This window comes from Promicromonospora sp. NPDC052451, from assembly GCF_044547525.1.
In the GTDB taxonomy this organism is placed as follows: domain Bacteria; phylum Actinomycetota; class Actinomycetes; order Actinomycetales; family Cellulomonadaceae; genus Promicromonospora.
In genome coordinates, this window is record NZ_JBIUAP010000013.1 from 1 (window position 1) to 47,225 (window position 47,225).

Annotated in this window: 46 protein-coding genes and 1 pseudogene; 32 read left to right on the plus strand and 15 right to left on the minus strand. The window is 73.2% G+C overall.

Going from position 1 to position 47,225, the window contains the following annotated elements:
- Nucleotides 1–243: 243 nt before the first annotated feature.
- The 3 genes from ACIG47_RS20515 to ACIG47_RS20525 are packed head-to-tail and all read left to right on the plus strand — an operon-like array spanning nt 244 to nt 2,380.
- Entirely contained in the window at nt 244–903 is a 660-nt protein-coding gene (locus ACIG47_RS20515) for a TetR/AcrR family transcriptional regulator (RefSeq protein WP_397433051.1), read from the plus strand.
- Between the two features lie 8 nt (nt 904–911).
- On the plus strand, nt 912–1,658 hold the full coding sequence (locus tag ACIG47_RS20520; protein ID WP_397432944.1) for an ABC transporter ATP-binding protein: 747 nt from the start codon (nt 912–914) through the stop codon (nt 1,656–1,658).
- Nucleotides 1,655–2,380 (plus strand): ABC transporter permease, encoded by a 726-nt coding sequence (locus tag ACIG47_RS20525; RefSeq protein ID WP_397432945.1) that lies wholly within the window; start codon nt 1,655–1,657, stop codon nt 2,378–2,380. Before ACIG47_RS20520 ends, ACIG47_RS20525 begins: the two co-directional genes overlap by 4 nt.
- A 6-nt stretch (nt 2,381–2,386) precedes the next feature.
- Here ACIG47_RS20525 and ACIG47_RS20530 read toward each other — a convergent pair whose 3' ends face one another.
- Both ACIG47_RS20530 and ACIG47_RS20535 read right to left on the minus strand, forming a co-directional pair.
- On the minus strand, nt 2,387–3,691 hold the full coding sequence (locus ACIG47_RS20530) for a phytase (RefSeq protein ID WP_397432946.1): 1,305 nt from the start codon (nt 3,689–3,691) through the stop codon (nt 2,387–2,389).
- 123 nt (nt 3,692–3,814) lie between these two features.
- The gene (locus ACIG47_RS20535) at nt 3,815–4,990 is read right to left on the minus strand and encodes an acetoin utilization protein AcuC (RefSeq protein ID WP_397432947.1); all 1,176 of its coding nucleotides are present in this window, start codon (nt 4,988–4,990) and stop codon (nt 3,815–3,817) included.
- 166 nt (nt 4,991–5,156) lie between these two features.
- On the opposite strand from ACIG47_RS20535, the gene ACIG47_RS20540 reads away from it, so the two are divergent.
- The 5 genes from ACIG47_RS20540 to ACIG47_RS20560 all read left to right on the plus strand — a co-directional run bounded on the left by ACIG47_RS20540 (nt 5,157) and on the right by ACIG47_RS20560 (nt 11,315).
- Complete coding sequence (locus ACIG47_RS20540) at nt 5,157–6,554, plus strand: TrkH family potassium uptake protein (protein ID WP_397412999.1); 1,398 nt, start codon at nt 5,157–5,159, stop codon at nt 6,552–6,554.
- Between the two features lie 68 nt (nt 6,555–6,622).
- Entirely contained in the window at nt 6,623–7,291 is a 669-nt protein-coding gene (locus ACIG47_RS20545) for a potassium channel family protein (protein ID WP_397413000.1), read from the plus strand.
- A gap of 96 nt (nt 7,292–7,387) precedes the next feature.
- A complete protein-coding gene (locus ACIG47_RS20550) occupies nt 7,388–9,637 on the plus strand; it encodes an adenylate/guanylate cyclase domain-containing protein (protein ID WP_397432948.1) in 2,250 nt (749 codons plus the stop codon).
- Nucleotides 9,630–11,087, plus strand: coding sequence for a mechanosensitive ion channel domain-containing protein (locus tag ACIG47_RS20555; protein WP_397432949.1), 1,458 nt, complete (start codon nt 9,630–9,632; stop codon nt 11,085–11,087). Before ACIG47_RS20550 ends, ACIG47_RS20555 begins: the two co-directional genes overlap by 8 nt.
- A 129-nt stretch (nt 11,088–11,216) precedes the next feature.
- Nucleotides 11,217–11,315 carry a 30S ribosomal protein bS22 gene (locus ACIG47_RS20560; RefSeq protein ID WP_003792170.1) on the plus strand — a complete coding sequence of 33 codons (99 nt, stop codon included), beginning with the start codon at nt 11,217–11,219 and terminating at the stop codon, nt 11,313–11,315.
- 163 nt (nt 11,316–11,478) lie between these two features.
- Here the strand turns inward: ACIG47_RS20560 and ACIG47_RS20565 are convergent, their stop codons facing one another.
- Nucleotides 11,479–12,273 (minus strand): HAD family hydrolase, encoded by a 795-nt coding sequence (locus ACIG47_RS20565; protein ID WP_397413001.1) that lies wholly within the window; start codon nt 12,271–12,273, stop codon nt 11,479–11,481.
- A gap of 78 nt (nt 12,274–12,351) precedes the next feature.
- Here ACIG47_RS20565 and ACIG47_RS20570 point away from each other — a divergent pair, with 78 nt between their 5' ends.
- The 3 genes from ACIG47_RS20570 to ACIG47_RS20580 are packed head-to-tail and all read left to right on the plus strand — an operon-like array spanning nt 12,352 to nt 13,994.
- On the plus strand, nt 12,352–13,023 hold the full coding sequence (locus ACIG47_RS20570; RefSeq protein ID WP_397432951.1) for a Pr6Pr family membrane protein: 672 nt from the start codon (nt 12,352–12,354) through the stop codon (nt 13,021–13,023).
- Between the two features lie 14 nt (nt 13,024–13,037).
- Nucleotides 13,038–13,286, plus strand: coding sequence for a glutaredoxin family protein (locus ACIG47_RS20575; RefSeq protein WP_397413003.1), 249 nt, complete (start codon nt 13,038–13,040; stop codon nt 13,284–13,286).
- 60 nt (nt 13,287–13,346) lie between these two features.
- On the plus strand, nt 13,347–13,994 hold the full coding sequence (locus tag ACIG47_RS20580; RefSeq protein WP_397413004.1) for a redox-sensing transcriptional repressor Rex: 648 nt from the start codon (nt 13,347–13,349) through the stop codon (nt 13,992–13,994).
- 205 nt (nt 13,995–14,199) lie between these two features.
- On the opposite strand, the gene ACIG47_RS20585 is transcribed toward ACIG47_RS20580, so the two are convergent.
- Complete coding sequence (locus ACIG47_RS20585; RefSeq protein WP_397432952.1) at nt 14,200–14,751, minus strand: YceI family protein; 552 nt, start codon at nt 14,749–14,751, stop codon at nt 14,200–14,202.
- 133 nt (nt 14,752–14,884) lie between these two features.
- On the opposite strand from ACIG47_RS20585, the gene ACIG47_RS20590 reads away from it, so the two are divergent.
- Entirely contained in the window at nt 14,885–15,397 is a 513-nt protein-coding gene (locus ACIG47_RS20590; RefSeq protein WP_397432953.1) for a MarR family winged helix-turn-helix transcriptional regulator, read from the plus strand.
- A 106-nt stretch (nt 15,398–15,503) separates the two neighbouring features.
- Here ACIG47_RS20590 and aqpZ read toward each other — a convergent pair whose 3' ends face one another.
- Nucleotides 15,504–16,253: an aquaporin Z gene (gene aqpZ, locus ACIG47_RS20595; protein WP_397413007.1), complete on the minus strand. Its 750-nt coding sequence runs from the start codon at nt 16,251–16,253 to the stop codon at nt 15,504–15,506.
- Nucleotides 16,254–16,412: 159 nt separating this feature from the next.
- Between aqpZ and ACIG47_RS20600 the strand changes: the two genes are divergently transcribed.
- Genes ACIG47_RS20600 through ccsB form a run of 5 tightly spaced genes read left to right on the plus strand, consistent with a single transcriptional unit; the run spans nt 16,413 to nt 21,253 of the window.
- A complete protein-coding gene (locus ACIG47_RS20600; protein ID WP_397432955.1) occupies nt 16,413–17,057 on the plus strand; it encodes a histidine phosphatase family protein in 645 nt (214 codons plus the stop codon).
- Nucleotides 17,057–17,653: a TlpA family protein disulfide reductase gene (locus ACIG47_RS20605; protein ID WP_397433052.1), complete on the plus strand. Its 597-nt coding sequence runs from the start codon at nt 17,057–17,059 to the stop codon at nt 17,651–17,653. The genes ACIG47_RS20600 and ACIG47_RS20605 overlap by 1 nt, the downstream gene beginning before the upstream one ends.
- On the plus strand, nt 17,653–18,456 hold the full coding sequence (locus ACIG47_RS20610) for a cytochrome c biogenesis CcdA family protein (RefSeq protein WP_397432956.1): 804 nt from the start codon (nt 17,653–17,655) through the stop codon (nt 18,454–18,456). Before ACIG47_RS20605 ends, ACIG47_RS20610 begins: the two co-directional genes overlap by 1 nt.
- On the plus strand, nt 18,456–20,258 hold the full coding sequence (locus ACIG47_RS20615; protein WP_397432958.1) for a cytochrome c biogenesis protein ResB: 1,803 nt from the start codon (nt 18,456–18,458) through the stop codon (nt 20,256–20,258). Before ACIG47_RS20610 ends, ACIG47_RS20615 begins: the two co-directional genes overlap by 1 nt.
- A 2-nt stretch (nt 20,259–20,260) precedes the next feature.
- A complete protein-coding gene (gene ccsB, locus ACIG47_RS20620; RefSeq protein ID WP_397432959.1) occupies nt 20,261–21,253 on the plus strand; it encodes a c-type cytochrome biogenesis protein CcsB in 993 nt (330 codons plus the stop codon).
- 96 nt (nt 21,254–21,349) lie between these two features.
- Here the strand turns inward: ccsB and ACIG47_RS20625 are convergent, their stop codons facing one another.
- The gene (locus tag ACIG47_RS20625; protein WP_397432960.1) at nt 21,350–21,730 is read right to left on the minus strand and encodes a PLDc N-terminal domain-containing protein; all 381 of its coding nucleotides are present in this window, start codon (nt 21,728–21,730) and stop codon (nt 21,350–21,352) included.
- Nucleotides 21,731–21,851: 121 nt separating this feature from the next.
- On the opposite strand from ACIG47_RS20625, the gene ACIG47_RS20630 reads away from it, so the two are divergent.
- Complete coding sequence (locus tag ACIG47_RS20630) at nt 21,852–22,136, plus strand: DUF4229 domain-containing protein (RefSeq protein ID WP_397413014.1); 285 nt, start codon at nt 21,852–21,854, stop codon at nt 22,134–22,136.
- A 50-nt stretch (nt 22,137–22,186) separates the two neighbouring features.
- Here the strand turns inward: ACIG47_RS20630 and ACIG47_RS20635 are convergent, their stop codons facing one another.
- Nucleotides 22,187–23,056, minus strand: a complete 870-nt coding sequence (locus tag ACIG47_RS20635; RefSeq protein ID WP_397432961.1) for a 1,4-dihydroxy-2-naphthoate polyprenyltransferase — start codon at nt 23,054–23,056, stop codon at nt 22,187–22,189.
- A gap of 82 nt (nt 23,057–23,138) precedes the next feature.
- Nucleotides 23,139–24,557 (minus strand): AMP-binding protein, encoded by a 1,419-nt coding sequence (locus ACIG47_RS20640; protein WP_397432963.1) that lies wholly within the window; start codon nt 24,555–24,557, stop codon nt 23,139–23,141.
- A gap of 105 nt (nt 24,558–24,662) precedes the next feature.
- Here ACIG47_RS20640 and ACIG47_RS20645 point away from each other — a divergent pair, with 105 nt between their 5' ends.
- The 4 genes from ACIG47_RS20645 to ACIG47_RS20660 all read left to right on the plus strand — a co-directional run bounded on the left by ACIG47_RS20645 (nt 24,663) and on the right by ACIG47_RS20660 (nt 30,309).
- Complete coding sequence (locus ACIG47_RS20645; protein ID WP_397432964.1) at nt 24,663–25,742, plus strand: DUF3048 domain-containing protein; 1,080 nt, start codon at nt 24,663–24,665, stop codon at nt 25,740–25,742.
- Nucleotides 25,743–25,850: 108 nt separating this feature from the next.
- Nucleotides 25,851–27,086, plus strand: a complete 1,236-nt coding sequence (locus ACIG47_RS20650) for a DUF1611 domain-containing protein (RefSeq protein ID WP_397432965.1) — start codon at nt 25,851–25,853, stop codon at nt 27,084–27,086.
- 37 nt (nt 27,087–27,123) lie between these two features.
- Nucleotides 27,124–28,833 (plus strand): ABC transporter ATP-binding protein, encoded by a 1,710-nt coding sequence (locus ACIG47_RS20655; RefSeq protein WP_397432966.1) that lies wholly within the window; start codon nt 27,124–27,126, stop codon nt 28,831–28,833.
- A 150-nt stretch (nt 28,834–28,983) separates the two neighbouring features.
- The gene (locus ACIG47_RS20660) at nt 28,984–30,309 is read left to right on the plus strand and encodes a helix-turn-helix domain-containing protein (RefSeq protein ID WP_397432967.1); all 1,326 of its coding nucleotides are present in this window, start codon (nt 28,984–28,986) and stop codon (nt 30,307–30,309) included.
- On the opposite strand, the gene ACIG47_RS20665 is transcribed toward ACIG47_RS20660, so the two are convergent.
- Nucleotides 30,306–30,860, minus strand: coding sequence for an NUDIX domain-containing protein (locus tag ACIG47_RS20665; RefSeq protein ID WP_397432968.1), 555 nt, complete (start codon nt 30,858–30,860; stop codon nt 30,306–30,308). The two genes, ACIG47_RS20660 and ACIG47_RS20665, sit on opposite strands and share 4 nt — an antisense overlap.
- A gap of 187 nt (nt 30,861–31,047) precedes the next feature.
- On the opposite strand from ACIG47_RS20665, the gene ACIG47_RS20670 reads away from it, so the two are divergent.
- Together ACIG47_RS20670 and ACIG47_RS20675 are read left to right on the plus strand one after the other, a co-directional pair.
- Nucleotides 31,048–31,821 carry an HAD family hydrolase gene (locus ACIG47_RS20670; RefSeq protein ID WP_397432969.1) on the plus strand — a complete coding sequence of 258 codons (774 nt, stop codon included), beginning with the start codon at nt 31,048–31,050 and terminating at the stop codon, nt 31,819–31,821.
- An 84-nt stretch (nt 31,822–31,905) separates the two neighbouring features.
- The gene (locus ACIG47_RS20675; protein WP_397432971.1) at nt 31,906–32,433 is read left to right on the plus strand and encodes a DUF6879 family protein; all 528 of its coding nucleotides are present in this window, start codon (nt 31,906–31,908) and stop codon (nt 32,431–32,433) included.
- 245 nt (nt 32,434–32,678) lie between these two features.
- Here the strand turns inward: ACIG47_RS20675 and ACIG47_RS20680 are convergent, their stop codons facing one another.
- The 4 genes and pseudogenes from ACIG47_RS20680 to ACIG47_RS20695 form a co-directional block, all read right to left on the minus strand.
- Nucleotides 32,679–33,632: a 1,4-dihydroxy-2-naphthoyl-CoA synthase gene (locus ACIG47_RS20680; protein WP_397432972.1), complete on the minus strand. Its 954-nt coding sequence runs from the start codon at nt 33,630–33,632 to the stop codon at nt 32,679–32,681.
- Between the two features lie 37 nt (nt 33,633–33,669).
- A pseudogene (locus ACIG47_RS20685) lies at nt 33,670–33,945 on the minus strand (hypothetical protein); the annotation flags it as partial.
- Nucleotides 33,946–33,960: 15 nt separating this feature from the next.
- Entirely contained in the window at nt 33,961–34,158 is a 198-nt protein-coding gene (locus ACIG47_RS20690; RefSeq protein ID WP_397432974.1) for a hypothetical protein, read from the minus strand.
- Nucleotides 34,112–34,717, minus strand: coding sequence for a hypothetical protein (locus tag ACIG47_RS20695; protein ID WP_397432975.1), 606 nt, complete (start codon nt 34,715–34,717; stop codon nt 34,112–34,114). The genes ACIG47_RS20690 and ACIG47_RS20695 overlap by 47 nt, the downstream gene beginning before the upstream one ends.
- Before the next feature lie 93 nt (nt 34,718–34,810).
- Between ACIG47_RS20695 and ACIG47_RS20700 the strand changes: the two genes are divergently transcribed.
- The 5 genes from ACIG47_RS20700 (at nt 34,811) to ACIG47_RS20720 (ending at nt 41,513) form a co-directional block, all read left to right on the plus strand.
- The gene (locus tag ACIG47_RS20700; protein ID WP_397432976.1) at nt 34,811–35,413 is read left to right on the plus strand and encodes a gamma carbonic anhydrase family protein; all 603 of its coding nucleotides are present in this window, start codon (nt 34,811–34,813) and stop codon (nt 35,411–35,413) included.
- Between the two features lie 25 nt (nt 35,414–35,438).
- Nucleotides 35,439–36,419 carry an o-succinylbenzoate synthase gene (locus ACIG47_RS20705; RefSeq protein ID WP_397432978.1) on the plus strand — a complete coding sequence of 327 codons (981 nt, stop codon included), beginning with the start codon at nt 35,439–35,441 and terminating at the stop codon, nt 36,417–36,419.
- Nucleotides 36,416–38,176, plus strand: a complete 1,761-nt coding sequence (gene menD, locus ACIG47_RS20710) for a 2-succinyl-5-enolpyruvyl-6-hydroxy-3-cyclohexene-1-carboxylic-acid synthase (protein ID WP_397432979.1) — start codon at nt 36,416–36,418, stop codon at nt 38,174–38,176. The genes ACIG47_RS20705 and menD overlap by 4 nt, the downstream gene beginning before the upstream one ends.
- Nucleotides 38,177–38,892: 716 nt before the next feature.
- Nucleotides 38,893–40,836, plus strand: a complete 1,944-nt coding sequence (locus ACIG47_RS20715) for a trypsin-like peptidase domain-containing protein (RefSeq protein WP_397432980.1) — start codon at nt 38,893–38,895, stop codon at nt 40,834–40,836.
- Nucleotides 40,837–40,940: 104 nt separating this feature from the next.
- Nucleotides 40,941–41,513, plus strand: coding sequence for a GNAT family N-acetyltransferase (locus tag ACIG47_RS20720; protein WP_397432981.1), 573 nt, complete (start codon nt 40,941–40,943; stop codon nt 41,511–41,513).
- A 10-nt stretch (nt 41,514–41,523) separates the two neighbouring features.
- Here ACIG47_RS20720 and ACIG47_RS20725 read toward each other — a convergent pair whose 3' ends face one another.
- Nucleotides 41,524–42,153 carry a TetR/AcrR family transcriptional regulator gene (locus ACIG47_RS20725; protein WP_397413028.1) on the minus strand — a complete coding sequence of 210 codons (630 nt, stop codon included), beginning with the start codon at nt 42,151–42,153 and terminating at the stop codon, nt 41,524–41,526.
- Between the two features lie 127 nt (nt 42,154–42,280).
- Here ACIG47_RS20725 and ACIG47_RS20730 point away from each other — a divergent pair, with 127 nt between their 5' ends.
- Nucleotides 42,281–42,874 (plus strand): DUF6230 family protein, encoded by a 594-nt coding sequence (locus tag ACIG47_RS20730; RefSeq protein ID WP_119140063.1) that lies wholly within the window; start codon nt 42,281–42,283, stop codon nt 42,872–42,874.
- A complete protein-coding gene (locus ACIG47_RS20735; protein WP_397432982.1) occupies nt 42,865–44,697 on the plus strand; it encodes a DUF6114 domain-containing protein in 1,833 nt (610 codons plus the stop codon). Before ACIG47_RS20730 ends, ACIG47_RS20735 begins: the two co-directional genes overlap by 10 nt.
- 62 nt (nt 44,698–44,759) lie before the next feature.
- Here ACIG47_RS20735 and ACIG47_RS20740 read toward each other — a convergent pair whose 3' ends face one another.
- Entirely contained in the window at nt 44,760–46,241 is a 1,482-nt protein-coding gene (locus ACIG47_RS20740; RefSeq protein ID WP_397432984.1) for an isochorismate synthase MenF, read from the minus strand.
- Between the two features lie 142 nt (nt 46,242–46,383).
- Here ACIG47_RS20740 and ACIG47_RS20745 point away from each other — a divergent pair, with 142 nt between their 5' ends.
- Nucleotides 46,384–47,079: a demethylmenaquinone methyltransferase gene (locus ACIG47_RS20745; RefSeq protein WP_397432985.1), complete on the plus strand. Its 696-nt coding sequence runs from the start codon at nt 46,384–46,386 to the stop codon at nt 47,077–47,079.
- Nucleotides 47,080–47,225: the final 146 nt, after the last annotated feature.

The window sequence follows — 47,225 nt, forward strand, 5'->3', positions numbered from 1 at the left end:
GACGCGAGCGTCTCGATGGACGTCGGGTCGGTGCGGATGACGGAACGGCACCTGCACAGCGACCCGCCGTCGCCGGCCGAGGTCGAGGCGGCGCGGGGGGGCGGGCGCGCCCCCCCCCCCCCCCCCCCCCCGGGGGGGGGGGGCGGGGGGCCCCCCCCCCCGGGGGGGGGCCCCCCCCCGCCACCGTTCCGTCTCGCCGCGTTCGTCCCCGGCGGGTGTGCGGAGGTGGGTGAGAATGGGCAGATGGTCCCCTCCGCTCCCGGGTCCCGGCGTGGCCGCCGTCCCGCCGGTCAGGACGCCCGGTCCGACATCCTGGCCGCCGCCCGCGACGAGTTCGTCGAGCGCGGCTACGAGGCCTCGTCGCTGCGCTCGGTGGCCCGGCGGGCCGGCGTCGACCCGGGCACGGTGCGGCACTGGTTCCCGGACAAGGCCCGCCTGCTGACCGCGACGCTCGGCGTGGCGGGCATCGAGCCCGCGACCGTGGTCGAGCGCGTCTCCGACGGTCCGGTCGAGTCCCTGGGGGAGCGTCTCATGGAGGCGGTCGTCGGGCTGTGGGACTTCGACGAGGGCGACACCGTGCGCGTCGTGATGCCGGCGGTCATCTCGGACGCCGAGCTGCGCGGTCTGCTGCCCCAGTTCATCGGCGCCGCGATCCTGCGGCCGGTGATGCACACCCTCGGTACACCCGACGCCCCGCTGCGCACCGCGCTGGTCGCCTCCCAGATGGCCGGCGTGCTCCTGACGAGGTACCTCATCCGGCTGGAACCCCTGGCCTCGCTGCGGCCCGCCGAGGTGGCCCGCCTCGTCGGCCCCACCCTCCAGCGCTACCTCACCGGCCCGCTCCCGATCGTCGAGGTCCCGGACGCCGGGCCTCTTGCGCCGCGCGACGAGGCGGGCGCATAATTCCTCACATGAGGAAAAGTGCGGTCGTCATCCGGGACCTCCGGGTGGTGCGCGGCGGCAGGCCGATCATCGACGGGCTCGACCTGGCCGTGCCCGCCGGCTCCGTCGTCGGGCTGCTCGGGCCGTCCGGTTCGGGCAAGACGACGCTCATGCGCACCGTCGTCGGTGTGCAGGACAAGGTGACCGGGTCCGTGGAGGTGCTCGGCGCCGCGGCCGGCACCCCGGCACTGCGCCGCCGGGTCGGGTACATGACGCAGGACGCCAGCGTCTACACCGACCTCACCGTGGTCCAGAACCTCAGGTACTTCGCGGCACTGGCCGGCGTGCCGTCGTCCGCGAGGGCGGTGGCGGCGGCCGTGGCCACCGTCGACCTGGGCGGGCACGAGAAGCAGCGCGTCGGTACCCTCTCCGGTGGCGAGCGCTCCCGCGTGTCGCTGGCGGCGGCGCTGGTCGGCGACCCCGAGCTGCTCGTCCTGGACGAGCCGACCGTGGGCCTGGACCCCGTGCTGCGGCGCGACCTGTGGACGGTCTTCCGGCGGCTCGCCGCCGAGGGGCGCACGCTCCTGGTCTCCAGCCACGTCATGGACGAGGCCACCCAGTGCGACCGCCTGCTCCTCATGCGGTCGGGCGCACTCGTCGCGGACACCACGCCGGAGGAGCTGCTGACCAGCACCGGGGCGCCCGACGCCGAACGCGCCTTCCTCACCCTGATCGACCGGGCCGCCGCCACCACCCCCGAGGAGGACGTCCGATGAGCCTGACCCTCGCCACCGCCGGCCGCGTGCTCGCGCAGCTCCGCGGCGACCACCGCACCGTGGCCCTCATCATGCTGCTGCCGTGCCTGCTCATCGGCCTCATCGCCTGGATGTTCCACGACCAGCCGGAGGTGCTGGACCGGTTCGGCCCCATGCTCGTGGGCCTGTTCCCGCTCATCGTGATGTTCCTGGTCACCAGCGTCGCCACGCTGCGCGAACGGCAGTCCGGCACGCTGGAGCGGCTCATGACCACGCCGATCCGCCGGGGCGACTTCGTGGCCGGCTACGGTCTCGCGTTCGCGACGCTCGCGCTCGTCCAGGCCTTCGTGGTGGTCGGCTTCGCGCTGCTCGTGGGGATGGACGTCGCCGGGCCGCTCTGGCTCGTCGTGGTGGTCGCCCTGCTCGACGCGATCCTCGGCTGCACGCTGGGCCTGGCCGCCTCCGCGCTCGCCCGGAGCGAGTTCCAGGCGGTCCAGATGATGCCCGCCATCCTGTTCCCGCAGCTCATCACCTGCGGGCTGCTCATGCCGCGGGACCAGATGCCCGAGGTGCTGGAGTGGCTGTCCCGCGTCTTCCCGCTCACCTACGCCATCGAGGCGATGACGTCGCTCGCGGCCGGCGAGGAGTGGTCGGGCGTGCGGGGCGCCGTCGGCGTGATCGCCCTGTTCATCATGGGCGCGGTCATCCTGGGCATCCTCACCCTCCGCCGCCGCACGGCCTGACCCGGGTCAGGGCAGGCGGAGGGCGTCGGCGACGTCGCCCCAGTGGACGTACGAGAAGCCCGTCGCGTCACGGTCCGGCTCCGTGTCGGGGCCCGTCTCGGGCTCGTCGTGCGTGACCAGCAGGCCCGACCGGTACCCGCCGACCGGGGCGTTGGACACGGCCAGCCCGTCCGAGCCGTTGACGTCGTCCACGCCGTCGCCTGCCACGCGGAAGGCGCCGAGCGGGCGGTTGCGGCCGGTCAGGGCGTAGACGGGGTAGGTGTCGTCACCCTGGCTGGACACGATCACGTAGCCCGTGCGGCCGGGGCCGTACCAGATGTCGACGCCCTCGGCGTCGGCGGTCAGGTGCTTCCCGCCGTACGACGGCGCGGCCGGGTCCAGGGGAGCGCACTCCTCGGTCGCGGGGTCGTAGACGTCGTGCACGCCGAAGTCCCGGACCCTGTCGACCAGGCGCGGCTCGCCGGAGCCCAGGGGGAGCGGCACGCGCCACAGGCCCACGTCCTCCTGCGCGGCGTAGAGCGTGCCGGTACGGCGGTCGACGGCGACGCCCTCGAGCTGCGGCCCGGTGCCCGGTTCCTCGCAGGGCACCCAGGTGGTGCCGTCAGGCAGCCGGAACTCGCCCGGCATCGCCAGGTGCTCGACGTCGGTGTAGCCCACGCCGTCGGCCCCGGTGGTGAGGCGGGCCGTCGCGATGGTGGTGGTGCCCTCCTGGGTCACCACCGCGTAGGTCGCGCCCCGGCGCTGGTAGACGGCCAGGCCGTAGGCGGTGTGCTCCTCGTCGACGGTCTCCCGGTCCGGGCTGAACAGGAAGTCCAGCCCGGGGGCGGTCACCTCGGTGAGCGGTGCCGCGGCGGCGGCACCGGCCGGGTCGATCGCGAAGAACCGGATCTGGTCGTTGTACCGGTCCGAGACGACGGCGACGTCGGTCGGCTCGCCGTCCACGTCCAGGCCGTAGGCGATGTCCACGTTGTTGTACCGGCCCGGCACACCGTCCGCGCGCGGGGCCGGCGTGGCCGCGACCGACTGCAGCTCGGTCGCGGCCACGTCGTAGACGCGCAGCCCGCCCTCCTTGGCCGTGGCCACGACGAGCGAGCGCGCCGAGTCCTCGGGGTGCACCCAGATCGCGGGGTCGTCGCCGGAGGCGTTGCCGCCGGCCTCGTCGTCGTACAGCGGGGGCGTCTCCACGGAGGTGGTGACGACGGCGGTCCGGTCCGTCCCGCGGTCGCCCGTGGCCGACGCCGGCGCCGCGGCCGGCGTGAGCAGGGGCAGGAGCAGCAGGGCGGCCGGCAGGGCGGCGAGGCGACGTCGCATGGACCGAAGCGTCCCGGACGGCGGTGAACGGAGTGTGTACGGCGGCCTGTGATCGGCAGTACGTCAGGTGATCGGCACCCCGGGGTACCGATCACCTGACGTGCTGCCGACCGGCGTGCGGCGTCAGTCCAGCAGCGGGTCCAGGCCCCACAGCGGGAACACCGCGCGCCGGGTGGCCTGGACGGCACGGTCCACCGGGTCGGCGGGGTCGTAGCCGTCGCGCCACCTCCGGAACGCGACCTCGCCCGTGCCGAGCGTGCGTGCCGCCTCCAGGTCCAGGGACTCGACGACCGCGCGCCACGTGGCGGGCAGCTCCGCCCCGCGCACCAGGGGCGCGTGGGCTGCCTCGGCGACGAGCGCCGCCCAGGCGAGCGGGACGACGTCGGACACCGCGTACCCGCCACCGCCGAGGGCGAGCCAGCGGCCGTCGGCGTGCTCGTGCGCGAGCGCGTGCGCCCACTGCTGCGCGGTGGTCTGCGCGTCCACCGAGACGTCGAGGTTCGAGAGCGGGTCGCGACCGTGGGCGTCGCAGCCGTGCTGGGAGACGATCGCCTGCGGGCGGTGCTCACGGACCAGGGCGGGTACCACGGCGTCGACGGCCCGGAGCCAGGCGGCGCCCGAGGTGCGCGCCGGGACCGGCAGGTTGACGGCCGTCCCCTCGGCGGGCCCGGGCGGGCCCACGTCGGCCGACGCCCCCGTGCCGGGGAACAGCGTGCGGCCGTCCTCGTGGATCGAGACGGTCAGCACGCGTGGGTCGTCCCAGAAGATCGCCTCGACGCCGTCGCCGTGGTGCGCGTCGAAGTCCAGGTAGGCGACCCGCTCCGCACCGCGGTCCAGCAGGCACCGGATGGCCGCGGCGGCGTCGTTGTAGACGCAGAAGCCCGACGCCGCGCCCGGCATCGCATGGTGCATGCCACCCGCGACGTTCACGCCGTGCGAGATCTCGCCGGACCAGACGGCGTCCGCGAGGGCGACGGACCCGCTGAGCTGACGCGCCGCGGCCTCGTGCATCCCGAGGAACAGCGGGTCGTCGTCGGTGCCCAGGCCGCGTGCGAGGTCGGGCTCCAGCGTGGTTCCCGCGCGCCGGACGGCGGCCACGTAGTCGGCGTCGTGCACCGTCTCGATGAGGGCGTCGCTCGCGGGCTCGGCGTCCGCCACCTCCAGCGCGGGCTCCTCCAGCAGACCGAGCGCCTCGATCAGCCGCATCGTCAGGTCGAGCCGGGCGGGAGACATGGGGTGCCCGGGGCCGAAGTCGTACTCGAGGAGTCGCGGACTCCAGACCAGCCGGGCGAGGTGCACCCGCCCACGGTAACGGACCGGGGCGGCGGGCAGCTGCGCGGCCTGGCATCTGGCCGTGAGGCGCCGCCCGGGCACCACGAGCCCTGGAGAGCGGCCAGGGAACCCGTGTCGTGGCAGAGTAGGGCGTCGATCGCCAGGATGTGTGCACGGAGGGGAGCAGGGGCGGATGCCGAGCTTGCGGCACAGGCTGTTCGGCCTCCGGGAGCTGGTCGACGAGCTCGCGTTCCGGGCCCCGGCCCGGCTGGCCGTCACCGTCTTCGCCTGTGTGATCGCCCTGTTCGTGGCGCTCCTGATGGTGCCCTTCGCGACCGCCGACGGCGAGGGGGCGCGGCTGGTCGATGCGCTGTTCACGGCCGTCTCGGCCGTGTGCGTCACGGGGCTCGTGGTGCAGGACACCGCGACCTACTGGTCCCTGTACGGGCAGATCGTGATCCTCGCCGGCATCAAGATCGGCGGGTTCGGCATCATGACCGTCGCCTCCCTGCTGGGCATGATCGTGTCGCGCAAGATCGGGCTGACGCAGAAGCTGCTCACGGCGTCCGAGACCAAGACGAGCCGCCTGGGGGACGTCGGTTCGCTGGTCCGGGTCATCATCATCACGGCGACCACGCTCGAGCTGTCGATCGCGGTACTCCTGTTCCCCCGGCTGGTGGTCATCGAGGACAACGTGGGCACCGCCGCCTGGCACGCGCTGTTCTACGGCGTCTCGTCGTTCAACAACGCGGGCTTCGTGCCCACCACCGAGGGCCTGATGCCGCACGTCGGCGACTGGACGCTCGTGCTGCCGATCGCCCTCGGAGTGTTCATCGGCGCGCTCGGCTTCCCGGTGATCCTGAACATCCAGCGGTCGCTGCCGCGGCCCGGCCAGCGCTGGCACGGCTGGACCAAGCGGCTCTCGCTGCACAGCAAGCTGACCATCGTCACCAGCGGCGTGCTGTTCGTGGTCGGCGCGCTGCTGCTGCTGGTCCTGGAGTGGTCCAACGACGAGACGTTCGGGCCGCTGAGCCTCGGGGACAAGCTGCTGGCAGCGGTCTTCGCGGGGATCATGCCGCGGTCGGGCGGCTTCAGCACGGTCGACGTCGGCGCGATGCACGAGTCGAGCTGGCTCATCCAGGACGCGCTGATGTTCGTGGGCGGCGGGTCGGCGTCCACGGCGGGCGGCATCAAGGTGACCACGCTCGCCGTCATGCTGCTCGCGATCGTCGCGGAGGCGCGCGGCGACCGCGACATCGAGGCGTTCGGCCGCCGCATCCCGCGCGACGTGCTGCGCCTGTCGATCGCCGTCGTGTTCACCGGCGCCAGCATCGTGCTGGTCTCGTGCGTCGCGCTGCTCCAGGTCACCGACCTGCCGTTGTCCCGGGTCCTGTTCGAGGTGCTCTCCGCGTTCGCGACCGTCGGGCTGAGCACGGGCATCACGCACGACCTGCCCGACGCCGGCAAGTACGTCCTGGCGCTGCTCATGTTCGTGGGGCGGACCGGCGCCGTGACCGTCGTGGCGGTGCTGGCGCTCCGCGACCGGCGGCGCATCGTACGCTTCCCCGAGGAGCGCCCGATCATCGGCTGAGGCCTCGGGGCGCGGTACCGGTCACTAGGGTGGCCTGGACGTCTGACAAGTGGCCAGAGAGGAAGACCGTGCCGGAGAAGAAGCCCGATCGGGATGCGGGTGTGCTGGTGATCGGCCTGGGCCGGTTCGGGTCGGCGATCGGTGCCACCCTGGACCGCCTCGGGCAGGACGTGCTCGCCGTGGAGCAGGACCCGGTGCTGGTGGCCCAGTGGTCCGGCCGGCTGCCGCTGGTGGAGGCCGACGCGTCCAACCCGGAGGCCTTGGAGCAGCTCGGCGCGCGGGACTTCGGCGTCGCGGTGGTCGGCGTGGGCTCGTCGCTGGAGGCGTCCGTGCTGATCACCGGCAACCTCGTCGACCTGGGCACACCACAGATCTGGGCCAAGGCGATCTCCGCGGAGCACGGCCGCATCCTGACCCGCATCGGCGCCCACCACGTGGTCTACCCGGAGGCCGACGCCGGCAAGCGCGTCGCCCACCTGGTCAGCGGCAAGCTGCTCGACTACATCGAGGTCGAGGACGGGTTCACCATCGTGAAGATGCGTCCGCCGAAGGAGGCGCAGGGCTTCACGCTCGCGCAGTCGAACATCCGCAAGCGCTACGGCATCACGGTGATCGGCGTGAAGTCGCCGGGCGCGGAGTTCGTCTACGCGACGCCGGAGACGCGGATCTCCGCCAACGACCTGCTGGTCTGCTCGGGGCACGCCGACCTGCTGGAGCGGTTCGCGGCTCGACCCTGACCGGTCCACGGCAGTTTGCCTTGTTCAGGAGGAATGCGCGCGGCTGTTTCCTGATTCGGGCGGCGAACGGTAAAGGTCCGGCCTAGCCTCCCATGCATGAGCATCCAGGGGGCGGACGCCGAGGCACGCACGGACGAGCGGGGCGGAGCACCCCCGGCCGCGGGGCCCGCGGGCCCGGCAGGCGGGGGCGAGCCGGCCGCCGGGATCCTCGGCGGACCGGACGGCGGCTCCCCGGCGCGGAGCCGGCGTGGCGGCGTCACGATCCTGTCCAAGCTGCTCGCGATGCTGCTCGGCGTCAGCCTCCTGTCCGCCCTCGTGGCCGGATGGGTGGGCTACCGCAACGGGACCGACTCCCTGCGGACGGCGGCGTACGAGCGGCTGGTCGGCATCCGCGAGTCGCGGGCGCGGGAGATCACGCGGTACTTCGAGCAGCTCCGGTCCGCGGTGATCCTGGACAGCAAGGGTGTCGCGGTGCAGGCGCTGCCCGCTTTCACCGAGGGGTTCGAGGAGCTGGCAGACGGCACGCCGGCGCCCGGAGACACGGCGACCGTCCGCGACTACTACGAGCAGTCGTTCGTCCCGTCCCTCGAGCAGCGCTCGGGGAACGAGGTCGACCCCGAGGCGCTGCTGCCACGCACACCGCAGGAGACCTACCTCCAGGCCCGGTACACCGCGGCGTCCGACGACTGGGACGAGCGGCTCGCGATGGACGACGCGGGCGACGGCAGTGCCTGGTCGGCGGCGCACGTGGAGTACCACGACTACTTCCGGGAGTCGGTCAGCCAGCTGGGCGTCGACGACGCCCTCCTGATCGACCCGGACGGCAACGTGGTCTACAGCGCGTACAAGGGCGTGGACCTCGGCACCAACGTCCGGACCGGCCCCTACGCGGGCGGGGCCCTGGAACAGGTCTTCGACCAGGCGGTCCGGGCGACGTCCGCCGACGCGATGTTCCTCGCCGACCTGGACCGGTACACGCCCGACCTCGGCGCGCCCACCGGGTTCGCCGCATCGCCCGTGGGCGCGGACGGCGAGACCCTCGGCGTGCTGGTCTACCAGATCCCGCTCGACCAGATCGACGCCTTGATGACCGCGGGCGGTGACTGGGCGGGCACCGGGCTCGGCGAGACGGGCGAGACCTACCTGGTCGGGCCCGACCGGACCATGCGGTCGGTGGCGCGCGGCCTGCTGGAGGATCCCGAGGCGTTCCGGGAGGCCGTGATCGCCAACGGCACCCCGGAGGACGTCGCGGACCGCGAGGTCGCGGTCGGTGGCTCGGTGCTCCTGCAGCCCGTGGAGTCCGTGGCCGCCGACCGGGCGCTGCGCGGGGACACGGGCACCGGGGTCAACACGGACTACCGGGGCGTGAGCACGCTGGCCGCCTGGACGCCGCTCGACATCGACGGCGTGCAGTGGGCGCTCGTCGCGGAGGTCGACACCCGCGAGGCGTTCGCGCCGGTGGCCGACCTGACGCGGAACCTGGTGCTGAGCGTCGCACTGCTCGTCCTGCTCGTGTCGCTGGCCTCGCTCGTGCTCGCGCAGGTCTTCCTGCGTCCGGTGCGCCGGCTCCTCGCCGGGGTGCGCGAGGTCGCCGGGGGCAATCTCGACGCGCGGGTCGACGAGGGCGGGCGGGACGAGTTCGGGGAGCTGGCCGCCGCCTTCAACGACATGGGCCGGTCGCTGAGGAGCAAGGCGGAGCTGCTCGAGGAGCAGCAGGCCGAGAACGAGCGGATGCTGCTCTCCCTCATGCCCGAGGACGTGGCGCAGCGGTACCGCGAGGGCGACGAGGCGATCGCCGACGAGCACGCGGACGTCACCGTGGTCTACGCCGACCTCGTCGGGCTGGACGACTTCACCCGCAGCCTCGGCTCGGACGAGGACATCGGCTACGTGAACGCCCTCGTGCGGGCCTTCGACGAGGCCGCCGAACGGCTCGGCATGGAACGGGTACGGACGCTCCGCTCCGGATACCTCGCGAGCTGCGGTCTCGTCGTGCCGCGCGTGGACAGCACGCGGCGTGCCCTGGAGTTCGCCCGCGAGATGCGTGCGGCGGTGGACGCCTTCGACGCCCAGCACGAGGCGGGGCTGGCGCTGCGAGCCGGTATCCACACGGGCACGGTCACCAGCGGCCTCGTCGGCGAGCAGAGCATGGTCTACGACCTCTGGGGTGACGCCGTGAACCTCGCCTACAGCCTGCGGCGGGCGACCGGTGGGCCCGGCATCTTCGTCTCGGGCGACGTCTACGACCGGCTGCGCGACGCGTACACGTTCCGCGACGTCGGGCAGGTCGATGCCGAACAGGGCCGCGAGACCGTCTGGGAGCTCGTGGAGGCCGACCGTGACTGACCTCGTCGCCCAGTCCTGGTTCTGGTGGGCCGTCGGGGTCGTCGTCGGCCTGCCCGTGGTGCTGCTCGCGCTCACCGAGGTGCACGCGGCGCTCCTGCGGCGCGGGCACGCCGCGGCCCGGCCGGTCGCGTTCCTGCGCACCTACGTGGTACCGGCGGTGGCGCTGCTCCTGCTCCTGACGCAGGCGTCGGGGATCTCGGCCGAGGTCACCTGGGTGCGCGTCGTGGCCACGGTCGCGGGGTTCCTGGTGCTGCTCGTGGTGCTGTCGGCCTTCGACGTGGCGCTCTTCGGGTCGGCACGAGAGGGCACCTGGCGCGCACGGATGCCGTCGATCTTCGTCGACCTGGGCCGGGTGGTCCTGGTGGGCGTCGGCCTCGCCGTGCTGTTCTCGTGGGTGTGGGGCGCCGACGTCGGCGGGCTGTTCACGGCACTGGGCGTCACCTCGATCGTGCTCGGCCTCGCGCTGCAGAACGCCGCCGGCGCGATCATCTCGGGCCTGCTCCTGCTGTTCGAGCAGCCCTTCCGGATCGGGGACTGGCTCGACACCGGCTCGACCCGTGGCCGCGTCGTGGAGGTGAACTGGCGCGCGGTGCACATCGAGACACGCGACGGCATCCGGGTGGTGCCCAACGCGGCGCTCGCGGGGGCCGAGTTCACCAACCTCAGCGAACCGTCGGTGGAGCACACCGTCACCGTGCCGGTGACGTTCGCGACGTCGGACCCGCCGGACCAGGTCCGTGACCTGCTGCTGCGGACCGCGGCGGACGTGCCCGCCCTGGTCCCGGGCGAGCAGCCCGGCGTGCTCGTGACGGGTGCCGGCGGCTACGAGGTGCAGCTCCGCCTGCGGACGTTCACGGACGCGGAGGCCACCCGGACCCGGCTGCTCGGTCACCTCTGGTACGCCGCCCGCCGGGCAGGGCTGCACCTCGACGGCGACGCCGCCTGGGGCGTGTCGCTGCCCACAGGCGCGGAGGCGCTCCAGGGCCTGACCACCGACCTGCGCCTCGACGAGGAGCAGGTCACGGCCCTGGCGGACCGCGTCACCGTGGAGCGCTACGCGGAGGGCGAGGTCGTGCAGCGGCCCGGCGTGGTGCCCGCAGCCCTCCAGGTGGTGCTGGACGGCGCCGCCGCGCTCGCCCCGGTCACGGCGTCCGGCCGGGGGGCGGCCGTGGCCCGCCTGGAGCGCGGTGCGTACCTCAGCCCGACGGCGCTGACCCGGGAGACCGCGACCTTCGTCGGGACGGCCGTCACGGAGCTGACGGTGGTGAACCTGCCGGTCGACGTCATGCGCGAGCTGGTGCAGGAACGCCCCGACCTCGGCCGCGAGGTGGGTGCCGAGATCGACCGGCGCCGTGCGCTCGCCGCGCCCCTGCCCGCCGTCCGTCCCGCGTCTCGCGCCCCATCTCACACGGACTCGATTACGGGCCGCGCGGCAGAGCGGGTAACCTAGGCACGGACTACTTTTCGTGTTGGTCGGCCATCGTCACTCTGGCGTCACTGTCCCGGACCAACCGTGGACCATTTCGCCGAGCGGCCCGTCGTCGGGCCGCCGCCGACCGATCGAACATTGCGAGGACCTATGGGCTCCGTCATCAAGAAGCGCCGCAAGCGTATGGCCAAGAAGAAGCACCGCAAGCTGCTTCGCAAGACGCGCCACCAGCGCCGCAACAAGAAGTGACCCACGTGCCCCCGGGCGCGTGAAGACCAGGCCCGGCCCCTTGGGGCCGGGCCTTCGTCGTGCCCGAGGCGCCCGAGGCGCCTGAGGCGCCGGGACGGTGAGTGCGGGCCTGGTGGCGGAAAGCGGCCCGATACCGCAACTACCCCCGCGCTCGCGCCGGTCGTCAGTGACCGCGCAGCCGGCGCCGGGCCGCGCGGAGCACCAGGCCGAGCACCCACGCGGCACCCGCCCAGGAGGCCGTCCGCACGCCGCGGCCCGCCGCACGCTGGGAGCGGCCGCGGAACTCCCGGATGGGCCAGCCCACCTCCTGCGCGTGCCGGCGCAGCCGCAGGTCCGGGTTGATGGGGCACGGGTGTCCCACGACGCGCATCATCGGCAGGTCGTTCAGCGAGTCGCCGTAGGCGTAGCTCTCGTCGAGGTCGATGTCGTTCACCTCGGCGAGCTCGACGATGGCGTCGGCCTTGGCCTGCCCGTGCATGAGGTCGCCCTTGAGCCGGCCCGTGTAGAAGCCGTCCTTGTGCTCGGCGACCGTGCCCAGGGCCCCGGTCGCACCGAGCCGGCGGGCGATGAGCTGTGCGATCTCCACGGGCGTGGCGGTGATGAGCCACACCTGGTGGCCGGCCGCGATGTGCTCGTCGAGCAGCCGGCGCGTGCCGGGGTAGATCCGCAGCGACAGGACGGCGTCCCACACCTCCTCGCCCAGGGTGGCGATCTCCGCGACGCTGCGCCCCGCGATGAGCGAGAGGGCGCGGTCGCGCACCTGGTCGATCTCCTCCTTGTTCTCACCCCAGAGCAGGTAGCGGGCCTGGACCAGGGCGAACTTGAGGATGTCGCGGGTGCCGAAGAACTTGCGCTGGTACGCGGACTTGGCGATGTGGAAGGCGCTCGCCCCGCGGATGATCGTGTTGTCGACGTCGAAGAACGCCGCGGTGGCGGACGAGGGGTGCGTCGACGGCATGGAGGTCACTCTATCCGCGTGACACGTGCCGCAAGTCCTCGCCGGGCGGCCGCCCGGGAGCACTGGTAGAACCAGGGGGTGACCTACCGGAACGCCCTGTCCGAGCAGGCCCCCTTCGCCCGGGTCCTCCACCTGCTGGTGGCCCTGCTCGCGCTCGGCGGCTTCGCCATCGAGCTCGTCGTGGCGCTCACGGGCGGCCCCGGGACCGCGCCCACCCATGCCGAGCGCATCGTGCGGCTGTTCAGCTACTTCACGATCCAGTCCAACCTGCTGATCGGCGGTGTGTCGCTGGCGCTGGCGCTCGACCCGCGCCGGGACGGGCCGGTGTTCCGGGTGCTGCGGCTGGACGCGCTGCTGTGCATCGCAGTGACCGGGATCGTCTACAACACGGTGCTGCGCGGGCTCGTGGAGCTCACGGGCGCCGGGATGGTGTCGAACGTGATGCTGCACGTCCTGTCACCGGTGCTGGCCGTCGTGGCCTGGGTGCTGGTGGGGCCCCGCCCGCGGGTGACCGCGCGGACCGTCTGGTGGTCGGTGGTCTACCCGATCGCGTGGCTGGTCTACACGTTCGTCCGGGGTGCGGCGACGGGCTGGTACCCGTATCCCTTCCTGGACGTGACCGAGCTGGGCTACGCCGGGGCACTGATCAACTCCGCGGGCGTGGCCGTCGTCTTCCTCGCGCTCGCCTGGGGGGTGCGCTGGGCGGACGGGCGGCTCCCGGACACCGACCGCTCGCGGGTCCCCGCGTGACGTAACCTCGGGGCGTGACAGCTCCTGCCGAACCCCGTGTCGTCCTCTACACCCGCGACGCGTGCCATCTGTGCGAGGACGCGCGTGCCGTCGTCGTCCAGGTGTGCGAGGGTGCGGGGGTCCAGTGGCGCGAGGTCGACATCGACAGCGCGCCCGCACTGCGGGACAAGTACGGGGAGTACGTCCCCGTGGTCGAGGTGGACGGGGTCCAGCAAGGATTCTGGCGCGTGGACGGTGCGCGCCTGGCCCGCCTCCTGGCATGATCGTCCCGGCAGTGTGTGCGTACGCCCGCGACACAGTGGTTGCGGGGAGGGGAGCAGCACGTGGTCGAACTCAGTGACGGCACAGTTCCGGCGGCGACCGTGGGGCGCCTGCCCTACTACCTGCGCGCCCTGCGCGACCTCGCGGCCGAGGGGGTGGATCTCACGTCCTCGACGGAGCTCGCGGAGCGGTCGGGCGTGAGCTCCGCGCAGCTGCGCAAGGACCTGTCGTACCTGGGTTCGTTCGGCACGCGCGGCGTCGGGTACGACGTCGAGTCGCTCGCCTCGTACATCACCGTCGCCCTCGGGCTCGAGACGGAGCACCGGCTCGCGATCGTCGGCATCGGCAACCTGGGGCACGCCCTGGCGAACTACTCCGGGTACGCGACGCGCGGCTTCCAGGTGGTGGCCCTGCTCGACGCGTCGCCCGACGTCGTGGGCACCGACGTGGCCGGCGTGACGGTCGAGCACGTCCGCGACGTGGCCGGTGTCATCGAGCGGGAGCGGGTGTCGATGGTGGTCCTCGCCCTGCCGGGCCACGTGGCGCAGGACGTGGCCGACGCCGTCGTCGGCGCGGGTGTGCGTGAGATCCTGAGCTTCGCGCCCGTCGCGCTCCAGGTGCCGGACGACGTCGTGGTGCGCTCGGTCGACGTCGGCGGCGAGCTGCAGATCCTGGCCTTCCACGCGGCGGCGCGCGCAGCCGCGCTGTGACCGGCGCCGGCGTGCCGGCGTGAAGTGCGCTTCTACCCAGCGATTGCGCCCACCAGAGCAGCGATTCCGGGGCGCAATCGCTGGGTAGAAGCGCACCGGGCCGGGATGCCCGGCTCGCGACGCACGGACGCCCGCCCTGCCGGGCACCGGTGGGTGCCGAGGCGGGGCGGGCGTCCGGGACACGCGCCGTGCTGCGGGGAAGGGGTCAGCCCTTGGCGATGGCGCTGACGTCCAGCGTGATCTTGACCTTGTCGCCCACCAGGAAGCCGCCGGTCTCCAGCGTGGCGTTCCACGTGAGGCCGAAGTCCTTGCGGTTGACCTCGAGGTTGGCCTCGAAGCCGGCGCGCACGTTGCCGAACGGGTCCTTGGCGGTGCCGGTGAACTCGGTCTCCAGCTCGACGCCCTTGGTGATCCCGTTGATGGTGAGGTCACCGGAGATGACGTAGTCGTCGCCGTCGGCACGGATGCCCGTCGAGGTGAAGGTCCAGGTCGGCTTCTCGTCGGCGTGCCAGAAGTCCGCGCTCTTCAGGTGGCCGTCGCGACCGGCGTCGCCGGTGCTCACGGAGGCCGCGTCCAGCTCGGCGGCGACGCTCGACGACTCCAGGTCCTCGCCCACCGTGATGGTGCCCGAGGTGACCGCGATGCTGCCGCGCACCTTCGCGATCCCGGCGTGACGGACGGAGAAGGAAGCAGCGGTGTGGGAGGGGTCGATCTCGTACGTGCCGGCGGTGAGACCAGCGGGGAGCGGGGTGGCCATGAGGGGGAACTCCTTGGTGATGTGGCGGTTTGGGTGGATAGTTGAGGGATCAACTACTCACGATCCCGTCCAACATAGCGGTTCCCGTAACGTATTCCCAGAGGGGCTCGGTTCGCACGAAGGCGGTGGTGACATGGCGGCGCAGACCGTCGAGGGGCGCGACATCTGGTTGTCCGAGGAACAGCAGGGATCCTGGCGGCACTACCTGGAGGGCACCGCGCGCTTCGTGGAGGCCCTGAGCTCGGTCCACGACCGGACCCTCACCCTCTCGCTCGGGGAGTACAGCCTGCTGGTCCAGCTCTCGGAGGCACCGGACCGCACCATGCGGATGTCGACGCTCGCGGACGGGCTCGTGCTGTCGCGCAGCCGGCTCACGCACACCGTGGCCCGGATGGAGGCCCGGGGCCTGGTGGAGCGGCGGGCGGCGGAGGGCGACCGGCGCGGCGTGAACTGCACCATGACCGACGACGGCTACGCGGCCCTGGTGGTCGCCGCGCCCGGCCACGTGGCCGCGGTGCGCCGGATCATGGTCGAGGCGCTGGAGCCGGAGGAGTTCGCGATGCTGGGGCGGATCATGGCCAAGGTCGCGGCGTCGTCGAAGGACGCGGGCGGTACGGAGGAGGGCCTGGCAGCCCACTGCGACTGACGGGCCGGCCGGCCCGGCGCACCGCGCGCGCCGGGCCGGCCGGGTGGTGCGACCACCTGACCGGCTCGGCACGCCCAGGACGCCGGGTCGGTGGCGTGGTGCGACGTCAGGCCGTGATCGCGCGGCCGAACATCGGGCGGTAGGCGAAGCCCGCGATCAGGCCGCCGAGGATCGGGAACACGAGGAACACCCAGAGCTGGCCCCACGCCCAGCCCCCGGCGTAGATGGCGGTCGCCACCGAGCGGGCCGGGTTCACCGAGGTGTTGGTGACCGGGATCGAGACCAGGTGGATCAGGGTCAGCGTGAGGCCGATCGCCAGCGGCGCGAACCCGGGGGCGGCCACCCGGGCCGTGGTGCCGAGGATGACGAAGAGGAAGACCGCGGTGAGGACCGTCTCGGTCAGGGCCGCCGAGCCCAGGCCGAACCCGTCCGGCGAGTGCTCGCCGAACCCGTTCGCCGCGAACCCGGACTCCCGGGCGGCCTCGAAGTACCCGTCGGGCCCGCCGGCCGCGATCAGCGCCAGCACGCTCGACCCGAGCGCACCGCCCACGAGCTGCGCCACGACGTACCCGCCGACGTCGCTCCAGGAGAACCGTCCGGCGGCCGCCAGGCCCAGGGTGACGGCCGGGTTGAAGTGCCCGCCCGAGATCGGCCCCAGGGCGAACGCGCCGACGACGACGGTGAGGCCGAAGGCCAGGGCGACGCCCAGGAAGCCGACCCCCACGGTGTTCGTCTCGGCGTCCGGGAAGTTGGCGGCGAAGACGGCGGTACCGCAGCCGCCGAGGACGAGGACGAAGGTACCCAGCGCCTCGGCGAGGAGCCGTGCGTACATCGCGGGTGATGCTGTCTCCGTCATGGTGAGACCCCCTTGCTCATGTCGGACGGTTTCATGGTGAAGACCACCGTGAAACTTGTTGCTGACAGTAGGTCGGCATCCCTGGATCGGCGCGAGATGACGTAATCCACACCCGCTGGAGGTCACGGGCACCCAGGCTCGGGTGCGAGACTGGGCGCCATGGTCTCCACGACGGTCCACCTGCTGCGCCACGGCGAGGTGCACAACCCCGACGGCATCCTGTACGGGCGTCTGCCTGGCTACCGCCTCTCCGACCGCGGCCAGGCGATGGCCAAGATCGTCGCCGACCACCTCACCAGCGGTGGCCACGACGTGGTCCGGGTGGTCGCGTCGCCGCTGCAGCGCGCGCAGGAGACCGCCACACCGGTGGCCCAGGGCTTCGGCCTGGAGCTCGCCACGGACGACCGCATCATCGAGGCCGGCAACCGCTTCGAGGGCCTCCGCGTCGGCGGGGGCGGCGGGGCGCTCAAGAACCCGCGCAACTGGCCGCACATGTGGAACCCGTTCCGCCCGTCGTGGGGCGAGCCGTACACGGAGCAGGTCCAGCGCATGCGCGCCGCCGTCGAGGACGCCCGCCGCGTGGCCGAGGGCCACGAGATCGTGCTGGTCAGCCACCAGCTTCCCGTCTGGCTCACGCGCCGCTCGTTCGAGGGCGGCACCCTCTGGCACGACCCGCGCAACCGGCAGTGCAACCTCGCCTCCCTGACGTCCCTGCACTTCGAGGACGACCGGTTCGTGGGCCTGCACTACACGGAACCCGCCGCGGAGCTCTACGACGGCGCGAGCAAGGTCGCCGGCGCGTGATGCGAGGAAAGACCTTCAAGGTCGTGCAGTGGGTGGTGGCCGTCGGCATCGTCGTCGGCCTGGTGGCGGCCCTCACGGCGTGCGCGCCCGAGGACTCCGGCGCGGGCGACGTCGTCGGGCAGGGCTACGTCTCCGGTGACGGGTCCGTGCAGACGTACGACGCCGGGGAGCGCAAGGGGCCCGTCGCCGTCGTGGGCACCGACTTCGAGGGCAACGAGGTGGACACGTCCGACTGGGCGGGCGACGTCGTCGTCGTGAACACCTGGTACGCCTCCTGCGCGCCGTGCCGCGCCGAGGCGCCCGACCTGGTGGACCTCGCCACCTCCAAGGACGGCGTGCAGTTCGTCGGCATCAACACGGAGGACGACGCCGGCGCCGCCCAGGCGTTCCAGCGCACGTTCGAGGTGCCCTACCCGAGCATCGAGGACCGCTCGGGCACGGTGATCGCCGGGCTGACCGGCGTCGTGCCCCTGCAGGCCGTGCCGACCACCGTGGTGCTGGACCAGGAGGGCAAGGTGGCCGCCCGCGTCATCGGCCTGGCCGAGGGGTCCACCCTGGAGGCGCTCATCGACGAGGTCCTGGCGGAGGCCGCCTGATGCTTCCCGGCTCGATCGCGACCGCCGTCGGCGACGGACTCGCCAGCACCGCGTTCAGCGGGTCCCTGCTGCTGGCGGTGCCCGTGGCGATCCTGGCGGGTCTCGTGTCGTTCGCGTCGCCGTGCGTGCTGCCCCTCGTGCCGGGCTACGTCGGGTACGTGAGCAGCATGGCCGCGGCGTCGGCGGGGACCACCCCCGGGATCGTGGCCACGCGGGCCAGGCCGGCCCGCGGCCGCGTGGTCGGCGGCGTGGCGCTGTTCGTGCTCGGCTTCACCGCCGTGTTCGTCTCGTTCGGGGCGGCGTTCGGCGGCCTGGGCGTGTTCCTGGTGCGCTGGGAGGACGTGATCATGCGCGTGCTCGGGGCCGTCGTGATCCTGCTCGGCCTCGGCTTCCTCGGCGCCGTGCCGTTCCTCCAGCGTGAGGCCCGGTTCCACGTGACACCGCGCACCGGCCTGTGGGGCGCGCCCCTGCTCGGCATCGTGTTCGGCCTGGGCTGGACGCCCTGCATCGGCCCGACGCTCGGCGCCATCCAGGTGCTCGCGATCGACGAGGCGTCCGCCGGCCGCGGGGCCCTGCTCGGCGTGGCCTACTGCCTCGGCCTCGGGGTCCCCTTCCTGCTCGTCGCGCTGGGCCTGCAGAGCTCGGAGCGCATGCTCGACTTCCTGCGCCGGCACCGCCTCGCGGCGCTGCGGATCGGCGGCGGGCTGCTCGTCCTGGTGGGGCTGCTGCTGGTCACGGGGCTGTGGACGCGGATCACCGGGGCCATGCAGCTCTGGATCGGCGGATTCGAGACGGTGCTCTGATGGCCGACCGCACCAGGCAGGAGTCCTACGTCCCCGAGGGCATCGCGGACGAGTTCACGCAGGGCGCGCCGGCGTCCGACGAGAAGCCGCAGAAGCCCGGCCGGCCCACCGCGCCCACGCTGGGCCTCGTGGGCACGCTGCGCTGGATGTGGCGGCAGCTCACCTCCATGCGGGTGGCGCTCATGCTGCTCATGCTGCTCGCGGTGGCCGCCGTGCCCGGTTCCGTGCTGCCGCAGCGCAACCAGGACGCGGCCGGCGTCATCGAGTACCTCGCCGACCACCCGACCGCGGGGGAGTGGCTCGACCGGGCCGGGTTCTTCGACGTCTACTCGTCGGTCTGGTTCTCCGCGATCTACATCCTGCTGTTCGTGTCCCTCGTGGGCTGCATCCTGCCGCGCTCCGCGACCCACTGGCGCGCCCTGCGCGGGCGTCCGCCACGTGTGCCGTCCCGGTTCAGCCGGTTCCCGGCGCAGGCCACCGCGACCACCGACGCCACGCCCCAGGAGGTGGCCGACGCCGTCGCCGCCCGCCTGCGCGGCACGATCTCCTGGCTGCCCACCTTCCGGGTGGACCGGGCCGAGGAGACGGCGCGGGGGCGCGGAGCGTCCGGCCGGAGCGAGCTTGCGAGCGCAGGGCGGGAGCGACCGAAGGCACCTCCCGCGGCGCAGACCGTGAGCGCCGAGCGCGGCTACCTGCGCGAGACCGGGAACCTCGTGTTCCACCTGGCCCTGGTGGGCCTGCTGGTGTCCGTCGCGACGGGCCAGATGCTGCACTACCGCGGCCAGGCCATCGTCACCGAGGGGCGTGGGTTCGCCAACGCCGTGGTCGACTACGACACGTTCGAGAAGGGCTCCTGGTTCCGGCCGGAGTCGCTCGTCCCCTTCGCGATGACGCTCGACGAGTTCGAGTCGGAGTTCGCGAGCGACACGGTCGCCTTCGCCCAGGCCCGCGACTTCACGGCGCACGTCACCGTGACCGAGCCGTCGGGCGAGCAGCGCGGCGAGCAGATCAAGGTGAACCACCCGATCGTCGTCGACGGCGCCAAGATCTACCTGCAGGGCAACGGCTTCGCCCCGGAGATCACCGTGCACGACGCCGAGGGCGAGGTCGCCTTCGCCGGACGCGTCACCTTCATCCCCGAGGACACGATGTACACCTCCCGCGGCGTGGTGAAGGTGCCCGACGTGTCGCCGGGGCTCGACCAGATCGGGCTGGTCGGGTACTTCCTGCCGACCGCGGAGGTCAACGAGGACGGGTCGGCGCGCTCCGCGTTCCCGCAGCCCGTGGACCCGCTGCTCGTGCTCGAGGTGTACACGGGCGACCTGGGCCTGGACGACGGCTCCCCGCAGAACGTGTACGAGCTCGACACCGCCTCGCTCACCCCGGCCGTCGACGAGCAGGGCGAGCGCATCAAGGTGCTGGCCCGCCCCGGCGAGACCGTCGAGCTCCCCGACGGGCTCGGCACGCTGACTCTCGGCGAGGACCTGCCGCGCTACGTGGCCCTGGACCTGCGGCACGACCCGTCGCTCACGTTCGTGCTCGTCTTCGCGCTGCTGGCGCTGGCGGGCCTGACCGTCTCGCTGTTCACGCCGCGGCGACGGGTCTGGGCGCGCGCGTACGCCGGGCCGGACGGGGCTACCGTGGTCGAGGTGGCGGGCCTGGCCCGCGGCGACGATGCAGGTCTGCAGGCCGAGGTCGACCGCGCGCTGGCGGCGGTGCCCGGGAACGTGCAGCAGCCAGAGACGGGGGACGAGCCGGTCACGCCGGCCGCGCCCGACCGGACCGGATCGGAGAAGGACTGAACATGGAGCTGGCAAACCTGAGCGTGCTGCTCGTCTGGGGCGCGGCGACCGCGCTCGCGGTCGCGCTGATCGCGTTCTCCGTGGACCTGTCGCGCCTGTCGGGCGCACGGGTCGACGCGCGGGACGCGGCCAGGACCCGGGAGCGCGTGGCGGTCGCGGCCGGCGGCGACGTCTCGCCCTACGAGGCGGACGCCGACGCCGTCCCGGCGGACGCGCCGGCCGCCCCCGTCCCGGCGAACCGGAAGCTGGCCGGGGTCGGGATGTCCGTGACCTGGCTGGCCGCCGCCCTGCTGCTCGTCGCGATCGTGCTGCGCGGCATCGCGGCCGGCCGGACGCCGTGGGCCAACATGTACGAGTTCGCGCTGGTCGGCACCTTCGTGGCGGTCGCGGTCTTCGCGGGCGTCAACACCCGGCGCGACGTGCGCTACCTCGGCGCGTTCGTGACCGGCCTGAGCGTGCTGTTCCTCGTGCTCGCCCAGGAGAAGTTCTTCGTCGAGGCCATGGGCGTGCAGCCCGCGCTGCAGAAGTACTGGCTCGTCATCCACGTGGGCGTCGCCATCGTCGCGACCGGCATCTTCACGGTGGCGTTCGTGACGTCGGCGCTCCAGCTCCTGCGCGACGCCCGGGACAACGGCTCGCCGGTGCTGGGCAGCCGCCGCTGGGGCTGGCTGGACCACACCGCGACGCCGGTGGCGCTGGAGTCGCTCTCGTTCCGGCTGAACTCGGTGGCCTTCGTGCTGTGGACCTTCACGCTCATCGGCGGCGCCATCTGGGCCGAGGACGCGTGGGGACGCTACTGGGGCTGGGACCCCAAGGAGGTCTGGAGCTTCATCGTCTGGGTGGTCTACGCGGCCTACCTGCACGCGCGCACGACGCGCGGCTGGTCCGGCACCCGGGCGGCCTGGTTCGTCGTGGCGGGCTACGCGTGCGTGCTGTTCAACTTCACGGGCGTGAACCTGATCTTCAACGGCAAGCACTCGTACTCGGGCCTGTGAGCCCGGCGTCCTGAGGGCCCGACGACAGAGGGCGCCGATCCGGTCCGGATCGGCGCCCTCTGTCTGTCGGTCCCGTGCCGGGCGCCCTGCGGCGCGTCAGCTGCTCTCGGTGTCGTCGTCCTTGGCCTCCTGTCGACCCCGCGCCTCGCGTTCCTGCCGGCGCTTCTCCTGCTCCAGGCGCCAGAGGAACTCGGGGTCGTCGTCCGGGGCCACCGGGCCGGACGGGCGGCGTGGCCCGGGGCGGGGCGGGGTCGGGCGGCTGCCGCCGGGGCCCGAGGCCGGGCCCGCGCCCGACCGGCGCGCGGAGACCCGCACCACGATCCACGAGATGGGCCCCAGCAGGGGCAGGAGCACGATGAGCAGCACCCAGAGCCAGCGGGGCAGGCCGCCGCGCTCGTCCTCCTCGGAGCCCCAGACATCGACCAGGGCATAGACCGCGAGTCCGACGACGGCCAGGATCAGAAGTACGCGTGGCATACCCCCAGCCTACGGCGGGTCGGCAACGATAGGTCAGCCCGCAGCGTGACGTTCGCCCTGTTCCGGGCCCGGAGGTCCGCCGTCGTCGAGGTGTGACCCGCGCCCGGCCTACCATGGGTGAGTGCCCCTCGTGATCTACACCCTGCTCCGCCTCGCGCTGTTCGGCGTCGCCTTCGGCGGGCTCTACCTGGCCGGGCTGCGGGGGTGGCTGCTCCCGATCGTCGCCGTGGTGGTCGCCCTGACCGTGTCGTACCTGACGCTCACCGGGCCGCGGGACGCCGCGACCCGCTGGATCGCCGCCCGTGCCGAGCGCCGCGCCGCCGAGCGTGCCGCGGCACCGAAGGTCGACGTCGACGCGGCCCACGAGGACGCGCGCCTCGACGAGGAGCTCCGCACCGACCGCTGAGGCCGGTCAGGCCCGCCGGGGCCGGTCAGGCCCGCGGGAGACCGGGCCGGTCAGACCGACAGGCCGAACCAGAGCAGCAGCCCGTAGCCCAGCTCGTACAGGCCCGTGCCGGCCAGCACCGGCACGAGCAGCTTGCCGCGGGCGCCGGCGAGCACGGGGACCGACAGCAGCGCCGCCGGGCCGAGCAGCAGCACCACCACGAGCGACCACGGCGCCCAGAAGGCGCACACCGCACCGAGCAGCACCGGGACCCAGATCATCGTGACGTAGGCGCGCCGGGCCCGGTGGTCGCCGAGGCGCACCGCCAGGGTGCGCTTGCCGGACAGGACGTCGGTGGGGATGTCCCGCAGGTTGTTCACCATGAGCAGCGCGCAGGCGATCAGGCCCACCCCGACGGCGCCGAGCACCGCGGGCCACGTGATGATCCCCGCCTGCGTGTAGGTGGTGCCGAGCACCGCCACCAGCCCGAAGAACACGAACACCGCGACCTCGCCCAGCCCCCGGTACCCGTACGGCTGCTTGCCGCCGGTGTAGTACCAGGCGGCGACGACGGACACCGCGCCCACGGCGAGCAGCCACCACTGCCCGGACACCGCGCAGAGCGCCAGCCCGAGCACACCGGCCACGCCGAACGCGGCGAACGCGGCCCGCTTCACGGCGCCAGGTGCCGCCGCGCCCGACGCCGTGAGCCGCATCGGGCCCACGCGGTCCAGGTCGGTGCCGCGCACACCGTCGGAGTAGTCGTTGGCGTAGTTGACGCCGACCTGCAGCGCGAGGGCCACACCGAGCGCGAGCAGTGCGGGCAGCCATGCCGAGGCGTCCACCTGGGCCGCCGCGCCGGTACCCACCATGACGGGCGCCGCCGCCGCGGGCAGCGTGCGGGGCCGCGCCCCGGAGATCCACTCGGCGGCTGTCGCCATCAGCGTGTCCTTCGTTCGTGGGGGATGTCTGGTCCGTGGCACCGGGACCGGGTGCGTGCGCGGTCCTAGCGGGGGAACGAAGTCATGGTCGCACGGGTTCCCGCTCGGCCCGCACGACGGCGTCGCGCACGGCCCGCCGGTCGATCTTGCCGGGCCCACGCGTGGGCAGGGTCGCGGTGACGTACGCCCGGCGCGGCGCGGCGGCCGCCCCGAGCCGCTGCCCGACGGCGGCGCGCAGCCCGGCGAGCGGCCCGCCGCCGTCGGTCACCTCGCCCGCCGCGGGCGGGGCGCCGTCCGGGCCGGTACGGGACCCCCGGGCGGCCGCGCCGGACGGCGGCGCGCCGAACGGGACCAGCTCGAGGCCGCCGGGGCGTGCCGGCGGTCCGGTGCGGGCGATCACGGCGACCACCGCCTGGCCCCACTCGGCGTCGGGTACGCCGACGACGCAGACCTCGCCCGGTGTGCCCTGGGCGGCCAGGTGCTCCGCGATCGCCTCCTCGACGGCCGCCGGGGCGACGTTGACGCCGCCGGTGACCACGACGTCGTCGGCCCGACCCAGGACCGTGAGCCGGCCGTCGTCGAGGCGGCCGAGGTCGGAGGTGCGGAACCAGCGAGTGCCGTCGGGGTCGGCGCGGAAGGCGGCGGCCGTGGCGGCGGGGTCGCCCACGTAGCCCTCGGCGAGCACCGGGCCGGACAGCTCGATCACGCCCGTCGTGGTGTGCTCCTCCGGGCGCGTGCCGGTGGTGGTCGGTGTCGTGCCGGTGGTCGTGCCGGACAGACGGACGCGTACGCCGGGGAGCGGGACGCCGTCGTAGACGCAGCCGCCGCTGGTCTCGGACATGCCGTAGGTGGTGACCACGCGGACGCCGGCGGCACGGGCCCGCTCCAGGAGCGGCGCGGGTGTCGCGGCGCCGCCCACGAGGACGGCGTCGAACCGGGCGAGGGTCCGCAGGCCGGCCGCGTCGCCGGCGTCGGCTGCGGCCACGAGCCGGTGCAGCTGGGTGGGCACGACCGAGACGTAGGCCCGGGCGCCGGCTGCCGTATCCGCTGTGTCCAGGAACTCCTGGGCCAGGGACGCGAAGGCCGCCGGCGTGAAGTGGTCGGACGTGCCGGCGCGGACCTCGGTGCCCGCCACGACGGAGCGGGTGACCACCTGGACCCCGGCCACGTGCGTGGGCGGGAGCACCAGCAGCCACCGCCCGGGGCCGCCGAGCCGCTCGTGGGTCGCCTCCGCCGAGGCACGTAGCGCCGCCGCGCTCAGCGCGACCTCGCGGGGCTCGCCCGTGGAACCGGAGGTCCGCAGCACCAGGGCGGTGCCGGGCGGCGGTGCGGCGTCGGAGGCCCGGGGTTGCGGCGCATACGCCGGACCGCCGTCGAGGGCGGCGCGGACGGCGTCCACGACGGCGGCCGGCGACGTCGCCCCGCCTGCGTCGGCCGACGCGGCGGCGGACACTGGTGGGACAGCGGTCGAGGCAGCGGGCAGAGGGTCGTTCGAGGGCACCTCACGAGGGTAAGCGCGCCGCCCCGGGGCGGCGGCCGCCGGATCTGTAAGGTGTGCGCCACACCTGGGGCGGGCCCGGGTGCGGACGGTCGCTAAGGAGTGCCGATGACGACCCGCTGGACGACGGCCGCGCAGGCCACGGGTGCGGCGCTGGCGGTCGGGCTGCTGCTGGCGGGATGCGGCCTCGGCGCCCCCGAGGAGCCCCTGCCCACGCCCACCGCGACGGTCGACGCCCCGGTGCGCGGCGACCGGGACCGGCCGCCGGAGCCGGACGTGCCGGTCGTGTGGCCGCTCACCGGGGCACCCACGGAGAAGGTGGCGGACCGCCCGGCCGTGTCGGTGAAGGTCGAGAACTCGGTGCAGGCCCGGCCGCAGCGCGGTCTCACGGAAGCGGACATCGTGTGGGAGGAGGTCGTGGAGGGTGGCATCACCCGGTTCGTGGCGACCTACCACTCGAAGCTCCCCGCCGTCGTGGAGCCGGTGCGCTCGGTGCGGCCCATGGACCCGGCGATCGTGGCGCCGCTGGACGGCATCCTGGCGTTCTCCGGCGGCCAGGGCCCGTTCATCGCGGCGGTGCAGCGGTACGGCACGCAGACCCTCATCAACGACGACGGCGACCCAGGCTTCGTCCGGGATCCCGCGCGGGTCGCGCCGCACAACGTGATCGGGAACGTGGCGACGTTCGCGGCGCAGGCCGACGACCGCCGGACCAGCCCGCCGCCGGCGCAGTTCCGGTACGCGCGGAAGCTGGGCCAGGGCACCGCCCCACGGGCCGGGAAGCCGGCGCCGACGGTGGACGTGCGACTGTCCCCGGCTCAGCGCACGGTGTGGACGTGGGACGCGGAGCGGGAGCGCTACCTGCGCAGCGAGGGCTCGGTGCCGTCGGTGGCCGCCGACGGCAGGCGGCACACCGCGCGGAACGTCCTGGTGCTGTCCACCGAGGTGTTCAACACGAACTTCGTGGACCCCACCGGCGCCCCCGTGCCCGAGCACCGGCTGGCCGGCAGCGGCGGCCTCGGCACGCTGGTCTCGATGGGCCACAGCATCACGGTCCGCTGGTCGAAGAAGGACCACAACTCCCCGATCGTGCTGCGGACCCGGAACGGCAAGGAGGCGGAGCTCGACCCGGGAAACACCTGGATCGAGCTGGTCCCGGCGGGCTCGGGGACCTGGTCACCGCGCTGATCCGGGCCACATGAGAGACCTTTCATCCCGGTCTCATCGCCTGTTCACGGCGGTCCAGTTGAGTGACGACATCGCACCACCCGTCCTCGACCAGAAAGCGTGGCTGCCATGAGCATTCTCGACACGTCCCCGGCCCTGCGCGACGACGCGCCGCGCATCGTCGCCGTACCGCTCCGGGTGGATGCCGCCGACGTGCCGGCTCGTGCCCCCGAGCCGCTCGCGTCCCGGCTGCTGCGGGCGAAGAAGGCCTACTCCACGCGGTTCGTGGCGGCGGCGATCGACCGGGACCCGGCGGCCTTCGGACTGGTCCGCGACCCGGCGCGGGCGCCGCGGCCGGGCGACGTCGTCCTGGCCCGGGTCGTGACGATCGGCCAGCACCGGCGCCTGGAGTCCCCGGTCTCCCGTCGCCAGATCCTGTTCGAGGGCGACGAGATCGTGGTGGCCTACGGCTCGCGCTACGCCGCCGACCAGTTCCTGGCACTCCTGCCCGAGGACCTGGGGCCGTGCCACCTCGCCGCGGCCGGGGGGCTCGCCTCCCGCGTGATCGACCAGCACGCCGACGTCAAGGACGCCACCGTGATCGAGCCGGTCGGGCTGCTGTCCACGGTGGACGGGGTGGTCAACCTCGCGGACCTCGCCCCGCACACGGTGCGCCCCGCCCCGGCCGTGCGGGGCGCCGCGACCCGGGTGCCGGTGGTCGCCGTCGTCGGCACGTCGATGAACTCCGGCAAGTCGACCACCCTGGCCTGCCTGGCCCACGGGCTCGCCGCGGCAGGGCTCACCGTCCACGCGGGCAAGGCCACGGGCACCGGCGCGGGCAACGACGCGAACCACTTCGTCGACGCGGGCGCCCACCGGGTGGTCGACTTCACCGACCTCGGCCGGCCCAGCACGTTCGGCCTGCCGTTCGAGGAGGTCCGCGACGTCTTCGCGACCATGGTCGGCCTGCTGGCCGAGCCCGCGGCGCACGGTGCGCCCGACGTCGTGCTCGTCGAGGTCGCCGACGGCGTGTACCAGGGCGACACGCGCCGCCTGCTCACCGACGACGCGTTCCGCACGGTGGTCGACCGGGTCGTCTTCGCCGCGGGGGACGCGCTCGGGGCGAGCGGCGGCGTCGCGGCGCTGCGCGCGCTCGGCTGCGCCCCGTCGGTGGTGTCCGGGGTGCTCACGGCCTCCCCGCTCGCGGTGGCGGAGGCCCGGGCGGCGCTCGACGTGGACGTGGTGCCCACCTATGACCTGCGCCTGCCGGAGGTCGCGCTCGCCGCGGCGGGACTCGGCCCGGAGGTCGTGCGGCCGGCAGCCGGGGTGCTGGGTGCGGTCGGGGACGGTCATGCGGTCGCTTGACACAGAGCCTGAGACGGCGCCTGAGACGGCGCCCGACATGGCGTCTGGCACGGAGCCTGGCACGGCCCCTGGCACGTCGTCCGGCAGGGCCCCTGGTGCCGAGGCCGGTGCCCTGCCGCGGGTCTTCGTCGGCGCGCGACGGTCCTGGGTGGCCGGGCTCGTGGCCCTCGGGCTCGGGCAGGGCGCCCTCGGCGCGGTCGGGGCCTGGGCGCTGACGCAGCTCCGCCCGGGCAGCGCGTGGCCGATCGTCGTGGCGGTCGTCAGCATCGTGGCGACGGCCGTCGCCGTCGGCGGGCTGCGCGTCGAGGAACGTATCGCCGCGGAACGGCTCGGCCAGGACTACGTGCGCGAGCTGCGCCGCGAGCTGGTCGAGTCCGAGCTGACGCCGGGCGGTCGCACCCACCTCGGCATCACCGTGGCCCGCACCACCAACGACCTCGCGAGCGTGCGGAACTGGGTGTCGCAGGGCGTGGCGCCGCTGATGTCCGGCGTCCCGCTGATCGCCGGCTCCGCGATCGGGCTCACCGTGCTCGACCCGTTCCTCGGCGTCGGCTTCCTGCTCCCGCTCGCCGTCCTGGCCGCCGTCATGGTGCCGTGGGCCCGCACGGCGTACCTGAAGTCGCGGCGCCTGCGCCAGGCCCGCGGGCGCATGGCCACCCGCATCGCGGACACCGTCGGCGCCGCGCAGGGCATCATCGCCGCGCACGGCGCCGGCCGGGAGCTGGGACACATCGACTCCGCGTCAGCCGACGTCGTCGACCGCGCCGTGGACCGTTCGGTGACCGTCGGGGCGCTCCGGGCCGGGGGAACCGTCGCGGCGCTGCTGGCGACGCTCGCCGTCGCCGCCGTCGGCGTGGTGCGCGGCCTGGACCCGGCCGTCACGGTAGCCGCGATGGCCATGGCCGGGCTCGCGTCGACGCCGATCGTCGACCTCGGCCGCATCGTCGAGTACCGCCAGACGTACCTGGCCGCCCGCGCGGTGCTCGGCCCGGCGCTCGCCGACGCCGCCCGACGGCGCGCGGAGCACGAGCGCGCGAGCAGCGCGGCGGCGTCGGCCGACCTGCCCGACGGCGCGGACGGGGCCGGCCGGGTGCACCTGGTGGTCCCCGGGCTCGTGCCGGTCTCCGCTCCGCTGCAGGCGGGCCCCGGCGACCGGATCCGGCTGACCGGCGACGACCCGGAGGCGCCGTTGCGCCTGATGCGGCGCGTGACGGGCCTCGATCTCCCGCCGGCCGGCGCCGTCGACGAGCTCTGGGTGGACGGACGGAACGTCCGTGCCGTCGCGCCGTCGGACGGCCGTGCCCTCGTGGGGCTCGCGGCCCGGGGCGCCGTGTTCGAGCGGGGGACCCTGCGGCGCGCGCTGCGCTACCGCCGTCCCGACCTGGACGACGCCACGGCCGACACGGTCTTCGCCGCGGTCGGTCTCGACGTCGGCCGGTTCCGGGACGGTGCCCGCACCGTGCTGCGCGCCGGCGGGGAGCCGCTGACGGTCGACGAGCGGGCGCGCCTCGCGCTGGCTCGCGCGATCTACGGTGAGCCGCCGCTGCTCCTGGTCGCCGACCTCGATCGCGACCTGGACGCCGAGGGCCGGGAGCGGCTCGCCTGCCTTCTGTCGGCCTATCCGGGGGCGGTGCTGTTCGCCGGACCGGACGAGCTGGCACGGGCGCTCGGCGCGCGGGACGCGCGGCTCGCCGCGGGGCGCGTCCCGGTCGGGCCGGACGGAGGCGTGGCGGACGACGACGGGTGAGGCCGCGGTCGCAGCCGCAGACGCCCCTTTCAGGCCGAGGCGGCAGCAGCTGGAGAACCTGGGGCGGTCGAGGCGTGGGGGAACTCGGCATACCTGCGCTCGGCTTCGGCCAGTAGCCTCGTTGCACCGCCTCATCCAGGGAGAGTGCGAATGGGCCAGCATGTGAGCGTGGATCCGGGGTTTGGTGCGTACTTGCACAGCTTGCGCGATGAGCGTGGGTGGTCGCTGCGTCGGCTCGGCAAGCGGGTGAACTGCTCGCACGGTCACCTGTGGGACATGGAGCACGGTCGCAAACAGCCCAGCCTGCGGGTGGCGGCACTGCTGGACGAAGCGTTGGATGCCGGTGGTCAGCTTGCGGCGATGGTGCGCGCCGCGTCACCCGGCGACGGCGGGCTGGTCGCGGCAGTCAGTTCGATCAAGTCGAGCAGCCTCGAGGGAGCGCTTGATCTGTGGGCTCTGGATCTGCAGCGTCGCGACCTCCACACTGCGACTACGTTCAACGCGGCGGTGTTCTTGGTCCCCGCACTGCGGTGGCTCACCGCACCTGCGACGCCTACCGCCGCGGCTAACGGTCCGCGCGTCGTCGGGATGCCCGATGTCGAGATGGTCCGGCAGATGCTCGGCGTCTTCCGAGCTGTCGACAACCAATACGGAGGGGGCGCCGTGCGCGAGCGCCTGGTGTCGTTCCTGCATCACGACGTCGGCGGGTTGCTGCAGGGCCGTTACGACTCGCGTACGGCGCCGGCACTGTTGTCGGTGTCCGCCGAGGCGACACAGATGGCCGGCTGGGCGACGTACGACGTGGGGCGGCATGCTCTGGCGCAGCGGTACATGGTGCAGGCGCTGGAGCTCGCCGGCGCCGCCGAGGACCGGCCACTCGGTGCGGAGATCCTGGCAGCGATGTCCCACCAGGCCGCCTACTTGCGCGCCGGCGGGGAGGCCGTGGACCTGGCACGCGCGGCCGCTCGCGCGGCTGAGGATGCGGGGGTGGGCGCGATCGCGGCCGAGGCTGCAGTGCTCGAAGCGCAGGGCCATGCTGTGTCTGGCGACGGTGCGGCGACCGCGAGTGCCCTGGATCGTGCGGAGCGGCTGTTCGACCGTGCCGAGCGAGCGACCGACCCGCAGTGGCTCGGGTACTTCGACGAGGCGTATCTCGCGGCGAAGTTCGGGCAGACGTTCACGGCGCTGGGCCGTGGCGACCTGGCTTTGCGGTTCGCGCACAGGTCGCTGGAGATGGATGAGCGGTACGCCCGTGGCCGTGCGTTCAACCTGTCTCTGGTGGCGCGAGCGCACCTGCAGGCTGGTGAGATCGAGCAGGCAGCAGCGGCCGGGCAGCTGGCGGTCGACGCTGCGGAGGGTATCGACTCCGCGCGGTCGCGAGACTACCTGGCCGAGATCGCCGACCGCTTGGCGCCGCACGCTGGGCTCGACTCAGTGGCGACCTATCGGGCGCGGGCCGCGCAGCTTACTGGCTAGAGGCGACCGGTCGCGGCGTCGAGCTGCAGCTTCAGGACGGTGGCCACGGTGGCGGCGCCGACGATCTTGCTGGCCTCGATCATCGCTCCGGCCTCGTCGAGCGGGACCCAGGCCAGTTCCTCGGCCTCGTTCACGTCCGGCGCATTGCCGGTGTCGTGCGCACCGCGGGCCAGGTAGACCGTGTTGGGTTGCTCCAGGGAGGCAACCGAAGGCTGGAACCGGAGGTACGGGGCGACCGCGCGTGGGCGCCATCCAGTCTCTTCTTCTGCCTCCCGGAAGGCGGCCGCCTCCACGTTCTCGCCGTCGTCCAGGTACCCGCCGGGCAGTTCCCACACCCACTGGTCGATCACGAACCGGTGGCGCCACATCAACAGGATGCGTAGATCATCGTCGACCATCGCGACCATGACCGCGGGCTGGAGACGCAGCACCCACTGCTCGAACACCACGCCGTCGGGCAACTGCACCTTCGCGATCGACGCCCGCGCCCGGCGCGTGTCGTCCTGCAGCCGTTCCTCGAGGATCGTCCATTGCGTCGCGTTGGTGGTCACGGCGTGAGCGTACGGGCCGATCGTCGCCGTACGCCACGGCGTACACCTGTCAGCCGACAGCGGCTGACGTCCGGGGTCTGGCAGCGGACAGTGCGACGCGCCAACCTCGGAAGGGAAAGAGCGCTCCCCGTCCGCCGGAAGGCAAATTGTGACCTCCGCTACTCGACTGACCGTCCCAGCCCTCCCCATGACTTCCGGCCTGGTGGCTTGCGACATAGATGGCACCCTGCTGCGCACAGGGCATCCAGTCTCCAGCGCCGTTCGCGAGGCCGCGGCAGCCGTGCGCGGCGCAGGGAATCATCTCGTCCTCGCGACCGGCCGGTCCCTGGCCGGAGCGTTGCCCGTGGCCGAGCAGCTTGGGCTGCGGGACACCTGGGTGGTGGCGAGCAACGGCGCTGTCACGGCCCGCCTGACCCGAGGCGGCTTCGAGGTCATCGAGCGGCACGACCTGGACGCCGAGACTGCTGTCCGAGCCGCCGTCGCCACCGCGCCGGGCATCCGGATCTCCGCGGAGATCGTCGGCGTCGGGTACCGCGTGAACATCCCGTTCCCTGACGAGAAGCTCAACGGCACCCAGCACAGCATCCTGGAGCTGCAGGATTTGTGGGCTCGGCCGACACCACGCCTGTCCCTGCACGGGTCGGCGGTCTTTCGTGTCGTGCCGACCTTGCGTGCCCTCGGCCTGACGGCGATCGCTACCCGCGGCGACTGGGTGGACGCCACCGCCCCCGGCATCTCGAAGGCCACCGCGCTGGAGAAGGTCCGGTCCGAACTGGGCGTCGAGGACTACAACACCGTCGCGATCGGGGACGACGAGAACGATCTCGGGATGCTGATGTGGGCCGCCCGGTCTTTCGCCATGGGTCACGCGCCCGCACTGGTGGTCGCGGCCGCCGACCATCTCGCCGGCACAGTCGATCAGGACGGTGCTGCTGCCGCGTTGCACTCGCTACTGTCGTGATGCACAGCGTGACGTGCCAGGACTCGACACGGAGGACGCCATGAAGATGCATCCCTGCCAGCACCACTACGAAACGTCCGACTCGTGAGCGGCCTCATCCCTATCGGCCCTCAGTGGTACGAGCTGTTCGAGACATTCGAGCACACGGCCTACCGGCTGCACGTGCGCGATACCTACAACGCGCCGATCGAGCGGGAGTCGAAGGAGCAGTTCGTCAAGACCGGGACCGCAGACCTTGAGTGGTTTCAGGACTGGCTCGCGTCCATCCGAGATGCCACGGCGGCGGGTCGCACGTTCCGGCGTGTTCGCGTGGTGTCACTTCCCTTGACCGACAGCGCCCGGTACGGCCTCTGGACCGCGTCGTTCAACAACGAGGCTGGTGAGGACATCCGGTACCTCGCCCGTGACGACGCGGAAGGTTTGCCCGCCTTCGACTACTGGATGTTCGATTCCCGGACCATCGCGAAGATGCATTTCAACGACGAGGACGAGCTCGTGGGTTTCGAACTGATCGAAGACCCAGCCGAGGTCGTTGAGCTCAACTATCAGCGCGACGCCGCCTGGCACCGCTCGATCACGAGAGACGCCTTTGCCGCGAGACACGTCGTCTGACGTCAACGACGCGCTCGCAGGGCGCTGCACGAACAGCGGCGAGCTGCTGGCCTGACGGGTCCGCAGTTCGCCGCTGTCGTTGTCCGGGCAGCCCTCGAAGGTCTCCAAGGTCGAGCATGCCGAAAGACGCCGTCGGATGACGACGTCTATGCACCCGCCTCCATGCGAACCGCGGTCGATCACATCACCGGCACCATCGATGACGATGGCGTCGTCACCGTCCTGCATTTACTGCTTGATTGACCTCAGTAGTAGTACGGGAACCCCGACCAGTCCGGCTCCCGCCGCTCCAGGAATGCCTCCTTGCCCTCGACCGCCTCGTCCGTCATGTATGCCAGCCGCGTGGCCTCGCCGGCGAACACCTGCTGGCCGGCGATCCCGTCGTCGGCCGCGTTGAAGGCGAACTTGAGCATGCGGATCGCCTGCGGCGACTTGCCGGCGATGATCCGCGCGTACTCCAGGGCCAGACCCTCCAGGTCGTCGTGCTCCGCGACCTCGTTGACGGAACCCCAGCGCTCGGCGTCGTCGGCGGAGTACTCGCGGGCCAGGAAGAAGACCTCCCGTGCCCGCTTCTGCCCGAGCTGGCGGGCGAAGTAGGCGGAGCCGTAACCGGCGTCGAAGGAGCCGACGTCGGCGTCGGTCTGCTTGAACTTCCCGTGCTGGCGGCAGGCGACCGTGAGGTCGGCGACCACGTGCAGGGAGTGCCCGCCGCCGGCGGCCCAGCCGTCCACGACCGCGACCACGACCTTGGGCATGGTCCGCATGAGGCGCTGCACCTCCAGGATGTGCAGGCGGCCGGCCTTCGCGGGGTCGATCGAGTCGGCGTTCTCGCCGTCGGCGTAGCGGTAGCCGTCGCGCCCGCGGATGCGCTGGTCGCCGCCGCTGCAGAACGCCCAGCCGCCGTCCTTGGGGGAGGGGCCGTTGCCGGTGAGCAGCACGGTGCCGACGTCGGACGTCATGCGGGCGTGGTCCATGACCCGGTACAGCTCGTCCACCGTGTGCGGGCGGAACGCGTTGCGCACCTCCGGCCGGTCGAACGCGACGCGCACCACGGGCAGGTCACGCGGCTCGGGGCCGCTGCGGTCCACACCCCGGTGGTAGGTGAGGTCGGTCAGGTCCTCGAACCCGGCGACCGTGCGCCAGTGTTGCGGGTCGAACGTCTCGGAGACCTGACGGGGGAGATCGGTGCTGGTGCTCACGTGCGCAAGCCTAGTTCGGCCTGGTGCCGGGCAGGTTTCAGCGCCAGGGGCCGACGTTGGGGACGAACACCTTCATGGCGTCGACGATCTCGCGCGCGTCGGCCAGGGCCAGAGTTACCTCTTCGGATGTGATGGTCGGTGTCTCGACACCTGGGTACTCGGAGTCGTGGCGCCGGAGGCGGAGCGCTCGAAACGTCCTGACGACCTTCCGAGCGTTCGGTCCGAGCTGTGCTTCGACGCCCTCCTGTACCGCTCGGTGGCCGTTCTTGTTCGTCGGTCGCAGCCTTTGTCGTGCCAGGGGCGCCGTCATGGCTTTCCGTGCGGCGTCCTACAGCATGGCCAGAGCACCCGACGGATCGTCGTCCACCAGCTTGGCGGCCGAGGCAAGGTGGACGTCCGCCTGGTCGAGCAGGAACCCCGAGTGCTCCTCGGACGGCGCGACCAGTTGTAGCTCGCCCTCGTCGAGGAGGTTCAGGATCTCAGGCTCCCCGATCGGCCAGCGGCTCCCCGTCGTGGTCCCTGCCACGTGATACTCCTTCGTTCTCGACGAGCTCGACGGTCGGCGAACTCAGGATCGTCCGCTTGAACGGACCGTCGTCGTCAGTCCACGCAGTGGTGGAAACACGACGTACGTTGACCTCCCGGCGGAGTGTCTTCTCGGCCTCCTCCACGACGTCGGCGAGCTGATCTCGATCGGGCTCGCCGATCACCAGCACGTCGATGTCTCCCGGGACCGACCCGGGGCGCTCGTTGTACCTCGCTGCCCATGACCCGTAGATGAAGGCGTGCTCGATGCCGTCGATCTCGGTGAGGAGGCCGCGGAGCACCGCCAGCGGCCCGAAGGTCACAGCCAGAAGTTCTGCTAGAGGAGCGTAGACCAGGTTGTCCGTCCGGGCGCGAGCAAGCCGGGTGTTGCCGAGGCGACGGGTGGAGGCGAGGCCTGCGGCCTCGAGACGGTCGACCTCACGCAGGACCGTGACCCGTGAGGTGCCCACGAGGCGTGCGATGTCGGTGAGGCTCTGCTCGTGCTCCGGATCCAGAAGGACGGCAGCGAGAATGTCTCCTTGGACACGGGTGCGCAGCAAGGGCAGGAGCAGCGGTGATCCTTGTTTCATAAAACGCACTCTATCGTTCGGTTTACGGACGTACCATCCACACCCGCACGACGAGAGGAACCCATGCTGATCCGCCACCGCGGTCTCGAACCGTCGATCGACCCCTCCGCCTACGTCGCCCCGTCGGCGACCCTCGTCGGTGACGTCCGCGTCGCCGCCGGGGCGAGGATCCTCCACGGTGCCGTCCTGACCGCCGAGGACGGCGCCGTCGTCATCGGCGCGGACACCGTCGTGATGGAGAACGCGCTCGTCCGGGGCCGGCTGGGGCATCCCGCCCGGATCGGGTCCGCCGTGATGGTCGGCCCGCACGCCCACGTGAACGGCAGCACCGTCGATGACGAGGCGTTCGTCGCGACCGGTACCTCGCTGTTCCCCGGGAGCGTCGTCGGCAGGGGTGCGGAGGTCCGGATCAACGGCGTGGTGCAGGTCAACACCGTCCTGGCCCCCGGCGCGACCGTGCCGATCGGATGGGTCGCCGTGGGCGACCCGGCACAGATCCTGCCGCCGGACCGGCACGAGGAGATCTGGGCGATCCAGCGCGAGCTCGACTTCCCCGGCACCGTCTACGGGGTGGGGCGGGACGTGTCGATGCGCGAGCTGATGCGGCGCCAGTCGGAGCTCTACGGCGCACACCGGGACGACGAGGTGCTGCCCGAGGCGATGTAGCCGCCCAGGTCGTTAGCCTGGGGGCGTGCCACTGATCGGTGAACCCCTCGTCTGGTCCACGCCCCTGCGCACCCGGTTCCGCGGGATCGACGTGCGCGACGGCGTGCTCCTGCGCGGTGACGCCGGCTGGGGCGAGCTGTCCCCGTTCTGGGACTACGCCGACGAGGAGTCGGCCACCTGGCTGCGTGCCGCGCACGAGGCAGCCCTCACCGGCTGGCCCGCGCCCGTCCGCGACAGCGTCCCGGTGAACGTGACCGTCCCCGCCGTCGGCCCCGAGCGGGCGCGCGAGATCGTGCTCGCGTCCGGCGGCTGCCGCACCGCCAAGGTCAAGGTCGCCCAGCGCGGCCCCGACGGCACCCTCGAACCGGTGAGTGCCGAGGCGGAGCGGGTCGCCGCGGTCCGCGAGGCGCTCGGGCCCGACGGCGCGATCCGCGTCGACGCCAACGCCGCCTGGACCCCCGACGAGGCTCTCGCCCACCTCTCCGAGATCGACCGTGCGGCCGGCGGTCTGGAGTACGTCGAACAACCCTGCGCCGACGTCGACGAGCTGGCCCTGGTGCGCCGCAAGCAGGACGTGCCCGTCGCCGCCGACGAGTCGATCCGCCGCGCCTCCGACCCGATGCGGGTCGTCCGCCAGGAGGCCGCCGACATCGTGGTCCTCAAGGTCCAGCCCCTCGGCGGCGTCCGTGCCTGTCTCGACCTCGCCGAACAGGTCGGGCTGCCCGTCGTCGTCTCGTCCGCCCTGGAGAGCTCGGTGGGCCTCGCCGCCGGCGTCGCGCTCGCCGCCGCCCTTCCCGAGCTGCCCTACGCCTGCGGGCTCGCGACGTCGCAGCTCCTGGTGCACGACGTCGTCGACCACCCCCTGCTCCCCGTCGACGGCGCGCTCCCCGTCCGGCGCCCCGAGCCGTCGCCGTCGGCGCTCGCGGCCGCGCCCGCCGACGGCCCGACGGCGGAACGCTGGCTCGCCCGCTACCACCGCCTGACCCGCATCCTGGAGGACGCATGACCATCCCGCCCGCCGTGGCCTCCGCCCGCGCACTGGTCGCTGCCCTGGTCCGCCAGGGTGTGCAGGACGTCGTGCTCGCCCCCGGCTCCCGCAGTGCCCCCCTGGCCTACGCGGTCGCCGAGGCCGCCGATGCCGGCCGCATCACGCTGCACGTGCGGGTCGACGAGCGGGACGCCGCGTTCCTCGCGCTGGGCCTGTCCAAGGGTGCGGAGGGTGCACCGGTCGCCGTCGTGACGACGTCGGGTACGGCCGTGGCCAACCTGCACCCCGCCGTGCTGGAGGCGAGCCACACCGGTCTGCCCCTGATCCTCCTCACCGCCGACCGGCCGCACGAGCTGCGCGGCATAGGGGCGTCGCAGACGACAGACCAGGTGGGCATCTTCGGCTCGGCGGTGCGGTTCGCCGTGGACGTGCCGGCGCCGTCGGCCGCGGGCGAACCGGAGCTCCGTGACCTGCGGCACGTCACGGCACGCGCTGTCAGCGCGGCCCTGGGCTTCCGGTCGGGGCATCCCGGGCCGGTGCACCTGAACCTGGCGTTCCGGGACCCGCTCGCGCCGTCGGACCCCTTGCCGGGACTGACCGGGGACACGGCTCAGGAGGGCTACCCGAAGCCCGGCCCGCCGCTCGTGATCCCCGCGGCGCTCCAGGACGCCGGGTCGCCCGCGCTGCTGGGCGACCCGGCACACACCGTGGTCGTGGCCGGGGACGGCGCGGGGTCCCAGGCGCGCCGGCTCGCCGAGGCGCAGGGCTGGCCGCTGTTCGCTGAGCCGTCGTCCGGTGCGGTGGGCGGCCCCAACGCGGTGGCGGGGTACCGCGCGCTGCTCACGTCCGACGCCCTGGCGGGGGACATCGACCAGGTGGTCGTCCTCGGCCGGCCCACGTTGTCCCGGCCCGTGCAGCGGCTCCTCGGCCGCGCGGGCGTGACGGTCACCGTGGTCGCGCCGGGTGCCGGTCCGTGGCCCGACGCCGCCCGCAACGCCACCGTCGTGCTGCCCGGCCTTGCGGCGCCCTGGTTCGAGGAGACGGGTGCGCCGCCGAGCGACTTCCTGGAGCGCTGGCGCGACGCCGGCGCCCGTGCCGCCCGGGTCCTGGACGAGGTGACCTGCGACGACGCGGTGCTCGGCGGTCCGACGGCGCTGTCCGTGGCCCGGGCCGTCGCGGCGGTGCTCGGCCCGGACGACCTGCTCGTGGTCGGCTCGTCCAACCCGGTACGCGACCTGGAGCTCGTGCTCGGCCTCGACGGTCCCGGCCCGGCCGTGCTGGCCAACCGAGGGCTCGCCGGCATCGACGGCACCGTGTCGACGGCGCTGGGCGTGGCCCTCGCCGCCGCACGGCGAGGCCTGCGCACGCGGGCGCTGCTGGGCGACCTCACGTTCCTGCACGACGTCGGCGGCCTGCTCCGCGGGCCCGACGAACCGCCCGTGGACCTGGAGCTCGTCGTGGTCAACGACGACGGCGGGTCGATCTTCGCGACCCTCGAGCACGGTGCGCTCGCCGCGACCGGCAGCGCCGCGAGCGCCACCTTCGAGCGCGTGTTCGGCACGCCGCACGGGGCCAACCTGGCGCAGCTCTGCGCGGGCTACGGGGTGGACCACCAGCTCGTCAAGGACGTGCCGACCCTGCGGCACGCGCTCCAGGCGCCGAGCCACGGCGTCCAGGTGATCGAGGTCCGGGTGCCTCGCGCGGACCGGCTGGCGGAGACCCGGGACCTGGTGCGGCGCATCACGGAGGCGGCGGGGAGTGGCGGTCGGGGCTGACTGGGTTGGGTTGGGCGGTTGGGGGGGGCTGGGCGTGGCTGGGCTGGCTGGGCTGGCTGGGCTGGCCGGGGCTTGCTGGGTTGGCCGGGGGCTTGCTGGGTTGACCGGGGGCCTGCTGGGTTGACCGGGCTGATCGAGTTGACCGGGCTGATCGAGCTGACCGGGCTGACCGGGCCGTTCGGGCCTGACCGGCCTGACTGGGCTGATCGGCCTGACTGGGCTGATCGGCCTGACTGGGCTGATCGGCCTGACTGGGCTGATCGGCCTGACTGGGCTGATCGGCCTGACTGGGCGGACCGGCTGACTGGGCGGACCGGCTGACTGGGCTGACCGGCTGACTGGGCGGACCGGCTGACTGGGCGGACCGGCTGACAGGGCCTGACACGGCATGATCGGTGCGACCGGCTTGATCGCGTCTGTGGCTCAGGCCCCGGGGGTGCGGCTCTGCCCCGGCCTCGGCGGATCGGTCCCTTGCTGTGTTCTTCCTGGCTGCTTCGGTCCGTTGCCGCGGGATCGGTCGCCCGATCGACCGATCTCGCGGCAACTGACCGAAGTGGCTTCGGCGGCGGGGGCAAGGGACCGATCTGGATGTTCAGGTGCCGAGGCAGGCGGTCCTTCCAGTCGGCGTCGAGGGCGTGCAGGGAACTCACAGGTACACGTAAGGGTGGGACAAGGATCGAGGTGTCAACTAGTGGTGACTTCAAGGAGGGTCACCGATGAACGACGAGAACAGCACCACTCCGCGGCCGGACCAGCAGGCGCCCGGGGCGCAGCCCACCGAGCAGCTGCCCGCGGCCCAGCACACGCAGCAGCTCCCGGTCCAGAACCCGGCGCCGGCCCAGGGCCCCGCGTCGGACGTGGCACCTGAGCAGTCCTCGAACGCCGGGCGTGCGCCCGCGCAGCCGTCGGCCCCCGTACAGCCCGCGGCCCCGGCGCAGCCCGTCACTGTGGTGCAGCCCGCGGTCGGCGCGCAGCAGCCGTCGGCTCCGGCGCCCGCCTCGGCTCCGGTGACCGGCGGCCCCGCCCTGCAGCCGGCGGCCCAGCACCCGACAGCCGAGCACCCGACGGCCCAGCACCCGACGGCCCAGCAGCCGGCAACCCACCAGCCGACCGCCGCGCAGGCACCCGCCCCGCAGCAGCTCGCCCACCAGCAGCCCGCCCACCAGCACTCGGCTCACGAACAGCCCGCCCACCAGCACTCGGCTCACGAACAGCCTGCCCACCAGCACTCGGCTCACGAACAGCCTGCCCACCAGACCCCGCCGTCGCACGCACCGGCAGCACACACCCCGGCCACCACCCCGGCCACCACCCCGGCCGCCACCCCGCCCTCGGTCCCCGTAGGCGCCGCCCCGGCCCCCGCCGGCGGTTCGGGCTCCGGCTACACCAACCCCTACGCCCTGCCGGCCACGGCGTCGGACGAGCCGAAGCCGACCGCGCGCAACCGCACCTGGGTGCCGGTGGTCAGCGCCGCGGCGGCCGCGGCGCTGCTGGCCAGCCTCGGCACGGCGGGTGCCATCGCGATCACCAGCGACGGCTCGGACGCGGCCTCCCTGGCCGACGTCGGGCAGTCGAGCAGCGAGAACGTACCGGTCAAGAGCTCGACCGTGCAGAACCCGAACTGGACCGAGGTCACCTCGGCCGTGCAGAAGTCCGTGGTGTCGATCCAGGTGGAGAGCCAGTCGGGCGGGGCCGAAGGCTCCGGCGTCGTGCTGGACTCCGAGGGGCACGTGCTGACCAACAACCACGTGGTGTCCGGCGCGACGACGGTGCAGGTGACGCTGAGCGACGGCCGCGTGTACGAGGCCGACATCGTCGGCACCGACCCGACGACCGACCTCGCGGTCGTCCAGCTCTCCGACCCGCCGTCGGACCTCGAGCCGGCCACCTTCGCCGACTCCGACGACGTGGCCGTGGGCGAGCCCGTCATGGCGCTCGGCAACCCGCTGGGCCTGGCGAACACGGCCACGACCGGCATCGTGTCCGCCCTCGACCGCCCGGTCACGGCCAGCGCCGAGGACGGGTCCGACCAGGTCGTGACGAACGCGATCCAGATCGACGCCGCGGTGAACCCGGGCAACTCCGGTGGCCCGCTGTTCAACGCGTCCGGTGAGGTCATCGGCATCACGTCGTCGATCGCGACCCTGTCGGGCTCCTCGAACAGCTCGGGCTCGATCGGCCTCGGCTTCGCCATCCCGGCGAACCTGGCCTCCCAGATCGGCGACCAGCTCAAGGAGGACGGCACCGCGGAGCACGCGTTCCTCGGCGTCACCCTCTCCGACGCGGAGGCCACGGCCGACGGTGTCACGCGCCGTGGTGCGGGTGTCCAGGACGTCGTCGCCGACTCGCCGGCCGGCGACGCGGGCATCCAGCAGGGTGACGTGATCGTCGCGATCGACGGCGACCCCGTCAACGGTTCGGCGTCGCTCACGGCGTTCGTGCGGGAGAAGGACGCCGGCGACAAGGCGGTCCTGACGGTCGTGCGCGACGGCAGCACCGAGGAGGTCACCGTGACGCTCGCCGTGAAGGAGGAGTCCGCCGCCACGCCGGACCAGGGTTCGCAGGGTCAGGTGCCGGGCCAGGGCGGCTCCGGATCGGACCAGAGCAACCCGAACAACATCCCCGACTGGCTCCAGGAGTTCTTCGACAACCAGGGCTGAGCCCGGCCGCACCGAGCCCCCAGGACACCCCGTGTGACCTGGGGGTTCGGTGCGTATTCGCGTTCAGCGGGTGAACCTTGCCGGGCCGGTCTAAATTGGTCCGCGTGTCTGGGACGTACACCGTGGTCAGGACCCTGGGACGGGCGGATGCCGCACACGACATCCTCGAAGAGCTGCCCGAGTGGTTCGGCATCGACCGGTTCACGCACGAGTACGTCGAGGCGGCCGCCCGCTTCCCCAACTACGTGGCGGTCGCCGCGCCCGAGGCGGAGCCGGCGTGGGCGGCGTCCGGCGGTCCGGACCCTGCCCGGGCGCGAGAGGTCGGGCCAGGTCCGGCGCACCTCGGGGCCGACGGCGGTGCCGTCCCCACGGCCGACGTGCTCGGGGTGCTGCTGCTCGACCAGCGCTACCCCACGTCGGCCGAGGTGCACCTGCTCGCCGTGCGGCGCAAGCATCATCGCTCGGGCATCGGGCGCACCCTGCTGGAACGGGTCGAGGACGACCTGCGCGCCCAGGGGGTGCGGCTGCTGAGCGTAAAGACGCTCGGGCCGTCGGCGTCCGACCCGGGTTTCGACCAGACGCGCGCCTTCTACGCCGCGTGCGGCTTCCACCCGGTGGAGGAGTTCCCCGACCTCTGGGCCGGGGACCCCTGCCTCCTGATGGTCAAGGCGCTCTGACGCCGGGGTGTCAGGGGAGGGCGGGCGAGCCGAACAGGGCCTCCGCGGCCCCCGGCACGACGGCGGCGACGACGCCGCCCAGGCTGCGCTCCAGGTAGCCGACGAGCTCCTCGGCGGCGAGGTCGGAGTTGATACCGCCGTCGACGAGCGCCTGCTCGGCCAGCGCGACCCAGGAGCGGACGGCGATGCGCAGCAGCTCGGTGTCCGGCACGCCCAGCTCCAGGAGCACGGCGAGGGCGCGCTCGGTCTGCTCGCGCCGCGCGTCCTCGATGACGGCGCGCACCTCCTCGTCACCGCTGGCCGCGCCCCGCACGAGCGAGTAGAACGTGGGCCCGTGCTCCCGCACGTAGGCGACGAGCCTGGTCAGGGTGCTGGCCAGGCGTTCGGACGGCGGCAGCTCGGGCAGCGGTTCGGACGCGTGCAGCATCGAGTCGCGGGCGCGGCGCACGATCTCGTGGTGCAGGCCGTTCTTGGAGCCGAAGTAGTAGTAGACGAGACCCGTCGAGACACCGGCTTCGGCGGCGATCTCCTCGACGGTCACCTCGGCCAGGGGGCGGTCCGCGAGGGTGGCGACCCCGAGGGCCACGAGCTGGTTACGACGTTCCTCCGGGCGCAGGCGCGTGCGTCGGGCTGTTGCCATGTGTCGAGCATATCGGGCATGCTTTGCGCCGCCGTCGGGGGGTCAATTGACGGTGACTCAGTAATCGCGCTAACGTCGCCGCGGAGCGACGATGCGGTCGCTCACATTGGGATCGAGGGGAACACCAATGAAGCTCAGCAAGCTCACGGGGTCGCGCAAGGGTCGCGTGGCCCTCGCAGTCATTCCGGTCACCATCGCCGCCAGCGTCCTGCTGGGCGGGGTCGCCCAGGGCGCCGTGCCCGTCTCGTTCGCCATCTCCGGCAGCCAGTTCAAGATCGGCGCCGACCAGCTCGCCGGCACCGGCTTCTCGCAGTACGCGGGCGTGGCCACGGCGTCGGACGGTACCCAGCACCCGGCCGCCATCGCCAACATCAAGGACGCGCAGCTCTACAACCTGTGCCAGTCCGTCGTGCAGGACACGCCGCTCGGCAAGGTCGGCCTGCTGATCTCCGCCGGCACCGGTGACGAGCCCGCGAAGGCTACCGACCTGCAGATCGGCATGAACGACCTGTCGGGCACCGCGATCTTCAAGAACATCCGCATCGGCGTGGACGCCTCGACCGTGAACACGGCCAAGAAGGGCGACGCCGGCGACTTCGCCATGGACTCCGACTCGGTCGACATCTCCAACCTGGAGCAGGTCTCCTGGAGCACGCAGGCCGCCGTCTTCCAGCTCACGGACCTCAGCCTCAAGATCACGGACGGCACCGAGTGCTTCTGAGTCCGGACGGCCAGGCGCCCGCCGGCCGCCCCGGACTTCGCGCGAGGCTCGCGGGCTGGCGCAGGGACTTCCGTCCCTGGCGCCGGCAGCGGCCGTTCGTCGGGGGTGTGCTGGTAGCGCTCGCGGGCCTGGAGATGCTCCTGTCCGGCCCGATCAAGCTGGACCAGTTCGGCATGAACATCGTGCTGCGGTTCGGCGTGGAGGGCGCGCAGGCGACGATCCTGCCGCTGGCACTGACGCTGCTCGGGATCCTCTCGATCGCGCAGCCGGTGCACCGGATCTTCTACGGCGTGATCGCGCTCGCGATCTCCGTCTACTCGATCGCGGGCGTGAACCTCGGCGGCTGGGTCGTCGGGTTCCTGCTCGGCGTGGTCGGCGGCGTCATCGTGGTCTCGTGGGCGCCGGCGCCGCAGGCGGCGGAGCGTGACCGTGAGGTCGCCGAGACGGCGAGCGGCGCGGCGCGGGACGACGATCCGGCGCCCGGTACGGACGCGAGCGGCGCGACGCCCGCCGACGAGCCGCGGTCCGGGAGCGCCGGCGAGCCCGGAGCGGGGACGTCGGACGGCGCCGCCGACAGCGACGTCGACCCGGCGCCGCAGGAGACGTCGCCGGGCGGAGGCTCGGCGGCCGACGGGTCGCGGGACGGCGCGTCGCGCGACGCCACGGCGGCCGCCGAGACCGAGGCGATCCCCAAGGTGGAGTCGCTCAGCGGCGCGCTGCGGGCGCTGTCCCAGAAGTCGGCGGCGGTCGTGGTGGCCGGAGCGCTGGCCCTCGCCGGTACGAGCGTGCCCGCGTCCGCCTCCGACGCCGACGCCACGACCCGGTCGGACGACTCGTTCTGGTGCGTCGTCTTCGGCGCCTGTGACGACGAGGGGACGGCGGATCCGTCGGCCTCGCCGTCGCCGTCGGCCGGCGCGACCGACCCGGCGACGGGCGAGACCGCCGACCCGGGGGAGGGGACCGGCGGGACCGAGGAGCCGGGCGACGGCTCCGCGGGCGACCCGGACGGGACCGGCGACTCTGGCGGTACCGGCGGCACCGGCGGTGACGGCGCGAGCTCGGCCGGCGACACCGGGGAAACGACCGGCGCGGGCACGGGCCGGGGTGACGCCGCCACGGGCGAGGACACGTCCGAGTGCCAGGAACCCACGCAGGACGGGGAGGTGCCGCCCGAGGAGGCGGACGTCGCGCCGTCCGACCCGTGCGGTGAGATCGACCCGCAGGAGACGATCGAGGAGGCGCTGCAGACCGAGCTCGGCACGTGCGTCAAGGTCAGCTTCGGCGGGAAGTACGACCTCAACGTGGCCCTGCCGGGTCAGTGCGGGGCCCGCGAGGACGGCAACGTCTTCTCGCTGCCCGCCGACCTGGAGAGCCGGGACCTGACGATCCCGCTCACGGGCATCAACGGCATCGGCCTGGCGAACGTGCCGGTCAAGGGTGACGGCGGCGGCCGCAGGGACGCGATCAAGATCTCGGCGGACAAGGTCGTCGTCGACGGGTTCTGGCTCAAGTCGTACGCCTACGACCACGGCACCGTGGCGGGCACGGACACCCGGGCGAACTTCGTCTCGCTGGAGGGCGACGCCCACATGTACGTGTCGTCGATCCACGCGAACCTGCCCGACGGTCAGGACCTCCTGGAGGTCGCGACCAAGGTGCTGGAGGGTGCCTCGCTCATCGAGCTCCTGCTCACGGCCACCGACGCGCGCATGGGCTTCCTGGGTGCCACCTCCGACATCCAGGTCTGGGACCATTTCCGCGAGCAGGTCTGGGGCGACCCCACGGACCCGATCGGCAAGGGCCCCACGGCCGGCACCCCCTGATCACCCGTTGAGTGCGGGATATCCGCCCCTCTTCGTGTGCCAGAAGGGCGGATGTCCCGCACTCAACGGGTGCCGAGGGCGTAGCGCATCGGGTCCAGCTTGGCCTCCGACTCCGCCAGCTCCGCGGCGGGGTCCGAGGCCGCCACGATGCCGCAGCCCGCGAAGAGGCGGATGTGGTGGCGGTCCTTGGCCGAGATCTCGGCCGAGCGCAGGGCGATGCCCCACTCGCCGTCGCCGTCGGCGCCCACCCAGCCCACCGGGCCGGCGTAGCGTGCGCGGTCCAGGCCCTCGATCTCCCGGATCAGGTCGCGCGCGGCCGTGGTCGGCGTGCCGCAGACGGCGGCGCTCGGGTGCAGCGCCGCGGCGAGCGACAGGGACGACGGCGGACGCCGGGCCGAGGCCGCCCCCTGGTCGGTGAGTACGCCCGTCACGTCGGTCGCCAGGTGCATCACGTTCGGCAGGTGCAGCACGAACGGCGCCTCGGGCACGTTCATGGACGAGCAGAAGGGCTCCAGCGCGGCCGCCACCGACCGGACGGCGAACTCGTGCTCCTCCAGGTCCTTCGAGGACCGGGCGAGCTGGGCGGCGCGCAGGAGGTCGGCGTCGTCCGCCGTCCCGTCGTCGGCGCCGGTGTCCGCGGCCGACGACGCCTCGGCGTGCTCGCGGCGGATGGTGCCCGCCAGCACGCGCGAGGCGACCAGGCCCTTCTCGCTGCGGACCAGGAGCTCCGGCGTCGCGCCCACCATGCCGTCCACGCTGAACGTCCAGCACGCCTCGTACGCCGTCGTGAGACGGCCCAGCAGGTGCCGGGTGTCGATCGGCTGCTCGGCGGTGGCGACGACGTCGCGGGCGAGCACCACCTTCTCCAGCTCGCCCGCCTGGATCCGGGCGATGCCCTCGGCCACCACGGCCGGCCAGTCCTCGGCACCCACCGCGCCGTCGGCCAGGGCGACCCGTCCGGGCTCGGTCACGGGCTGCCGCGGATAGGCGGACAGCAGATCCTCGCCCACGGGGGCCGACCGGTCGCCCACCAGCGAGATTGTGGTGAGCCACGACCGCTCGCCCCGCCGTCCGACGACGACGCGCGGCACGATCAGCACCCCGCTCGCCCGCGCTGCGTCCTCCTCGTCACCGGGCGAGACGTCGTCGAACGCGAAGCTGCCGAACGCGACCAGCCCGCTGCCGGGCAGGGTCACGTCGTCGTGCACCAGGGCCCGGTCGAGCACCGTGCGCCACTTGTCGTCGGCGTCGGCGAACCGGCCCGGGCCGAACGTCTCGAACCGCAGCGCCTCGCCCCAGCCCACCAGGCCGTCGCCGTGCCGCACCCAGGCCAGCGCGTTGGTGTCCGGGAGCCGGTCGATCAGCGCGGTGGCGCCGTCGGCGAGGTCGTCGATCGCGACAGTGCGGACCACGAGCTGCGGGCCGTCGGGCGCACCCCGGGGCGCGTCGTCGGACGGGAGCGGCGCCTCGGTCACCCAGACGTCGTACGGGGCGGTGGACGCGCCGGGCACGCCGGGCGCGCCGCCGGAAGGTGAAGCGATCATCAGGCTCAGGATAAGCGCGGCCGGGAGGCGCCAGGGTGCTTGGTCGCCGAGGTCACAGCGGGGCCGCTCGCCGCCGGACCCGGCGCGTCCCTGGCGCGCCCGCCGGCCCTGGACCGGCCTTCGGGCGTGGGACGATGGCGGCATGTCCCGCGCAAGCCTGGAGAAGAAGCCGGCCGAGGTCGCGTCGATGTTCGACGGGATCGCCGCCCGCTACGACCTGACCAACGACCTGATCTCACTGGGCCAGGACCGGCGCTGGCGCCGTCTCACGGTCGAGGCCGTCGCCGCGATGCCGGGCGAGCGCGTGCTCGACCTCGCCGCCGGTACGGGCACCAGCAGCGAGCCGTTCGCGGCCGACGGCGCCTTCGTGGTCCCGTCCGACTTCTCGATCGGCATGCTGCAGGTGGGCAAGCGGCGCCGCCCCGACCTGCCGTTCGTCGCGGGGGACGCCACCCGGCTGCCCTTCGCCGACGAGTCGTTCGACGCCGTGACGATCAGCTTCGGCCTGCGCAACGTCGTGGACACGAGCGCCGCGCTGAAGGAGATGCGGCGCGTGGTGCGGCCGGGCGGCCGCATCGTGATCTGCGAGTTCTCCACCCCCACCTGGGCGCCGTTCCGCAAGGTCTACCAGGAGTACCTGATGCGCGCGCTGCCGCTGGTGGCGAACGCCGTGACCCGGGACAAGGGGTCCTACGACTACCTGGCGGAGTCCATCCGGGGCTGGCACGACCAGGTCGGCCTGGCGAAGCTCATGCTGGAGGCCGGGTGGGAGCACGCCGCCTACCGCAACGTGTCGGGCGGCATCGTGGCCCTCCACCGGGCGGTCCGCGCGGCCTGACGGCGCGGGCAGCGAGGCTCGGCGAGGTGGGGGGGGGGGGGGGGGGGGGGGGGCCCCCCCGGGCCCCCCCCCGGCCCCCCCCCGCCCCCCCCGGGGGGGGGGGGGGGGGGGGGGGGGGGGGGGGGGGGGGGGGGGGGGGGGGGGTA

Excerpts from the sequence above, each read along its gene's own strand:
- ACIG47_RS20515 (WP_397433051.1), top strand. The coding sequence starts at position 244 with ATGGTCCCCTCCGCTCCCGGGTCCCGGCGTGGCCGCCGTCCCGCCGGT.
- ACIG47_RS20520 (WP_397432944.1), top strand. The coding sequence starts at position 912 with ATGAGGAAAAGTGCGGTCGTCATCCGGGACCTCCGGGTGGTGCGCGGC.
- ACIG47_RS20525 (WP_397432945.1), top strand. The coding sequence starts at position 1,655 with ATGAGCCTGACCCTCGCCACCGCCGGCCGCGTGCTCGCGCAGCTCCGC.
- ACIG47_RS20530 (WP_397432946.1), bottom strand. The coding sequence starts at position 3,691 with ATGCGACGTCGCCTCGCCGCCCTGCCGGCCGCCCTGCTGCTCCTGCCC.
- ACIG47_RS20540 (WP_397412999.1), top strand. The coding sequence starts at position 5,157 with ATGCCGAGCTTGCGGCACAGGCTGTTCGGCCTCCGGGAGCTGGTCGAC.
- ACIG47_RS20550 (WP_397432948.1), top strand. The coding sequence starts at position 7,388 with ATGAGCATCCAGGGGGCGGACGCCGAGGCACGCACGGACGAGCGGGGC.
- ACIG47_RS20560 (WP_003792170.1), top strand. The coding sequence starts at position 11,217 with ATGGGCTCCGTCATCAAGAAGCGCCGCAAGCGTATGGCCAAGAAGAAG.
- ACIG47_RS20565 (WP_397413001.1), bottom strand. The coding sequence starts at position 12,273 with ATGCCGTCGACGCACCCCTCGTCCGCCACCGCGGCGTTCTTCGACGTC.
- ACIG47_RS20585 (WP_397432952.1), bottom strand. The coding sequence starts at position 14,751 with ATGGCCACCCCGCTCCCCGCTGGTCTCACCGCCGGCACGTACGAGATC.
- ACIG47_RS20590 (WP_397432953.1), top strand. The coding sequence starts at position 14,885 with ATGGCGGCGCAGACCGTCGAGGGGCGCGACATCTGGTTGTCCGAGGAA.
- aqpZ (WP_397413007.1), bottom strand. The coding sequence starts at position 16,253 with ATGACGGAGACAGCATCACCCGCGATGTACGCACGGCTCCTCGCCGAG.
- ACIG47_RS20600 (WP_397432955.1), top strand. The coding sequence starts at position 16,413 with ATGGTCTCCACGACGGTCCACCTGCTGCGCCACGGCGAGGTGCACAAC.
- ACIG47_RS20605 (WP_397433052.1), top strand. The coding sequence starts at position 17,057 with ATGCGAGGAAAGACCTTCAAGGTCGTGCAGTGGGTGGTGGCCGTCGGC.
- ACIG47_RS20610 (WP_397432956.1), top strand. The coding sequence starts at position 17,653 with ATGCTTCCCGGCTCGATCGCGACCGCCGTCGGCGACGGACTCGCCAGC.
- ACIG47_RS20615 (WP_397432958.1), top strand. The coding sequence starts at position 18,456 with ATGGCCGACCGCACCAGGCAGGAGTCCTACGTCCCCGAGGGCATCGCG.
- ccsB (WP_397432959.1), top strand. The coding sequence starts at position 20,261 with ATGGAGCTGGCAAACCTGAGCGTGCTGCTCGTCTGGGGCGCGGCGACC.
- ACIG47_RS20625 (WP_397432960.1), bottom strand. The coding sequence starts at position 21,730 with ATGCCACGCGTACTTCTGATCCTGGCCGTCGTCGGACTCGCGGTCTAT.
- ACIG47_RS20635 (WP_397432961.1), bottom strand. The coding sequence starts at position 23,056 with ATGGCGACAGCCGCCGAGTGGATCTCCGGGGCGCGGCCCCGCACGCTG.
- ACIG47_RS20645 (WP_397432964.1), top strand. The coding sequence starts at position 24,663 with ATGACGACCCGCTGGACGACGGCCGCGCAGGCCACGGGTGCGGCGCTG.
- ACIG47_RS20650 (WP_397432965.1), top strand. The coding sequence starts at position 25,851 with ATGAGCATTCTCGACACGTCCCCGGCCCTGCGCGACGACGCGCCGCGC.
- ACIG47_RS20655 (WP_397432966.1), top strand. The coding sequence starts at position 27,124 with ATGGCGTCTGGCACGGAGCCTGGCACGGCCCCTGGCACGTCGTCCGGC.
- ACIG47_RS20660 (WP_397432967.1), top strand. The coding sequence starts at position 28,984 with ATGGGCCAGCATGTGAGCGTGGATCCGGGGTTTGGTGCGTACTTGCAC.
- ACIG47_RS20670 (WP_397432969.1), top strand. The coding sequence starts at position 31,048 with ATGACTTCCGGCCTGGTGGCTTGCGACATAGATGGCACCCTGCTGCGC.
- ACIG47_RS20700 (WP_397432976.1), top strand. The coding sequence starts at position 34,811 with ATGCTGATCCGCCACCGCGGTCTCGAACCGTCGATCGACCCCTCCGCC.
- menD (WP_397432979.1), top strand. The coding sequence starts at position 36,416 with ATGACCATCCCGCCCGCCGTGGCCTCCGCCCGCGCACTGGTCGCTGCC.
- ACIG47_RS20715 (WP_397432980.1), top strand. The coding sequence starts at position 38,893 with ATGAACGACGAGAACAGCACCACTCCGCGGCCGGACCAGCAGGCGCCC.
- ACIG47_RS20725 (WP_397413028.1), bottom strand. The coding sequence starts at position 42,153 with ATGGCAACAGCCCGACGCACGCGCCTGCGCCCGGAGGAACGTCGTAAC.
- ACIG47_RS20730 (WP_119140063.1), top strand. The coding sequence starts at position 42,281 with ATGAAGCTCAGCAAGCTCACGGGGTCGCGCAAGGGTCGCGTGGCCCTC.
- ACIG47_RS20740 (WP_397432984.1), bottom strand. The coding sequence starts at position 46,241 with ATGATCGCTTCACCTTCCGGCGGCGCGCCCGGCGTGCCCGGCGCGTCC.
- ACIG47_RS20745 (WP_397432985.1), top strand. The coding sequence starts at position 46,384 with ATGTCCCGCGCAAGCCTGGAGAAGAAGCCGGCCGAGGTCGCGTCGATG.